This window comes from Streptomyces sp. NPDC052109 (assembly GCF_040680195.1).
GTDB lineage: Bacteria > Actinomycetota > Actinomycetes > Streptomycetales > Streptomycetaceae > Streptomyces.
Window position 1 is genome coordinate 114,199 of the sequence record NZ_JBFAWF010000014.1, and the last position, 56,337, is coordinate 170,535.

A 56,337-nucleotide genomic window follows, 5' to 3' on the forward strand; every position below is an offset into this window, starting at 1 on the left:
GCGCCACGGCTGAAGCCGAACACGTACACCTCGTCGCCCGGCTGCCAGTGCCGCATGAGGTATGTGTACGCCTCGGCGAGGTTGGTTCTCAGCCCGCTGCCGAAGGCGAGGCCCCACAGACGGGACAGTCTGCGGCCGGCCGGGCCGTGGGCAGTGGCCGACGACATGGTCCCGACGCCGGGGTCGTAGTACACGAGCTGACGGGCTGGATCGTCCGCGTCCAGCATCTCCATCAGCCTGACCACATTGGTGGGGTGACTGGCGCCCACCTGATTGCCCGTCCCGTCGAGGCACACGACGATCGCGCGTGGCATGTCGGTGCTCCCTTCTAGCCGGTGGACATCGGGCCGGAGGCGGTGCGCCGGCCGGAGTCGATCTGCTGGGCGAAGGCCTGCCTGGCCACGGTGCTGTTCGGTGGCAGTACGGCCATCAGGCCGCGCTCCTGTGCCTCGGCAATCGTCATGGCAGCGGCGCTGCCTTCCGGGACGAAGGCCAGACGGACGTGCCCGTCGCCGGACCCGCGGCGGTCCACCGGGGTGACGGCTCCGTGGGTACCGTCGGGCAGGGTCACCCACAGCTGGAAGTCGTCGTACCGTACGAAGTCGGCGCCCTTCACCGGCCATGGGTAGTGGTGCTCACCGGGCACGCTGGGAAGGATGCCCTGGTGGTTTCCCCGGCTCAGCGGCACGCAGGCATTGAACAGGGAGTCGGTCCAGGCCTCGACCCCGTCGGCGTCCTTGATCGGCGTGCGCAGGAGGGCCTCGGCTTCCTCGTAACCCGATTCCGCCAGCGCGGGCAGGGTGAGCGGGAAGGCGTCCACCAGCTCGGCGGCTTCCTGCCGGAGCCGGTCGACCTTCGCGGGGTCGGCGCAGAACTGCATGCTCCACTCGATGCCGACACGGGCGCGATACATGCGCCAGCCCCTGGATCCCTTGACCCACAGGCTGCCACCGTGGTGCATCTCCCAGTGCTCGGGGGCGTTCGGTCCGGCCCCCGGGTCGACGGGCCTCGGCCCATAGGGCAGGTCGGGGTCGTCCATGGAGCGCAGGATCGTATGTGCCGTCTCCTTGGCGGCGCGGAACTGCGCGGACTCAAATCGCTTCGGATGTTCGACGAGGCGGATCTCCCACGGATGGTTCTCAGATTCGGAGCCGCCCAGCTGGAGTTCGGTGTGGTCCATCGATGGCCTCCTTGGCCCGGCCCCGCGGGGAGGTCACCGACTCTGAGGGCGGGTATCCCCTCGCGGGGCGGAGTATCCATTTCTTCCAACGTGCGCCTTGAACCGGCCGATCGCGACTTGAGCGAAGACACTCTCAGAACGCGGTTGACTCCGTCAGCAACTGGGTTGTGCGGGACTGGGCGAGGCCTTCTTCAGTATGGGAGGCAAGGCCTCCCACTTGGCGCCGATGATCTTTGTCGCGACCTTTCCCTTCCGGAAGACCATGATCGTCGGCAGATCTTTGACGTCGTACTTGGCGGGAGTGGCCTGGTTCTCGTCCACGTCGAGCCGCTCCGCGAGAATCTCGGGGTGAGGCTGCGCGAGACGGTCCACAAACGGCGTCAGCACGTTGCAGGACCCGCACCAACCCGCCCCAAAGACCACGGCCACGGGCCTTTTGCTCTTGAGGATGACCTCTTGGGGATCCGCGTCGGTCACCTGACGCAGATCTGCGCTGAAAGCGCGGCTCACGACCTGAGTGGCCGACGGGGCCGTCGTCGTGTGTCTTGGCCCTTGAGGCAGTGCCGTGGCCGACAGAACGACCCCCAATGCCAGGACTTCGGTAATGTGCCGCATCATGACCTGCGGATTCGCTGCACGCGAAAGGCAATTCATGAACCAGCTCACTGCAGCGTACTTCTGATCGCGAAAGGGGCCGTGTGAAAGGGCCCCCTTGTGGAGGCCAGGAGACGCCGTGAGAGGTGCTGCGAGGTGCTGGAAGCGAAAGGGTGGACTAGGCTGGCAGTGAGTCCCTCAAGGGGTACGGCATGCACGAGTTCGCCGAACGAGAGACGAGGCCGCTGCCACCGGCACTGACTTCCCAGAAGCCCGCAGCGGTGCCGCACGGGTCGCCCACGCCGGGTGAGGCACTGGAGCCATCCGTACGAACCGCAATGGAGACGCGGTTCGGCGTGGACTTCTCCCGCATCCGCGTGCACGCCGACGCCACGGCGTCCGAGTCCGCGCAGGCCATGTCGGCCAAGGCCTACACCTTCGGCCACCACATCGTGTTCGCTCGCGGTCAGTACGCGCCTGGCACCGCGGCTGGTCGCCGCCTTCTCGCTCATGAACTCGCGCACGCGGTCCAGCAGTCCCACGGAACGGGAGGACAGGCCCCGGGCTCCCCCGCTGACCCGGGTCTCGAGCGCGGCGCGGACGCCGCCGCGCGCGAGGCGGAGCTGCCCGGTGGTGCACCGGTGAAGGTCGCGGGAGCCGCCTCTCCAGGCGTGATGCGGCAGCCCGCCGCGAACAATCCGCTGCTGCTGCCTGCCGAAGTTGTCGAGATGCCTTGGGTGGGCAAAGGAGAGCGAAGGACATCCAGCCAGCTTGGCTATCTGCGCAACCGCCAGCTTTTCTGGCAGCGCTGGAGGGACCACTACGGCGCCGGCGGTGCCCTGAGCCCGAGCAACCTCGAGGCCATTGCGAAAGGGCGCTCGCCGATAGTCGACGACGTGTGGGTGAGCAGGTACCCGCAGCATGCGGCGTACAAGGGCCAAGTCCTGGAGCACCACCATGTCGGCCAAGGCCCGCTGGCGACTCCGGTGCCGCACGACCTCCACGCGGCGCACTCCGTGCTTCACCCGAAACAGCAGACGGTCGGCGCACCCAACCGCCCGACAAAGGCATTGGGGCCCCAGCCCGACCGGCCCAAGACCGGGGCCGACGTGGCTCGCCACACCGCTTCAGGAAAGATCCGGGGAGAGGGCATCACATCCACCACACCGCCCGAGGTAGCGAAGATCCCGCCCTCGTCACCGGCGGCCATCGTTCCCACCACCGAACAGCCCAAGGTGGAGCTTCCGCAAGCGCTCAAACAAGTGACGGAATCAGGGGCGACGCCCGGAGTCGAGGCTGTTCCCCGGACCGAGCCGGTGATACCGCTTCGAGCGCCGAAGGGCATCGCATCCGGAGTACGCGGCGGCGGCCTCACCCAGGCGGTAGAGGGCATCGCAGGGCCGATCATGGCGGTCGCATCCGTGGTGGACGTCATCCTGATGTACGAGAAAGGCGCATGGGAGACACCCGTTGGTACCTGGGTCATCGATGAGCGCAAATACTTCAAATACCTGATGCAGAAGTACTACCGTCTTGATGTCGACAAGCTCGAAGGGAAGATCATCGAAGAGAACGGTGAGAAGTTCATCATCATCGACGGACTGCCGCAGGAATGGGACGAAGTGAACAAGAAGGCCAGGCCCCTTCGACCGCGCTCACCGGCGGTGGACCCGGACAAACTGGCGTGAGGACGGGGCCACGCCTGCGCCAATCCCAAGCGCTGGAAAGGTGATTCCGTGCATGGAGTGCCCGTGTCCAAACCCATGGCCACCTCGGTGTCCGCATACCCCGAGGACGGAGAACCGTCCGGACTCCTGGCCTTTCGGCGGCTGGACGAGTTTCTGGGCCGCGCGGTCGAGTCAGCCCGCGACAGATACGGTCCCGAGGCATCGGCCGACACCTTCCGTGGCCTGTACGTCAGCGCCGAGCAGGCCGAGCGCTCCATGCAACGCCCGCCCGCTGAGCCGTTGCTGGCGGAACCACACTCCCGCACGGCCGGGCCGCAACCCGGGTGGGAGCACATCGCCGCCACGGAGCGCGGATGGTCGTGGCTGCGGACAGGCTATGGACTCGCGGACTTCGAACTGGACGTCGTCCTGCTCGCCCTCGCACCGGAGGTCGACCCCCGGTACGAGCGGCTGTACGCCTACCTCCAGGACGACGTCAACCGCAGGCACCCCACCGTCGGCCTCGCGCTGGACCTGCTGACAGTCACCGCGCGGGAACGGCTCGCCGCACGCCGGTACTTCGGCGCCGAGGCCCCGCTGCTCGGCCGGCGCGTGCTGAGCCTCGTACCGGATCCGCGCGCCGAAGCGGCGTCGGTCATCGGCCGGTTCCTCGTGCTGGACGAGCAGATCGTGGACGTCCTGCTCGATCAGGGCGGCCTCGACCGCAGGCTGGCGGCTTTCTGCGAGCTGGTGACGTCGCCACCGGCCCCCGTCGAGGACGAGGCGCTGTACCGGATGGTGTGCGACGCGTGGGGACGCGTACCGCTGCGGCTGTACTTCCAGGGCCCGCCGGGCTCGGGCGGACGGCGCACCGCCCAAGCCCTCGCCGCCGCGCTCGCCGTGCCCCTCCTGGCCGTCGACACCGAGGACATTCTTCACGACGACACCGTCCTGGAACTCGTCTTCCGCGAGGCGACCCTGCACGGTGCCCTGCTCCACCTCGACGACGTCGACCCTCCCTGCACACCGGCCCTGGCCGACCGGCTGGCCGCCTACGACGGCGTGGTGACCCTGGCCGGGAGCCGGCCCTGGGCGCCGACGACGCGTCGGCCGCTCGGCGTGGTCACCGTGCCGTGCGCGCCCGGGGACGCCACCCGGCGGCGCACGACCTGGCAACAGGCACTTGCGGCACACGGAGCCGAGGCCACCGCCGAGGACCTCGACGCGCTCGCCGTACGGTTCCGGCTAGGCCCCGTCCAGATCGAGGATGCGGTGCTGACCGCCCGCTCCGCCGCGCGACTGCACGCCGAGGGCGATCCGGAGACGGCCGCTCGCTCGCCTTCCCGCGCGCAACTGTTCGCCGCGGCCCGCGCCCAGACCGGGCACGAGCTGACCACGCTCGCGCGGCGCGTCGAGCCTTCCCGTTCCTGGGAGGACATCGTGCTGCCCGCAGAGTCGCTGGAACTGCTGCACGACCTGTGCGAGTGGGTCGCCCACCGCAGGCGGGTCATGCAGGAGTGGGGGTTCGATCGGCGCATGTCCCAGGGAAAGGGCGTCAGTGCGCTGTTCACCGGTCCACCCGGCACGGGCAAGACGATGGCCGCGGAGGTCGTGGCCCACGACATCGGCCTGGACCTCTTCAAGATCGACCTCTCGATGGTGGTCAGCAAGTACATCGGCGAGACCGAGAAGAACCTCGAACGGGTTTTCACCGCGGCTTCCGACACCGACGCCATCCTGTTCTTCGACGAGGCCGACGCCTTGTTCGGCAAGCGGTCCGACGTGCACGACGCGCACGACCGGTACGCCAACATCGAAGTCGCCTATCTGCTCCAACGCATGGAGGAGTACGACGGACTCGCGATCCTCGCCACGAACATGCGCCGGCATCTCGACGACGCGTTCACCCGCAGGCTCCGGTTCGTCGTGGAGTTCCCCTTCCCGGACGACGCCGAGCGCCGCCGTATTTGGGACGTCTGCATCCCGCCAGAGGCTCCCCGCGCTCCCGACGTGGACGTCGACCGGCTGGCTCGGGACTTCCGGCTGTCCGGCGGCAACATCCACAACATCGTTCTGCACGCCGCGTTCTTGGCGTCTGCTGGGGACGGCCGGATCGGCATGACGGAGCTGCTGCGGGCGACGCGGCGCGAATACCTGAAGATGGGCAAGGTCGAACCCATGCCCGGCCCCGGCCGCCAGGAGCCGGACTGATCAGTGGACGAGGACGAGTGATCCCTCTCGCGCCGGCCCCCCTGTGAGGTGAGTATGTTCCAGGACCTGGATGCCACACTCAAGGCGATGCTGTCCGACCCGGCCGCACCGTCGGAGGTCCGTGCCGCTGACGTCAGCTTCGACACGCCGGACAAGGAGTTCAATCCGTCGCAGACCACGGTGGATCTCTTCCTCCACGACGTCCAGGAGAACCGGGACCTGCGTGATCAGGTCCCACTGGTGGACAAGACCGATGGCGGCTTCGTTGTCCGGCACCGGCCGCTGCGCGTGGACTGCACCTACCTCGTCACCGTCTGGTCTACGCAGAGCGCGGGCCTTAAAGCCGCGGAGGAACACCGGTTGCTCGGGCTCGTCCTGCTGTGGCTGAGCCGCTTCGAGGTGGTCGAACCGCACTTCCTACGCGGCGACCTCACCATGCCGCCACAGCTCTACCCGCTTCCCCTCACCATGGCACAGATGAAGGAGGGCCAGGGCATGGGCCAGTTCTGGACCGCCCTCGGGGTGGCGCCCAGGCTCGCCTTCTCCCTCACCGTCACCATCGGACTCCAGCCGTTCGACGAGGCCGCGACCTTCCCGGCCCCCAAGACCATCGAGATCAGGCCCACTGTGTCGGACGAACCGGCCCTGTGCGGGCGGGTGCTGGACGCCACGCTGGCGCCGCTGCCCGGCACACCGGTCACCATCGTCGAGAACGGGGCGGCGGCGACCTCCGACAGCTTCGGCAGCTTCACTTTCCGGGAGCTGGCCTTCGGCTCGTACACCCTACTGGTCCGAGTCGCGGGCCACCCCGACCTGCGCAAGCCTGTGCAGTACACGGCCCAGTCCCAGATCCACGACGTCATCGTGCCCGCCGCATGAGTCGCGCCGGCGTTTTGCCTGCAGCGACGGTGCCGTGCTCGGCTCGGATGTCCACGTTGCCGCCGACGGCGTCTGGTCGTCGGTCGACTGCTGCGGTGGTCGATGCGACGTCGAGAAGGAAGATCATGGACCAATGTGGACGAGAAACAGCAACGTTGGAGTGCCTCCGCGCAAGTTGCAGGGGCTCACCGGGAAACATAGGCTGAAAGAGACTTGGTCCAATGAGTGACCGGACCGAATGAGGCGACCGAGATGGTCGAACGAACCCGGGCGCCGGGCCGGACGTCGGCGTTGAAGCAGGTGCAGCCCGAAGTCTCCCGGAGTCGCGGAACACCCTCGCGCAGATCCGCCGCAGACCCGGCGGAAGCCCGCTACCGGAACGACCGCCTGGCCAACAGCGCGGTCCTGCAGCTGTTGCGGAGCGAGGCAGGGGGGCGGCCACTGGATCCGGCGGTGCGCGCAGCCATGGAGTTGCGGCTGCGCGCCGATCTGTCCCGGGTGCGGGTGCACACCGGTCCCCGGGCGGCGGCGTCCGCCGACGCTCTTTCCGCCAGGGCCTTCACCATAGGGCAGGACATCGCGTTCGGCCCCGGCGAGTACCGCCCCGCCGATTCCGCCGGACGGTGCCTGCTCGCCCACGAGTTGATGCACACCGTCCAGCAGGCGCGGGGCGAGACGCCGGTCGGCATTGCCCGTCAGGAGAAGACGGGCGAAGGCCAGGCCGTAGGCCCTGTCGACGACTCGCTGGGTACCCTCGGCAATGCTGTCGTCGAAGTGATCAGCCACACGGCGGCGGGCGGTGGCATCCAGCAGCGGATGCTCAGCGCCGCCGTACGCGGATTCATCGCGGAGCTGGGGCGGCAGGTCAAGACCGAGGAAGCCGTCGCTCGGCTCAAGTCCAGCCTCAACGAGCTGCTGGTCCCGCAGAACTTGGCGCGGTTCGTCGGAGGCTACACGGCCGGGGCCGTCGCGGGCCTGGTGAGCCCCGTCACCGATCTCCTGGGCATCGGTCAACTCGCGGAGCAGCTCCCGCGGATCGCGGCCAACCTTCTGGGCCGTGCCTACCCGCAGGCTCGGCGGCTGGCCCAGGAGGCCACCGAACTCGCGGAAGCCATCGGTAAGTTCAGCCATGAAGCGCCGGGCAAGCTGATCGCTCTGCTCAAGGAACCCTCGAAGATCTACGAACTGATCGAACAGTGCGGACCCAAGGCGGTCGACGCGGCCGGTGGCGCCGGCCGACAGGCGGCACGGGGGATCGTCGGGTTCTTCAGGGCTAAGAAGGAGAAGAATGAGGCTCCGGAAAGCGTGCTCCACGCCCTGACATCGTTCACCCACGAGGAGATGAGCGGCGTGTCCAGCCTCCTGGCGTCCAAGGCCACCCGGCTGCGCAAGGCCGTGATCAGTACTCCTTGGGCGGACTTCGGTTACACGGTCGGCCACGCGGTCGGTGCTGTGGTGAGCAATCTGCTGCTGTTCATCTTCAGCGAGGGCATCGGGAATGCCGTCTCGAAGATCGCGGCCGGCCTGGGCGAGGTCGCCCCGCTCCTGGCGGGAAAACTGGCCAAGGCGGGTGAGGCCATCACCGCCCTGGAACACGCCATCGGGGCAATGATCGGGGCGGCCACCAAGCTGGTCAAGCCGCTCGAAGAGATCCTCGGCCCGCTCATGCGGCTGATGGAACGGCTCCGTGGCTTCCTGCGCCGTCTGCTGGGGCTCGCCGAGACGGAGGCCGCCGAACTCGCGGCGCGCGGCGCGACCGTCGTGACGGAACGGGCGAGCGGGAAGACCGCCGCTGCGGCGACGCCGGCCAAGAGGCCGCTGCCCGCCTTCCCGAAGGCTGCCGCCAAGGCTCCACCCGCGCCACCGAAAACCACCGCTGGGACGGCGGCGGTGGCAGAGTCGTCCGCCACAGGGACGGCCTCGACCACGGCTTCGACAGCTGGGACCTCGGCCGAAGCGGCCACCGCGACGGCCAAGGAGGCCGAGACGACCGTCGAGCGTGTCCCGACGCCGGTCACGTCCGCCGAGACGGCGACAACGACTGCCCCCGCGGTCGAGCGGGCAGCCACGCCAACCGGTACGGGCGCTGCCGAAGGTTCCGGCCGGCTGGTCCATATTCGTCCTCCCGAGGGCAGTCCCCGTCTCCCGGTCTCGGCCAAGACGCGGCAGCAGCAGGCCGCGCTGGCCGGACGTGAACCCTCGGTCAGCCCCTTGCGGCCCCCGAAGGCGAAGCCGCCGCCCACGACCGCCCCTGCCGTCCAGCCCGTCCCGCAGGCGGAGGCTGTCGAGGAACTGGTCGAGGAGACGGCCGTCACCAAGGCCACCGGCACCGAAAACCTGACGGCCGGCGAGGTGTCCGGGGCGGCCCCGGGTCCCACCACCGCCATGACGTCCGGCCGGGGGAACGGTCGCGGCGTCAAGGCCCCGCCCACCACACCCAAAACCACCACCCGCGAGCCCGGGGGAACCGTCACACCGATCCGCCGGGAGCAGCCGCCGAAGGCCCCGGTCGCGTCGGAAGCGCAGGAAGTCGCTACGCATACCAGCACCGCGCGGACGGCCCCGGCGAAAACTACACCCGCGCAAGCGCAAGCCGAGGTGGTGCAGGCTGGGGAACGCGTCGAAGCGCAGCCCCACAGCGGGGCACCACCGAGGGTGAAGGCGAGCGTCCTGCCACAATATTCGTCGAGGTCGACGTTCATGGAGGCCATGCGTAAACGGCTGTTGGCCCAACGGGTTTCGGGAAAGCCGTCACCGCTCGACTTCCTCCTCGACCCGGCCGGTCTGTGGCGCAAGGGCTCGTTCGTCACCCGCTCCGGCCGAACGATGCGAGGCCGCTACGCACTATCCGATCCCGACCAGGCGATCGTCCAGGCCGGGCACATGCAGTCGGACTGGTACGCCAAAGCAACATCGAGACGGGACTACCTGATGCTCGAGGACGCGGACCTGAACTGGATGACCGGATCCGCCGAGGCGGGTGGGTCGGTGACCAGCAAGCCAGCGGTGCTCATCGACGGCGTTCCGGTAGACATTCCCACCGCCCGGCTGTGGGAGTCCCACGGCGCCCTGCCGCCGGGTACGGTCTCGGGCTCGCCCATCGTCGACGCTCCCGACTTCTAACATCGGGCCGCCCGTGGGGCCCCGGCTGGGGCGGGCGGATGAGCCACGCCGCGGGCTGTGCTGGTGTCCGGAGGGCCCTCAGGTCGTGCCAGGCCGATTCGGCGTACCAGGACCAGGTATGAGTGCGGGCCGCCTGATCTGCTCCACGAGGTACAGCAGCAGGTCCGGGGCTGCGGCCCAACTGCCACCTGGCGGGTTGGGGGCGGAGGGGCTGGAGAGCCTGCTCCAGCCGTGCCGGTATCAGTCCGTCTTCGGTCTGCACGCTGTTCACCTGGACTGGTCCGAGAGTGCCGTAGGCGCTACGTCCGCTGCCCGCACCCACGAGGTGGTGTCGGTCACGCCCTGCGGTCTTCGTGGCACTGCAGCTCTCCTGGCCCTGCGCGGTGTTCTGGATGGGCTGGTAGGCACTCAGGGCCTGCTGCTGCGCCAACTTGTCCCCCGGACGTGATCGGCGTCGGTGGTGGGGGGCTTGGGCGGTCGCGTCCGGCCCCCAGGGGTGTAGCCGGTGGACTCAGCTGTCCACCACTGCACCAGACAGTCAGGCGTGGCCGCCCGCCGGCTCCGATCTCCCCGGACGCGGGTCCGTCGCACCGTGCCTGGCTCGAACCTGTCCGCAGTGTCCTGTTCGCGAGCGGCCTGACCCTCGACGTTCTCGAGGAGCGCTCCGGCTACTCCAAGACGCACATCAGGCGGATCGTGACGCTGAACGGGCACTCAGCCGTTTCCAGTGCTCCCGGGGCATCGTGCAGTGCACCGCAGACATTCGCCCAGGGCCACGCTCCCGGTACTCGGTGAATATCGATGACCCCGTGGCATGCATCGCCTCTGCGATGCGGTACGTCCGTAGCCGGTACGGCGTCGCCATCGACGGTTCCAATCTCGCCAAGAAGGTCCAGCAGTTCGACCCCAGCCGGCATCCCCACTGGTAGTGAAGGCGAAGCCGGACACGTACGACGAGCGGCGCCTGGTTTCGGTCGGGGGGAGGGGGCAGGTGCCGCCGAAGGGGTCCGGTGTGATCCCGGATCCATGCCACCGTACGACGTTGTACGGGGCCCTCGGGGACGGATCACACGGTCAGTGCGCGATCCGTCGGCTTGATGGGAGCCCGCAGGGCTGATGAACAGCGGGTCGCCGACGGGCTCCCCGCACGCGTCGTAAAGGAACGCTGTCCCGCCGGTATGCGCGGCAGGGACGTGGCCAGCCGAAGGGACGCGGTCGCCGACGGACAGGTGCGGCCGGTTGCGGACGTCCGCCGCGGGTGTGGCGGCGCCCACGAGCACGGCGTAGCTCATACCGATGTCGCCGCCTGTCCCGCATGCCCGGCTTACGACCTGGCTTCACGCCGCACTTCGGATGTGGTTCCATGGCCGCCCTCGACGGCGACAGGCTGGCCTACCTGGCCGTGAGTGAATGGGAGGACGACAAGGGCCGGTTCCGGGAGATCGGCGTCATCGATCACGGGCCTGGCGCCGCCGAACTCGCCGATCAGGTCGCGACCGAGATCGGTGACTGGGAGCGCGGGTGGGGCAACAGCGCTCTCGCCCCAGCTTCCGCAGACTCTCGGCGAGGACCGGGAGCAGTTGACGGCCGTCGACCGCGCTTCGTCATCGCCAAGACCTGCAGCCGTCTCGTCATCGACTGGCCGGGCAGGAGCTGATCCGTGATCCCCGCGACAGCGAGCCGCATCCCTCTCGTCCGCCGCCCCAAGGGGCCTGCGTTACCACTGAACGAACGCCTCACCGAGCTGACCGTCGCACCTGCCGGCGCGGGCCACCACGACCTCGTGGCCCCGCGTGCCCACCCCCGCTCGTCACCGCTGCGCGAAGTGTTTCTCGAGCCAGCTGAGCAAGGCCGCGAACTCCGGGGTCATGGTGGTGTCGGACTGAGTGAGGACGGTCGTCTGGCCGTCGTTCTCCACCGTGATCGTGTAGCTCATGGTGTCCCGGGCCCGGCCCGGCGGCCGTTCCTTTTGGGCCGCCGGGCCGGCCGCCGCCACCAGCTCGGCCAGCTCCATCGCGGTGTTCGGGGGGAGGGTGTCAGTGTCCAGTACCTTGGGTGGGAGACGGAGCCGGATCGCGGCCGCCTGCCCGCCGTGTGTCGCCAGGGTCACCTTCATTGTCCACAACCTTCGGCCGACCGGAACGGCGAGAGGCGCCGCCCGGTCGGCCGGGATCGTCCGGTCGGCCGGACCCCCGGGCGCTCGCCGACGGTCACCTGCCCTTGAGCGCGGCCACGTCCTTGGTCAGCCCCGTCACCTGGGCGGCCAGTGCCCCGATCTGCTTGGTCAAGGAGGCCATGCCGTCCTCCCGGCCCACACCACCGTCGCGGCCGGCCGCGAGGCTGCGCGCCCGGGCGACCCCGGCCGGAACCCCGCTGATCTGGATGCCCACTTCCTGCCAGGCGGCCAGCACGGCCAGTTGTTCGGTGCTGCCAGCCCCGTACAGCTCCTCGGCCTTCTGGTAGGTGGTGTCCGCGAAGTCCTGGAACTGAGTCTCCATGCTGGACGCCTTGAGCGACTCGTACCAGATGAGTCCCGGAGCCTCCCACGCGAATCCGCCGATTCCCACCGCCGTCTGGTAGAACGCCTTGTTCGGAATGCCCGAATTGATGTGCACCCCGCCGAAGTCCCCGGGCTCGGTGTCCGGGAGGCTGACGAATTTGCTCATGTGGTCGGGCTGGGGGTCCTTGCCGAACAGGGCGTTGTCGTATGCCTGCCCCGGGGCCTTCATCGAGCGCAGGGCGTCGGCATCGATCCCCGGGGTGAAGATCTCAGGCCCGATCAGCCAGTCGGCCTCGTCGACCGTCTGCTTCATCGACCACTGTTTGACCAGCGAGCCGAAGACATCCGAGATGGACTCGTTCAGGGCTCCGGATTGGTTGTGATACGCGAGTCCCGCGGTGTTCTCGGTGACTCCGTGCGTCACTTCGTGGCCGATGACGTCGCGGGATCCGGTGAAGTCGGTGAATATCTTTCCGTCACCGTCGCCGAAGACCATCTGCTGGCCGTCCCAGAACGCGTTGTTGAAATGCGTGTTGAAGTGGACGTACCCGTCCAGGCGCATGCCTCGGTCGTCGACCGAATTGCGATGGAACACCTCGTGGTAGAAGTCGCGCGTCGCGCCGAGTCCGTCGAACGCCTGGTTGACGGACTCGGCCCCGGAGGCCGGTCCGTCCTCCGACCGGGCCAGCTCGGCGAGGGGCAGAGACCTGCCGTGCTGGCAGTCGAAGACGGTCCGCCGGCCGTTGCCGGGGGTGGCGGCGCCGGCGAAGGTCGCCCGGACCGCTCGCTCGCCCCGCAGGGAGGCGGTCGTCAGCATGGTGGCCAAGGAGGCCCGCTGCACCTCGCTGTCGTCACTTCTCAGGAGCTTTTCGAGAAGGTGCGGGGGGATGATGCAATTGATGCGACAGTTCCTGGTCATGGGATACCTCGCGTGCAAGAGAAGCGGTGTTAACGCCTTGCTCGTCTGGTGTTCTCACGTGGATCGTTCTTCGTGGTTCAGGACATCCGTGCCCCTCTCGACCGCCATGGCCACTGCGGGGGCGAACGAATTGCCGGGTTCGCCTTCGCCCGTTGCCGACACCGTGGGCGGCGCACCAATGGCGTTGATCACTGAGAGGGGCAGTGTCGCTGTGACCGAACGGTCACGTCCGATACGCTCGACGGTACCTGCGTGGAGGAGGTGCGAACGTGTCCACTTCGAGTATCCGCTCGAAGTCGTCGACGTGCACCCCGAGCGCGGTTCCCTTTCCCGCGTCCAGGTGCGCGCCGCCGACGACGGCAAGCTGGGGGCGTTGTCGGGTCGGAGGGCCTACTGTCCCGTTCGCAAACTCGTCGCAGCTGGTCAGGCTGGATAGCCGTACTCGTTGATGACACCGCCGAGTACTCGGGTGCGGAGGAGTCGGCGCGTGGTCAGGTCGGTCGCGGCCGCAGGGTGTGTCTGGGAGAGGGAGCAAGCTGTCCCTGAGGCTCCCCCTTGATCTGGGACAGCGGATGGTTACGCTGCGGGCGGGGGCGGGGCGAGGTCTTGCGTCGTCAGCGCCCTGGTCTTGGCCGGGGTGACGTACCCGTACCGGGTGCTTGGGCAGGCGGGTGCGGTTGTATTCGGCATCGATGAAGCGGAGCCCACCGGCGCGAACAGCCTTGTGGGATTCCCAGACGGTGGTCCCGATCTCCGCTTTCAGTAGTCCGAAAAAGCTTTCGGCGGCCGCGTTATCGTAATACGAGCCGGTTCTTCCCATGCTCTGTCTCAGTGCCAACTCCCTTATATTCTTGCGGTATTCGTGTGAGGCGTACTCCCAGGGGCCCGTCGTTCTCGCACGTGCACCTGACGGTCGACGGCAAAAGGCTGCGCGGCAGCCGCGCAGCCGGTGCCGATGGCGTCCACCTGATCGCTGCCCTTCACGCCGACGGCACCATCGCCGCCCAACGCCAAGTCTCCGCCGACAGCAACGAGATCACCGTCGTCGCCCCGTTGCTGGGACACCCTCGGCCTCACCGACGCCGTCATCACCACTGAGGCCCCCCACCTGCAGCACGACCACGCGCACTACCTGCACCAGCGCGGCGCCCACGACCTGATCGTCGCGAAGGGCAACCAGCCGACCCTCCACAAGGCGCTGACCATACGGCCCTGGAACAAGGTGCCAGTCACCCACAGCGAACGCGACCGGGCTCGCCACGGCCGGGACGAGACCCGCACCCTCAAGGTCGTCCAGGTCCGCGGCCCCAGCCTGCCCTTCCCCCATGCCCGGCGGCCGCTGCGCATCCGCCGCAACGGCCTGCACGTCCTCGCGCTGACCGACGAGCGGGGCCGTCTGGTGTGGATATCGGCTGCCCGGCCGGGCCGCACCCACGACAGCACCGCCGCCCGCCGCGACCGCGCCCTGGCCCACCTGCGTGCTGCCGCCCTCGGCTCCCTGGCCGACTTGGGCTTCCTCGGCCTGGACGACGACGGGGACGATCCCGTGGTCGTCACCGGCTTCAAGGCCACCCGCGCCCGCAGGCTCGCATCCGCCGAGAAGGAGGCCAACCGGGTCCTGGCCGCCGGACGCGTTCCCGTCGAACGCGGCTTTGCCCCCTGAAGAACTGGCGGATCCTCACCAGGCTCCGTACTGACCCCGGCCCGCGCCACCCACATGTTTCGCGCGCTGCTCGTCCTGACGGACATCGAGGCCACTACCGACACTTGATCTCTACCGCAGGCAGTGCACGATCAGCACATGCCCCAGGAACAGCGTCACCGGGCCGGGATCGGCTGAGTCAGGTTCACCGGGTTGCCGTCGGGGTCCTGAATGTGGGCGACGCGCTGTCCCCACGGCATGTCGTTGGGGCCGCTGCGGACCGAGCCGCCCAGTGCCTCCACCCGGCCGAGCGTCTCGTCGACGTCGTCGACACCGATGCTGAGCTGGATGCGCGATCGGCAGGCGGCTTTGAGATTCCTTGTGGTCGATTGCCTGGGCCCCGGAAGACCGAGCCTGTCACGCGCGCGGGGAGGCCGCACACGTCATCGGCGAGCAGGATGGCGGCTCCCGACACACCCCCACGAGTGTGGGGAAAGCAGCGAGCATCGCCGGGCGCAGCGGGAGGGGTGGGCAGACCCCCACGCGCGTGGGAGAATCTGAAGGGTGTGCTGCTGGCCTGGGCGTTCGTTCAGCGCGTAGCCGACCCGCTTTGGCCCTGGCCGTCGTTGGCCGGGGCCGTCGGCCGGGGCACGGCGCGAGCCATCCACCCGTCGGTCCGTACCTGGACGGGCAGCATTAACGGCACGAGGTCCAACTGCAGGAGTTGCTCCAGGCCCTGGACGCACTCTTCCCGGGTGTCGGCCGGTACTGCGAAGCGGATCGCGATGAGCCCAGTGTGGCGGGCGGGTTGGGTGGCAGTTACCGGTTCGAGCGGGTTCGGGTCACGGATCAGTGACGACGCCTTCACGCTACCTCCACACGGGCGCATGATGCGTGCACGCACCAGCGATCCCTGGGGGGACCATGAGCAACACCACGCCCGCACCACCGCGCATGCCCGGATTCCCGCCACCACTCCCGGAGCCGGCCCCGAAGAAGTCCCGCACCAACCTCGTCATCATCGGCTCGGCCGCCGCCGTCATCGCCGCTGTAGTGGCCACGGGTGTCGCAGTTGTGCAGTCCAGAGGCGACGACAGCAAGGCCTCAGCCGTCAAGTCGAGCGCACCGAGCAAGAGAGCGGCAACGCCCGCAGCGGAGCCGGACCCCACACCGACGTACACAGACATCGACGCCTACAGCTTCACGATCAAGCTTCACACCACCAAGCGGCAGTGCTTCGGCTCAGCGGGCTGCAACATGACGGTCGAACCGAGCCTGACCTACCTGGGCGACACCCAGGACATCGACCCGAACGCCGTGTACGAGATCACCTATGAGATCCACGGCGACGAGTCCGGGCCTGTCATCGAGACGGCCGAGCTGTCGGACCGGACGACCCTCAACTACACGCCTTCTATGATCAGCACCGCTTCGGCGAGCACGAAGGTGTCCGTGGAGATCACGGACGTCGCGGCACAGGGGAGTTGAGGCCTTCGTGTGGCAGGCCCCGATCCGACGCCTGGGCGGGGTCGTCGTCATGCGGTGGAATAAGGGCTGTCCCGGAATGCGGTGCCAGGCTGTCACGCCCCTGCTCCCCAGGGTGGGGGCGTCAGCTGTTGACCTTGGCGCTTGCGTTCGACGCCCGCCCCGTGAAGAGTTTCATCCGGCGGACGCCCCTTCGGGGCGATGTCGTTCGAGCTGGGGCAGGGGCAGAGGGATGTGCGTAGTGGATGCGGCGGCCAAGGAGGCTGCCGTCGCTCGGTTCCTCCGCGAGTATCCGCAGATAGAGCAAGCTGACTGCGACCACCCCGCGCTACTGGGCTGCACCGATGTCGCTTGGTCGCAGATTCCCGGGTGTCCTGCCGGGATCCCGGTCCTGCTCCGTGGGCTCCTCGATCCGATAGCCGGCCCCAAGGCCCTGCGTGTGCTGGGCAACGTCTTGATGAACAGCGTCTTTCACGTGAGCACAGCGATGCCAGCCGCCCTGCCCTTCCTCATCCGCCTGGCAGCCCTCCCTGACATCGCGGTGCGCTCCGGCCTGGTCGACCTCTTGGTCGTTGCCGCGGAGCTGTCTCAACCCGTCGACGCGGACAACGAACGCCAGGTCGTGCCGCTCGGCAACGACTGCGATCACCCGGAACGCGAATGGTGCAGGGCCGCCTTCGCCGCACACGCTTCTGCGCTGCGCGCGTTGTTGGAGGACGAGACTCGTCCGGACGGACTGATCAGCGCCGACGACCACGAGTGCCTGCTCAAGGCTGTTGAACCGCAGAGGCACCTCTCCTCCTAACTACCGTCAGGCCAGCACGGGTACGCGGCGTGAAAAGATCTTGTGGTGTCTGGTGTGATCACAGCGCCGAACCCTTCCTGGATAGCCCCCTTCACCGGGCTGAGCCCATGTCAGTTCCGCAAGTTGATCACCGCGTTGCGCCGCGAAGGAGCGGATCCTGTTCGTAGAGGACGACCGTGGAGCCTGCCGTTGGAGGACCGGGTTTTGCTGGTCGCCGCGTACTGGCGGACGAACCTGACCTTGCGGCAGCTTGCCCCGCTGTTCGGAGTCTCGAAGTCGGCCGCCGACCGCATCATTGGCCATCTCGGGCCCTCGCTCGCGCTCCATCAACGCAAGCGGTTCCGCAAGAGCACCGTGCTGATCGCGGACGGAACCCTGGTCCCCACGCATGACCACACCATCGCTGAGCAGTCCAAGAACTACAGGTACTCCACCAACCACCAGGTCGTCATCGACGCGGACACCCGGCTCGTCGTCGTGATCGGCCGACCAGTCGCCGGCAACCGCAATGACTGCAAGGCATGGGAGCTGTCCGGCGCGAAGGGCGCTGTTGGAAGGGCGACGGTGATCGCGGACGGCGGCTACCGGGGTACCGGCCTGGTCATCCCTCATCGCCGCGAGAAAGGCCGGGCTGAACTGCTGGCCTGGAAAGAGGAGCACAACGCCTCCCATCGCAAGGTCCGCGCCCGCGTCGAGCACACCTTCGCCCGCATGAAGAGCTGGAAGATCCTCCGCGACTGCCGCCTGAAAGGCGACGGCGTCCACCACGCCATGCTCGGCATCGCCCGCCTGCACAACCTCACCCTCGCCGGGTGAGCACACGCCGCACATCAGGCGAACGCGTCCAGGTCGGCACAGAGATCATTTGCGGGACAGCCCTTAGGCGCCGCGCGCGGGTAGGGCCGTTGTCTCGCACTCCATGCACATGAAAGCGGCTGGCGGGGCGCCGTGGCAGGTCTCGCATTCGGCGGGCGGCTCCAGCAACTCGCCGGAGGTGAGCCCGAGAATTGCTGCGAACGCGACGAGATCGTCGACGTCGACGTGGCGTTCCCCGGCTTCGATCCAGCCCAGTTCGACTGTGGGGGTGGCGCGGCCTACGTGCACGAGGCGTTCCTCGACTTCTCTGTACGACCATCGGCGCTTGTCGGGAAGGCGCATGATGTTGCGCCGCACGTTGCCCGGCCGGACCGAGTGCGCCGCTCAGCCCCCTCACGTGGTGGGCTCCTCGTCCGGGCGCACCGGGCCCGCGTCGTCGTTCTGCTCGCCCGTGACCGTCCCCCGCTGGTACCCGGCACTCAGCGCGGAGCGTGGGGCCGTCTCGCCCTCCTCTTCGGTGAACGGTCCGGGCCAACCTTGTTGCTCGCTCATGCGGTCTTCTCCTCGCTGCTCGCCGGGCGCGGGCGAAGCACAGCCTGCCAGCCGCCTCTGCATGACCGAAGCCCCTGCTGAGAGCGCGGAGGTGTCCAGTGCGCGATAGGACTCGTTCGTGTCACAGATCGCCCACAGCGTCTTCACGCTGCCCTTACATCAGATAGATTCAAGCTTCACCTACTTCAGCAGCACATGGGGGGACCATGAGCCAGCAGTACCCGCAGCAGCCCGGATGGCAAGGCCAGCCGCAACAGCCGCAGCAGCCGCAGTGGGGGGCACCGACACAGCCCGGCTGGGGCGCACCGCCCCCGCTGCCGCCGAAGAAGAGAAGCGCAGGCAAGATCGTCGGCCTCGGCTGCCTCGGCATCGTCGGCCTGTTCGTCATCATCGGCATCATCGCCGCTGCCGCCGGCAGCGGCGGCAGCAAAAAGAACGACAGCAGCGGCAGCACGAACACAGCCAGCGCGACGCACAACACCAGCAAGTCCAGCGGCAACGCGAAGACCAGCGGCTCGGACAGCAACAAGGCACCGTCCACCGTGACCTTCAAGGTGTGGGGCACCGCTCCGGCCGGCGCCCTCGGCGGCCTGGACATCTCCTACGGTTCCGACAGCGACACCCGTAAGGGCACGTTCAAGGACGGCAAGTTCACCGCGACGCTGCCGTTCAAGAAGAAGGCCATGTACTACCAGGTGAACGCACAGTTGCAGGGCTCTGGTGATATCCACTGCTCGGTCACTGTGGACGGGCACACCAAGACGGCGCACGCATCGGGCGGCTACAACATCTGCGACACCCAGCTCAGCAGCTTCACCGGCGACGACTGGAACTGACGAGGCTCATGCGGCGGCTTCGCTCCGGGTGTCCGAGCGGGGCCGCCGTCCTACGGTGGGCTCAGCGGTTCCTCATCCGCGCCAGCGTGCGGAGGTTGATCGTGCGCGGATACGCCTGACCCCGCAGCAGGACGTCGATACCGGCGCGTAGGCCATCCCGCCCGTCGCGCGCCAGCTTTCCCAGCGCTCGCGTCAGGCGGCTCATGGTGTGGTGAACGTGACCTCGGCGATCTTCGCCACCGTCATGCCCTGGGCGGACAACAGGACCACCTGGGCACGCCGCCGGGTCACTATCGACCCGGTTCTCCGGCGGATGATCCGAAGCAGCCGTCTGCCTTCTTCCTCGTCGACCTCGCGTACACGTACTCGTTCGCCACCCGGACAGGGGACGGTCACGCGTCGCCCGGCACAGCACCGGGACGGCGCGTCACATCACAGGGCAAACGTTGCCTGATACGGCACTAGCCGAGCAGGCGAAGCAGCGCGGCCGCCACAATCATCGTCTCCGCCTCGGCGCGGCTGTAGTTGAACGTCTTGGTGACGGCGTCCTTGTGCAGTGCGCCGCTCGCCTGGTCTTCGAGTGCGGCCCGGATCCACGCCCAGCGTTCCTCCGGGGTACGCTCGCGGGCCGGCTTGCTTCCGGGACAGGACCAGCCATTGTTGACCTCGATATACTCCAGTGCGCGGCGCGCTTCGAGCATGGCGCCGTCGATGTCATCGTCTCGCAGTCGGCGCTGTGCCTCCCGCAGGTAGCGGATGGCCTTTCCTGGCGCTGTTCATCGTCGGCGGGGAAGGGCACGGACATCTCGACAGCGAGAGAAGAACCGAGTCCCTCGATCTCCAAGCGCAGGTCGCCGGAGCGGTGTTCGTCCAGGACCCGCACCTGCGCGTTGGTGAGGATGTAGCGCAGCTCCGGGCGCTCGACGGAGTCGGGACGGAACGCGACGGTGACCGTGGCCGGGCCGAGCATGCGCCGCTGCCCGTTGTCGAGCGGCGCCCAAAGGACGGTATCCAGAATCTGCACGCGCTCGGCCTCGACGGCCGCCGGGGTCTTCCCCCGCCTTGACGGGGCCGCGGTGGGCGCGGCCCCGTGGTGCGCATGGCAGGGGTCAGGGCTTGGTCATCGTGCGGTTGTGTGGGTGCCGCTTGCCCAGAGGGCTCCGCGCTTGCCGGGGCCTCCGGTGCTCTTGTAAACGACGAGGTTGCCGGCGTTCTGCATGTACGCGTAGGCGCCGGAGTGGCCGCTGGTGTTGGTGGCCCACAGGACGCCGCCCTTGCCGGGTCCGCCGGTGGTTTTGTAGACGACGAGGTTGCCGTCGCTCTGCATGACGGCGTACGCACCCGGGTGGCCGGCGGTGTGGATGGACCACAGGGCGCCGCCCTTGCCAGCTCCTCCGGTGCTCGTGTACCCGGTCTGAGCAGGGCCCCGACGGGCTCCCCGGTGCCGCCCGGTCCGTGGTCGACGAAGGCCATCAGCGGGTGGTGGCCATAGGTCTTCTTCCAGGTCGGAGCCGCGTCCTCCTTGTCGGAGTGCGCGATCACCAGCACCCCGTCCAGGTCGATCGACACGTGGCCATCCTGGTCGGGAGCCTGTGGTCCGGCCAACGACCAGACGTCGGGTCGGAGGCCGCCAGACCGAAGACGGCCAGCTCGGCCCTCAGCATGGATATCTCGGCCAGACAGTCGCCGCCCAGCGCGACCGCCAGCGCGAGGTCGGGGAGGATCTTGCCGGGATCGTGGACGGCCCGCGGCTTTCGACAGGGAGCGAGCGCGGCGGATATCGCCTGGTCAAGCCCACTCTTGCAGATCGTCTCGACGAGCAGGACCGAACCGGCCCGCGAGACGACCTGACGGCCGTCGCCCCGGACGCGTCGGGGGTAGGACCCGATAGGCTGCCTCACCTGGAAAGTGCCTCCGGCTTCAGCGGGAACAAAGACCTCGACAATCCTCATTCTCGCTGGTCAGAGGCACTTTTCGCTTTCCTGACCATCTGTCGGACAACCCGCTTCATGAATCGCGGGGGTCAGGAAACGCCCTTGCGTAACGACGTGATGAGGAGGTCAAGGTCTCCTCGTGCCGTATACGTACGGATTGGGTCGATGTAGTCGCGCGACTCAATGATCTGACCGTCCCGGACACGCATGACGAAGACGCAGGGCACCTTGGCCGTGGAAACGTCCGGCAACGTGAACTCGTAGGCGAACTCGGCGACGATCACTTCAGGATCGGCGGTCTCGTGAACGACGACATCGACGACATTCCTCTTCGGCAAGGACTCCTGAACTTCCGGCGGTACCGTGAAGTGCTCCCGAAGCGCACGCCGACTCGTCAACGGCTCGGACTCCGGCGTCGCCATCGGATGCCGGACATCGGTGACCTCGCCATACAAGTCAGGCAACTCGTTTAAGTTCCTGTCGGCGACCCCATGAACAAGCCGGAGAAACACCTCGCGCGGACTCAGACTCACAATCCCTCCCCCAGTGAGAGGCACAGGCAGCCAACGATCATTATCACCTGATGCGGGCCAGTCTTGCGGACTGTCTCGACCAGCAGCACCCCACCCGTCCGACCCCACGGCCGTCGCGCTGGACGCGGACACGCGGGCCGGGGCGTTGACCGCCCCCGATGCCCGCCCGGGCTACGGATAGCTGGTCAGGTCGGTCACGTTAGTGCTGGAGTTGGACGGGCCACCGGTGTTGTTGATGACATGGCTGATGGTGCCGGCACCGCCGAGGGATACGGTCACCATGCTGGTGAAGCGGACGTTGGAGTTGTTGGGCGCCTCGATGGCGTGCGCGGCGACGACGCTGGGGTTGACGTTGAAGTAGCAGTAGCTGCCGAGGCCGTACGCCTGGTGGCTGGTGACGGAGTCGGCGGGCGACCTTGTAGGCGGCGTAGCCCTGGTTGGAGCCGTTCATCCAGGCGGACTGGTTCGGGGGGGCATACGGCATCTCGTTCTGGAAGAAGTAGGTGCGGCCGCCGTTGCCGTTCCAGATGACCTGGTACTTCTGGAAGTGCTCCACGAACTGGCCGTACTCGCTTTTCAAGAAGGCGTCCTGGCCCGCCGCTTCTGCCTGCTCGGCGGTTGGGTCCGGAAGCTCAGGAAAAACACTTCTGTGGCCGCCGTTGGCGCGCTTCGGCCCGCGGCGGACCGCGATGCCACGGCGTCGATGTCCCCTCAGCGGTGCGTCGATGTCTCAGGCGTAGGAGCGACCGGGATTCCGGAAGGCTTGGAGCAGGCGAGGTTGTCATTGAAGGAGTCGCCCTTGATCTTGATCGTGGCTTCGCCGAAATCAGCGTTCATGAGCTTGTCGCGGTAGCCGGCCGGATAACCCTCCCAGCCGACGAGGCGCGGGTAGAACCAGCCGCCGGTGCCATTCTCCGGTGGTTCGTGACTCACCAGGTATGAGGAGTGCTGCGACACAGAGACGTACTGGACCTGGTTGTCGGAGATCCACGCGATGACGTGTTCCCAGTCGTGGGTGTGGCCGAGGGCCGCCGGCCCGAGCGTGGCCTGGTCCTTCTCGAGGTAGCCGGCGTACATATCTTGCCGGGGCGCTTCGTTTGGTGCGGAGCGGTGCCGTCGGCGATCAGTCGGCACAAGGTGATCATCCCGAGGTCGACCAGGGTGTCCGCAAAGCGGGCGATGGGCGAGAACGTCAACGAGCGTCGGGACCTGAACGGGTCAGGCGGGTTCAGTCGCTGGTCATGGAGGTTCCGGTGTCGGCGGGTGTACTGAGCAGGCCCACGAACATGGTCTGGTGCAGCGTTTCCACATGGTGCCGGGCGACTTCCGCGGCCGTGGCGGTGTCCTTGCGGCGCAGGGCGTCGAGGAGGTCGCGATGCTCGCGGTTGGAAGCGCGCAGCGCGTCCATGGGGTAGGGCAGGTAGTAGCGGTAGAGTTCGCGCAGGACCGCGCCGTAGGGGCCGGTGATCGAGGAGCTGCCGGTCGCCTCGGCGAGCCGGAGGTGGAAGCGCTCGTCGCAGCCGTGGAACTCGGCCCAGCTGGGCGCGAGGTCCATCTCCTCGACGAGTTCCCGCAGCTCGGACAGGTCCTCGTCGCAGGCCCGGACCGCCGCCAGGTGGGCGATGCCGCATTCCAGGGCGAGCCGGTGATCGATCAGCCGGCGCACGGCGTCGCCGGCCGTGCGGTACACGTCCGTGGTGAGGACGGTGCCGGGAGTGGGGTGCGCGGCGACCAGGGTGCCCCCGCCGCGCCCGCGGCGGCGCTCCAGAACGCCGTCGGCACACAGGGATACCAGGGCTCGACGGACGGTGATCTCGCCGACGTCCAGGGCCTGGGCGATCTGCGGGGTGCCGGGCAGCCGCTCGCCGGGGGCCAGCAGGCCCAGATCGACGGCCAGAGCGATCCGGGCCCGGACCGCTTCCAGGGCGGACAGTCTGCGCACGCCGCTGAGTTCGGGGGCCGTGAGGCCGGTGGTCGGGGCGTGGTCGCTGCCTGGCATGGCGTCACCCTAACCAGCTTCGTTGATCACCGCTGAAAAATGCTCATCTTGAGCACTCTTGTTTAAGTGCTCATCTTGAACTAGTTTCGCGTCCATGTCCCGCCCCCTGCCCCTGGCTCTCGCCCAGCTCCCCCCGCGGCCCGCGCATACCCCGCTCGCTGGTTTCGCGGCTGAGGCGGAGAGCATCATGGCCCGCTTCCCGCACACCCGGATGGCGGTCTTCCCCGAGCTCCACCTGTGTGGCGTCGACGCTCTCGGGGCCGAGGCGCACGAGCAGCTGCGGGAGATCGCCGAGCCCCTGGACGGCCCTCGGGCCAAGGAGCTCGCCGCTCTGGCCGGAGATCTGGGCATCTGGCTGCTTCCGGGATCGGTGTGCGAGCGCGGGCCGGCCGGGGAGCTGTTCAACACCGCCCTGGCCTTCTCCCCGCAGGGGCGTCTGGCGGCCTGGTACCGCAAGGTGTTCCCCTGGCGGCCGAGCGAGCCCTACGATCCGGGCGACCGGTTCGTGGTCTTCGACGTCCCGGAGGCGGGGCGGATCGGTTTCGCGATCTGCTACGACGCCTGGTTTCCGGAGGTCGCCCGCCACCTGGCGTGGCAGGGCGCCGAGGTCATCGTCAACCCCGTGATGACCACGACCGCCGACCGTGCCCAGGAGGTCGTCCTGGCCCGCGCCAACGCCATCGTCAACCAGGTGCACGTGGTCAGCGTGAACACCGCCGGCCCCCTGGGCAGCGGGCACAGCCTGGTCGTCGACCCCGAGGGCCGGATCCTGGCCGAGGCACCCGGCGACGGCAGCACCATCCTCACCGACGTGATTGACCTGGACGACGTGACCCGCGTCCGGACGTACGGCACCGCAGGCGTGAACCGCATGTGGGACCAGTTCACGGACACCGACGCCCCCATCGAGCTTCCTCTGTACGGCGGCCGCATCGACCCGCGCACCTGGCGTCCGGGCGTCTGACCCTCCGGCTTCCCGCCCTTCTCCGTCCCCCGCTCGCACGTCCCCGGAGCCCCTCATGGCCAACGACACCACCGGCGCGCCCGCACTCGCGCGCACCCTCACCCTCAGATCCGTCGTGCTGTTCGGTCTCGCCTACATGACCCCGCTGATCGTGCTGGGCACCTTCGGCGTGGTCGCCGCCAGTACCGGTGGGGCGGTCCCGACGGCGTACCTGCTCGCCCTGGTCGCGATGCTGTTCACGGCCCACAGCTACGGAAAGATGGCCGCCGCGTACCCCGTGGCCGGCTCCGCCTACACCTACGTCCGCAAGGCGATCGACGGGCGGCTCGGCTTCCTCGTCGGCTGGGCGACCCTGCTCGACTACTTCTTCCTGCCGATGGTCATCTGGCTGATCGGCGGCGCCTACCTCCAGGCGCAGTTCCCCGGTGTGCCGCACTGGACATGGATCATCGGCTTCGTCGCCGTCACCACCGCGCTGAACATCCGCGGCATCAAGACCGCCGAGCGCGTCAACGACCTGCTCATGGTCTTCCAGGTGCTGGTCATCGGCATCTTCGTCGTCCTGTCGGTGCGCCACGTCTTCCAGACGGGCGGCGCCGGTGCGCTGGTGAGCACCACACCCTTCGCCAACGGCGCGACCACCACCGCCGGGATCTCGGCGGGTGCCGCCATCGCCGCGTACTCCTTCCTCGGCTTCGACGCGGTCACCACGCTCACGGAGGAGACGGTCGACCCGAGGCGCACCATGCCGCGCGCGATCCTGCTCACCGCGCTGATCGGCGGCGGCATCTTCGTCCTGGTCGCCTACACCACCCAGCTGGCCCATCCGGGCAGCGCCTTCGACGACCCCGGCTCCGCCGCCTTCGAGATCGCCAAGACCATCGGCGGTGACCTGTTCTCCTCGGTGTTCCTGGCCGGGCTCGTGGTCGCGCAGTTCGCCTCCGGCATCGCCGCCCAGGCGAGCACCTCCCGCCTGCTGTACGCGATGGGCCGCGACGGCGCCCTCCCGCGCAGGGTCTTCGCCCGCCTCCACGCGCGCTACCGCACCCCCGCGCTCAACATCCTCCTGACCGGCGCGGTCGGCCTGATCGCCCTGTGCCTGGACGTGGCCACCTCGACGTCCTTCATCAACTTCGGCGCGTTCACCGCCTTCACCTTCGTCAACGTCTCCGTACTCGCCACCTACGTACGGCGCCGCCGCGCCGGCGAGAGCCCCAGCGCGCTGTCGTACGTCGTCGCCCCCGCGGTCGGTGCGGTCGTGGACCTCTACCTGCTGTACAACCTCGACGGCAGGGCGCTCACCCTGGGGCTGATCTGGCTGAGCCTCGGCGTGGTGTACCTGGCTTACCTGACCCGGATGTTCCGCGTGCCGCCGCCGGAGATGTCGTTCACGGAGACCGCACCGGAATGCGTCCAAGGCGCCGCGCCTCTACAGAGCACGAAGTGACCGGCTTTGATCAGCAGTACAGGTTGCTGCCGGAGCTGACGCCGAGGATCGACGCGGACCGCTGGTAGGCGTCGTTCTGCACCAGCCAGGGGTTGTCGAGGAGGTCGATTCCCGGGGCGTCGCCGGCGGCCTTGTAGTTGAAGTTCCAGCTCAGCTGGAGGGGGCCGCGGCCGTAGTAGGCGGCCTGGCCGGCCGGGCAGCCGTACGACTGGCTCCAGCCGCAGTAGGTGGGGTAGTGGGCCGTGTTCTGCTCGACGACGTACACCAGCCCGCCGGTCTCATGGCTGACATCGGCGAGGAATGCGGCGGCTTCCTGCTTCTCCACGGTGTCGCTTCCGGTGGTGGCGAAGGCCGGGTAGGCGGCGAGGGACTGGACGAGGCCGCTGGAGGTGTAGCAGCTGTTCCGGTTCGGGAACATCTGGTTGAACTGGGCCTCGGAGACGACGAATCCGGACGGGGTGCTGCCGCCGCCCGCCGGGGCGGTCCACTTCTGGTTCGCCGCCCCGGTACAGCTCCAGATCTGCAGACGGGTGCCGTTGGCGCTGCTGTTGTCCCGCACGTCGAGGCATTTGTTCGCGGCCGGGTTGACGATGTCATGGGCCGATGCGACCACCCACTGCTGGGCAGCGGTGCCGTTGCAGTCGTAAAGCTTGACCGTGGTGCCGAGGCCATGCGTCTGGGAAAGTGCGGTATGACGCGGTATGACATGGGGGACATGGGAAGATCGCTCCCGGGTCGTGTCGTACGGGTGACGGTGGCGGGCTGACGGGGGACGGCGCGGGACGCGCCGGGGCCGAGCGCGACTGCCCTGGCGAGGCGCGAACGGCGCTCTCAGGTCAGGACTTGCTGGATGACGACGACGTGCCCGGCGTCGGGATCAAGGCTTCCGCCGAGCCGGGCGAAGGCTCCGTCGGTCAGGTCGGGGAACTTGGGTTCCCTGGGGCGTCTGGACGAAGGCGCCCCGGTCGTTGATGCGTACGACCAGCGACCTGCCGTCGGCGACATTGGTGACCTGGACACGGGTGCCGAACGGCAGCTGGGGCCGGCGGTTGGGAGAAGTCGCGGCGTTGTCCGCGTTGTTGTCGAAGAGTTCTCCGCCGGCGGTGAGCGCGCCCGGTGGCTGGGGCCCGTAGCGCGTGGCCCAACACTGGTCGTCTGCCTTCTGGGGGTGGCCTCGGCGGAGGCTGTCGGAAGACAGGCCGGGAGTGCGAGCGCGGCCACGACGAGGCTGCACCGTAACGCGGTGAAACGTGAGGGGGAGTGTCCGGCCATGAGGACGATCACAGCCTTTCGGGACAAGGGGGCACGGGGAGCACGCACCAGCTCAACTGACCTGAAGCGTGGGTGCGTTCATGTAGCCCGTCGGCCGGAACCTGGAAGGTCTGTACCAGAAACGTCAAGTGGTGAACGGTGATGAGGGCCTGGGATCAGCCAAGTGAACGGGTTCTGAAGAGGTCGCGCAGTGCTGTGTGTGACTCCGTCGTCACAGACGCAGGTGTGCCGTTCCCGTTCCTGTGAACTCCCATGATTTGGCGTTCAGTTGTTGACGTCGGGCAGGGGCGGGAGTACAAACCCCGAGAGCGCTCTCCACCCGCTGTTCCTCCAGCCCCCCACGCCCGCCCACTCGGCATCCGGAGACCCCCATGCAGACTTCCTCAGGTGTGCTCACGCGCGGACCAGCAGCCCACGAGGAGCGCTCCCGCACGGCTCTGGTCCTGGTAATCGCCCTGCTCGCCGCCTGCTTCGTCGCCCTGACCCCGTCGCCCGCACGGGCCGCCGACCAACTGCTCTCCCAGGGGCGGCCCGCCACTGCGTCCTCGACCGAGAGCGCGTCCTTCCCCGCCGCCGCAGCGGTTGACGGCAATCCCGGCACCCGCTGGTCCTCGGCCTTCGCCGATCCGCAATGGCTCCAGGTGGACCTCGGCTCGGTCCAGCAGATCAGCCGCGTCACCCTCGCCTGGGAGGCCGCCTACGCCAAGGCCTACCAGATACAGACCTCCACCGACGGGGCCAACTGGGCGACGGTCTACTCCACCACCACTGCCACCGGCGGCACCCAGAACCTGACCGTCACCGGCAGCGGCCGCTACATACGCATCTACGGAACGGCAAGGGCGACCCAATACGGCTACTCCCTCTGGGAGTTCCAGGTCTACGGCCCCGGCGGCGGCACCACTCCGCCGGACGACTTCTGGGGCAGCACCAGTGACATCCCGCCCGCTCAGAACGCCGTAGAGGTGAAGATCCTCAACCGCACCAACGGCAAGTACCCCGACAGCCAGGTCTACTGGAGCTTCAACGGCCAGACGCACTCCATCGCCGAACAGCCCTACCTCGACATGCCGGCGAACTCCGCGGGCCGCATGTACTTCTATCTGGGGTCACCCAACAGCCCCTACTACGACTTCATCGAGTTCACGGTCGGCAACAACGTCTTCAACGGCAACACCACACGCGTCGACGCTTTCGGCCTCAAACTCGCCATGCGGCTGCACGCCAAGGACGGCTACGACGTCGAGGTGGGTGAGAACCGGCAGACCTTCGCCGAGGACCGCGCCACCACGTTCCAGCGCTTCACCGACGCGGTCCCGTCCCAGTTCAAGGTACTGGCCCAGACCCAGGCCCCGTATCGCATCATCGCCCCCGGCAGCGACCCGAGCTTCCGCGCGGGCGGGGCCAACGCCAACTACTTCACCTCCTACGCCCAGTCGGTAGGCGTCAACGCCGCCACCTCCGACATCTTCGGCTGCGCCGCATCCCTGGCCGGCAACCCGGACATGTGCGCGGCGCTCAACCGTCACGTGGCCACGTTGCCGGCCTCCCAGCAGGCCGACCCGAGCCAGTACTACAAGGCGGCACCGGCGAACTACTACGCCAAGTTCTGGCACGACAACGCCATCAACAACCTCGCCTACGGCTTCCCCTACGACGACGTGGCGGGTCAGTCCTCCTTCATCTCCCACAGCAACCCGCAGTGGCTGCTCGTCGCCGTCGGTTGGTAGAACGCCAACGCGGCAGCGCGTTCTGTCACCGCCTGCCCGTTGCCGATCAGGCGATTGAGCACCGGCGATGCCGGAACCCCCCGACGGCGGCAGGCTGTTCACGACCGGTTCGCTGCCCACGGGCGGAGAAGCCGGTTGCACGGCGCCTGAACGATTTGGCGTGATCCGACGGCCACGTCGGATCACGCCCAGGCCCGGATGTCCACTGCGAACGGAGAGCGACCTGCGGACCCTGAGCCGTGACCGGCCAGAGCCATAGCGGCCGCGGCGGCGGCCACTACGGCGATCGACCTGTTGGAGCGGTACTTGGAACGGCCGTTGAAGGAGGGCGCGTTCTTCGACGCAGCCGAGACGGTGCCGCTGGACGGGGTGGCACCCGAGCAGTGGCGGGCAGCGGTGGTAGACGACAAGGGCCAGGTCGAGCGCATCCCCTACGAGCTGTGTGTGCTGGTGGCGCTTCGGGACACGCTGCGGCGCCGGGAGATCTGGGTGGTGGGCGCGAACCGGTGGCGCAACCCGGAGGACGACCTGCCGCAGGACTTCGAGGACAACCGAGACGTGCACTACGACGCGATCCGCCAGCCGCAGGACCCGGCGAAGTTCGTCACGGACCTGCAGAAGAAGCTCTGCGACTCGTTGGACCGCTTCGAGGCCGCGCTGATGGAGGGCACCACGGGAGGGGTGGCGATCGTGAAGAAGCACAGCGAGCCGTGGATCAAGGTCTCGCCCCGGCCCAGGCAGGAGGAGCCGGAGAACCTGGTCGCGGTGAAATCCGAGATCGAGAGGCGCTGGGGGACCAACGGCGCGGGCGCCCTGCTCAACGCCTCCGAGGAACTCCTCAAGCGTGACGACAAAGTCGCAGCCAAGCTGTTGGAACAGAGCCCGTTCACGCCCGGGACCGGCTCTCAGCCGGCCGGCCCCGATTGCAGCCCGCGCGCCAGCCACAACGCCGAGGACCTGCCGAACGTCGTCGGCGAGACCAGCGGCATCGATCAATACCTCTTCAACGAGCGGTTCCTCGGCCAGCCGGACAAGCTGCGGGCCGTCGCCACAACCTGGCGCAGCGCGGCCAAGATCCTCCACGACACCTACTGGGACTCCCGCGACGCATGGAAGACAGCCACCCTCGATCAGGCGGGCCATACCGCTGACGCGGGCGAGAGCTTCTTCGAGAAGTTCGCCGGCAAGACACCACCACTCAGCGAAGTGGGCGACCACGACACTCTCCTGGCGAACCTCCCCACGGCCTGCACGATGCTCGCAAACACCTGCGACGCATACGCCGACCACGTCGAAACTGCCCAAAAAACGCCTTCCTATGGAGAACATCGAACTCGACGGTGACTTCCTGTGGCCCTGGGAACAGCCACGCTTCGGAGGCGACGGCCACGACGGCGGCCTGCACGACCTCATAGCCGGCGACACGCGCATCACCTCGCTCGGCAACATCCCTCACGCACTGGACAACTCCCAGTCCCGAGTCAAGCTGCCGCAGCCGGACAACGGCGGACTCTTTCCCAACCTCCCGCCGTTCCTCGGCCCCCTGATCCGCGTCCCAACACTGGTCCCAGCCGCTTACCGTCCACTGCCCCCCAACAATCCGCACATTCAGCCAATCCCCCCGGCGATGCGCCCCGACCCGCGGTTCCCGCAGCTCACGCCCAGCCAGGGGCAGAACTTCCAGACCTGGCTCGACTCACTGCGCAAGGGCGACATCTCCGGCGGCAAGCCGGCCGAGCAGGCCTACCAGAGGCGCGTGGCGGGCTTCCCGGAGTTCGAGGTACCAATCCCAGCAGGGATCAGTCCGTCCAACACGCTGATGGTGGACGGATTTCGCAACCTCGACGGGATGGCGGTCGAGGCAAAATACGTGAACAAGCCGAACCAACGGTGGTACCGCTCGCTGGAAGACCTCCGCAAGAACCACGCGAACGGCGACAGAGACTTCCTCAACAAGGAGGACCGCCTGGCACTCCGCAAGTACGCCGCCGCGCTCAACGACCCACGTAACAAGGAGATGCGCGGAGTCGAGACGGTCACCAACAACCAAGACGCCGTCCAGTACTGGCGCATCATGATGGCGGCCTACGGCGTCAAAGGCCACGTCCGCTACGTTCCCTGACCAGCCCATCCCCAGGAAAGTACCGCTATGGAACCGGAAGAGATCGCGGAACTGCGCACCCTGTTCGTGTTCGTCCCACCGCGCGGGCAGAGCTGGGGCCTGACCTTCGAGGGATTCGAGGCGCGGCTGCGTGAGCGGAATCCGGGTACGTTCGTCCGCATCGATGACGAGGGAGACGGCCCGGTCCGCGGATCATCGATGATCTTTGGGATCACTTTCGATGACGAGTCCCTGGAAGGCTTTGCCAGCCTGGGACCCGAGGGCGTGGCCGTCCGGGAGTGCAACGCCCACATGGCGGCCCGGGTCGCCCTGTGGCTCCGGAACAACGTGGCACCGGCTGACGTGCCCGTCATGTTCAACACGGACTGGGGAATCGAGGAAGGCCTGGAACCCACCCTCGTCCCCGACGCCACCCGCCCACGGATCGTGGCAGCACTCGTGCAGCATGTCGAAGAGACCGGCGGCCTCGACTGACAGTCCCCCAATGCGGTCGCCGCAGACGCCTACGACTGCCAATCGCCGCCGGCGGCGCCATTTCGCCACCTGGATGGCGTCGTGACACGCAACGACCGATCGCTTCAGTGTCGTCAGGGCCGGCAGGTTGATCCACCTGTGCCGCAGGACGCCGGCCGTGGGCTCGTCGGCTGGTCGTTCTGGCTGGGAGAGCACCGCTTCGGCGTCTGCGCCCGGGTGCCGGGCCGAGGCCAGAACACGTTCCGGGGCCTGGGGAAGTCTTCTCTGTCCTGCGTCGCGGTGAAGCGCGGTCAGTGCAGGATGCTGACGGCCCGCGCAATGACGAGGAGTGAGGTCAAGAGGGCGGAGATGCTCTGAATGGCCATCATGACCTTGGCGCGTGTCGACAGCGGCATGGTGTCGGTCGGGCTGAAGGCCGTGGAGTTGGTGACGGACACATACAGGTAGTCCACCAGGGTGGGCACCCAGTCCGAGGCGTCGCTGGCGCCGTCGGCGACCTCTTGGACGGCGTCGTCGTTCTCGTCCTGTGAGAAACGGAAGTCCGCCAGGGGCAGCGCGGAGCGGGGCGCCTGGGTGCGACTGACCGGACCGCCCCGGTCCAGTTCCCAGTAGGCCAGACCGAAGACGATGATGTTGGTGAGCCATACCTGCAGGGCCGCTACCAGCAGTGAGCGACCATCCTTCACCCCGGCATACACCAGCTCATGGATCAGGATGACCAACGCCGCGAGATTGCTGATCGCGATGACGGCTACGAGCGTCAGTGAGAGCACCCGGAAGACCCTCGTCTGCCGGGTCAGACGTTTGGGGTTGATCGCGATGAGCGGAATGAGCAACAGGCATTCCAGGGCGGGGAGCACGTAACGCGGAGCGATCAACAAGCGCTGCGGCAGAACCAGGTACAGGGTGATCGCGGCAAGTGTCGCGACCACCGCCGGCAGGCGCGCCTCTCCCCTGCGCTCATGACGAGGATGCCTGGTCCTCGCATCCGCACGCGTACGCGCCATACCGCCCGGCCTTCCGGTCGCCGCCACGGACTACGTCACGGCGTCCTCGCATCCACCAGTCGATGCAGGCCACCGGGTTACCCCAACACTTACCCCCTGACACAGACTTTGATCAGCCCCAACAACATGATCGACTTGGCCTGGTGAGGAGCAAGTTCGTGCGTCGACCGGGTGCGCGCTCTGAACCCCGGCTCGCTCGGACCCAGCCGGTGGACCCGGCGCCCCAGTGCGACCCGCCTGCGGCCGGCGGGTTCAGGGAGGTCTTCGCATCCCACTGGACGTCGACGGCAGCCCGCCAGCAGCAGGCAGGCGAACACCGGGCAAGACACGTCACGAGGCAGCACGCAACACGATCTCTCACCGGACGAGCTCACGAACAGATACGGCCCTGCCGAAGCCGCTGCACTACACCGAGGGTCACCGCAGCGTGGGGGCGTGGTTGCTGCTCACGCCGGAGTTCCTCGGTGACGTTTCAGTGTTCGGCGGCGGCCCGGAATTCTTGGGTGAGGGAAGCGATCTGCTGGACGTTGACGTCGCTGGACAGGTTGCTGAGGAGTCCGCCGACGGTCCCGGAGTCGGCCCAGGCGCAGAGCAGTTCTGCGTTGTTCTCTCCGCACCGCACCTTCCCGCCGGCCGAGCCAGGGTTGAAAACCTTGGCGTCGGTGACGCGTGCTCCGGCCATGAGATCGGAGTTCTCGGTGTCTGCCGACTGCTGGGCGAGCTCCTCGGCGAGCTGTGGATCAGCGGTGCTGGTGTCGCTGAAGACTTCCAATACGGGCTGAGTGGGCTTTCTTGCCGTGGTGTAGAACACGACGGCGTAGTGTTTGGGTAGTTTCCCGGCTGTTTGGGCTTTAAGCAGGTCTGCTTGCCTGCCGAACGCCATCCGCTACGGCACCCCGCCGGTGCGGTTGCGGCTCATCAAGGACCGCGCGCTCACCTGCGAAGTCTGCGACAGCAATGCCCTCGCGCCACGGCTGCGCCACGCGAAGACCATCGACGAAGGCGGGCGCGGCTTGTTCATCATCACCCAACTCGCACAGAACTGGGGCGTCCCATACTCCCTCGACGGCAAGACCGTCTGGGCCGAGCAGACTCTCCCAGCCCCAACCTCGCCCGGTCCCCAATAGCGGTCATAGCGACACCGAGGCCGCCCTGATCGTCGTCGGCCAGCCGTATGCCTCCCGCTGCGAGCGATGGCATCGCCCGCAGGACGACAAATCCGTCCTCGGCGAAGGCTCGCGCGCAGGGTCTGACGGGAAGGAGAGCGCCTGGCCGGTGCAGCCCGGACGGGTCAGCCAGTGCCGTGGGTCCCCTCTATCGCGCCGGGCATGGTGATCAACGGGCCGGGACCGGGAAGAGCATGCAGCTGCTGGTGGCGTGAGCGAGGAGCCGGTCGCCGGAGTCGCGGAGCTCTGCCTGGGCGAGGGCGGTACGGCGGCCGCTGTTGAGAACGGTGCCGATGGCGCGGACCTTGCCGGTGTCGACGGTGATCCGGCGCAGGAACTTCAAGGTCAGGTCGATCGAGGTGTATCCCATGCCCTGGGGCAGTACGGACTGCACCGCGCAGCCGGCCGCCGAGTCGAGGAGCGTGGCGTAGACGCCTCCGTGGACGCTGCCTATTGGGTTGTAATGTTCCTCGCCCGGCACCAGGACGAAGACCGCCCGGCCGTGCTCGGCCTCCTCCAGGGTGAAGCCCAGAGTGGCGGCGATCGGCGGGGCGGGCAGTCGCCCGGCCAGGATCTCGCGGAGGAAGTCGAGACCGCTGTGGTGAGGGATGGCGTCGACGGAAATGGCAGGGTCTTTCCAGCCGAACACGCGTGATCTGCGGGTGGCCGCCCCTGTCTCACCGGTCGCGTCGGCGCCCAAGGACTTCTTCGATGTTTCGGACATGCGGCAGCTCCTCAGGGGCATGTGTTGTCGGTGTGCCGTGCCGGTCGGCTATGGCGGGGGCAGCCCACTTCTGCGGTGGAATCGTCCTGCGGGGTGTTTCAACCGCCGCTGGTTTCAGGGGCTGTCCTGGCCGACGCGGATGAGCCCCGGGCCGGCATCGACGAACGAGTCTCCGATCGGCACGTCGTGGCCGTTGTCGCAGCGGAGCACCGCGTGCACCGGGGCGCCGCAATTCTCGTGGCGTACGACCACGGGGGGCCCTTGTTCGTCGGCGGCCCACCTGTCGCCCCATTGCCGAAGCGCCACGATGACGGCCCGGAAGTCCATCCCCTTCTGGGTGAGTTGATAGGCGTACCGGGTCCGCTGGCCGGGCTGCTGGTAGGGAACGCGCTCCAGGAGACCGGCGGCGGTCAGTTCTTTCAGGCGCGCCGCGGCGGCGGGTTCGCCGATGCCCACGCGCTTGGCGAAGTCGTCGAACCGGCGGGTGCCGAAGAACGCCTCGCGCATGATCAGCAGCGCCGTCCTGTTGCCGACGATCTCCAGGGTCCTGGCGATGGAGCAGTTGGCCATGGACCAGGCGTCCCGTTCGTCCAGCAGATCCTTCATCTCTCCACCCTCCACCTGGCTTGCCTCACGCAAAGTCAGCCTATACCGTCGTAGCTGACTTCTCCAATCATAAGTCAGGTGGGGTGTGCGCATCCCGAGGAAGGAATCATGGACATCAGCACAGCAACCGTCCTGGTCACCGGCGCCAACCGCGGGCTCGGCAGGGCGCTCGCCCAGGAACTGCTCGCGCGCGGCGCCACGGTGTACGGGGCGGCCCGCCGACCGGACCAGATCGATCTGGCCGGTGTGAAAGCGATACGGCTCGACATCACCGACCCCGCCTCCGTCGCCGCGGCTGCCGAGGAGGCCCGTGACATCACGGTGCTGATCAACAACGCGGGCAGTTCCACAGGCGCCGATCTGCTGACCGGCGGCTGGGACGCCGTCCGCCTGGAGGTGGAGACCCACTACCTGGGCACCCTCGGCGTGATCCGGGCTTTCGCCCCGGTGATCGAGTCCCAGGGCGGCGGCGCCATCCTCAACATCCTTTCCGTGCTGTCGTGGATCAGCTTTCCCGCCGTCGGTGCCTACGCAGCGGCGAAGTCCGCGGAGTGGAGCCTGACCAACGCGCTGCGTCCGCAGCTCGCGCCCCGGGGCATCACCGTGTCCGGACTCCACGTCGGCTACATGGACACCGACATGGCCCGCCATGTCGACGGGCCCAAGACCGACCCGACGGACGTCGCCCGCGCGGCCGTCGACGGCATTGCCTCCGGGGCTGCCGAGATCGTCGTCGACGACCGCAGCCGCCAGGTCCAGGCCGACCTCTCCGGTGGCGTCGCGGCTCTTTACCCGCAGCTCGGCTGAGACGAGGACACCGTGACTTCGACTCCTTCCCCCGCCCCCGGCCGGCTCAAGCCGACCGGCAGGCAAACCGGTCTCTGGCCCTCCCCGAACCAGCCCTCCCGGCTCGCTGCCGCCGGCACGCTCATCGCGATGTGCCTGGGCGCCATGACGACCTTTCTGCTGATCACCGCATCGGTATCGGCTCTGTCGGCCATCCAGGACGACCTGCACGTCTCCCCGACCGGCCTCGTCTGGATCCCCTCCGCGTACACCCTGCTCGTGGCCAGTCTGGTGATGTCCGCGGGCACCATCGGCAACCTCTACGGCCGCAAGCGCACCTTCGCTACCGGCGCCGCCGTCATGATCATCGGGTCGCTCATCGTCTACACGGCGGGTTCGGTGGGAGGCGTCATTGCCGGCCAGCTCGTTTCCGGCCTCGGTGGCGCGCTCATCCTGCCCAACAGCCTGGCCATCCTGGGAGCCACGTTCCCCGACCCCCACCGGCGTACCGAGGTCGTCACCGTCTGGGCGGCCTCGTCCGGCATCGGGCTCGCCGTCGGCCCTCTGATCGCGGGCACCCTGTTGGACCACTTCCACTGGAACACGGTCTTCCTGTCGACCGCCGTCCTCGCCGTGGTCACCATGGCCGCCGCCGTCTTCGTCGCCGAATCGCGTGGCCCCGAGGGCAAGTTGGACATCCCCGGGCAGGTCCTGGCCGTCCTGGGCATCGCCGCCCTCGTCTACGCCCTCATCGAAGGGGGACACGACGGCTACACCAGCCCCCGCATCCTCGCCGCCTGGATCATCGCGGCCGCGGCCCTGACCGGTTTCGTCCTCGTCGAGCGCGCCGCCCGCACACCCATGCTGGACATCACCCTGTTCCGGTCGGCGTCCTTCAGCGCGGTCATGTTCGTCGCGGCCGTCTCCCTGTTCGGCTTCACCGGCCTGGCCATTCTGTCGGTGCTCTTCTACGAGCGCGTCCAGCACCTGTCCGCCTTGGACGTGGGATGGCGGCTGCTGGCCTTCTTCGGCGTCTACGTCATCGTCAGCTATGCGACCGGACGCGTGATCCGCCGCACCGGCTTCAAGCTCCCGCTGACCCTGGGCTTCGTCATCGGAGCCGCCGCCGCGGCCGGACTCACCACGCTGGATCCGACCACCCCTTACGCCCGGGTGTGGTGGCTGTTCGCGCTCTTCGGAGCCGCAAGCGGGATGGTGGCCGCGCCGAGCACCGCCGCCGCCCTGGTCAGCGTCTCCCACGAACGCGCCGGCATGGCCTCCGGAGCCGTCAACGCCTTCCGCCAGATCGGATCCGTCACCGGCTCCTCCCTCCTCGGAGCACTCCTCGCCAGCCGGCTCCAGTCCCAACTGCCGACCCGGCTGGACGTCCACCACGTCCCCCGAGCAGCCTGGCCCGCCGTCGAGCACGCCGTCTCCACCGGTAACGGTAGCCACCGAGCGGCACCGCCGAAAGTGACCGCCGCGATCGGCGACGCCTTCACCTCCGGCGTCCACGCCGGAATGACCGTCATCGCCGCCGTGTTCCTGTTCGCGGCCCTCGCCTCAGCCCTGCTGGTACACAACCGACCGCACCACACCACTGTCACGACGAACTGACGCGTAACTTCAAGGAGCGACGCCGAGAACCGTGGATTCGCCCGCGCGGCGACGCCGAGGGGTCGGGACACCGCTGGGTGATGACCCGACGCAGCCTGTCCGACCCCACCGAACTCGCCTACTACCTCGCCTACGCACCCGCCGGCGTCGAGATCGCCGAACTGGCCCGCGTCGCCGGCTCACGCTGGGCCCATCGAAGAGTGCTTCCAGGCCGCGAAGAACCAGTGCGGCCTGGACGAATACGAAGTCCGACGCTACGTGGGCTGGTACCGCCACATCACCCTGGCCATGCTCGCCCACGCCTTCCTCGCCGTCCTCGCAGCCCAGGCCCAGGACACCACAAAGGGGGCAGCAGAAACGACACCACCAGCCTCATCCCCCTCACCGTGGCAGAGATCCGGCGCCTACTGGACACTCTCCTGCCCCACCCCAGACCCCACCAGGACCGACAACTGCACGCACTGAACTGGTCCCACTGGCGCAGACACCACCAAGCCATCGCCCGCCGCTGCCACTACCGAAGAAGAACCAGCTCAGAACACGATTTCTGACTGGAGTACTAAGCCCCAGGAACTTCGCATCCGCGGCCGGCAGGGTCCGCAACTCGACGGCCTTCGCCTCCCGGCGCTCGGTCAGCGTCGTGCGCTCGGGATCGAACTGCGGACGTGGCTCACCGGGCTCCGCCCAAAACGCACTTCCGCTGCGATATCCGGTCTCGGTCTCCAGCAGATGCGCCAGCCGGACTCGGGCCCGCCGCTGGTTCTCCCCGCCCAAGTCCTCGAACCGGACAGCCTGCCGGACCTCGTTCATTCCGCCCTCCCCACCGGGTAGATCCACGTGGCATCCCCGAACGGCTGGGCCAGATCCATCGCCATGCGCCGGTGCCAGAGCAGATGGACGGCCTGGGCGCGGGCGACCGCAGGCACCGCCGTCTGCTCCACCAGATCACCGAACATGCGCGGCTGCCGACCCAGTACCTCCAGCACCTGGCGCTGCAGACCAAGCCGGTCCGCCATCGGCCGTCGCCGGGCCGACAAGGCGTCCAGCCCCGTCATCACCTGCCGGTGCCAGCCCATCACCACGGCGTACCGCCATCCGACTGCGGCCGCTGCCCGGGCCGCCGCGGCGAAGCGGACCTCGTCCTCCTCCTTCATCCGCTCGCCCGGCCGCACATCCAGCAGCCAGGCTGCCCCGGGCGTCAGCGCGAGGAAGTCCGGGATGTGCGAGTCCCTGCCGTCGACCCGCCGTGCATCCGTACCAACCGGGAGCCGCTGCGGCCCGACATGCCGGCCGGAACCGCGGCCCCACCCACGCCGGGCTCGGCCTGTCTGCCCGACTGCAAGTTCCGGCTCTGCCCGTACCCGCCCCGCGGCAGCCTCCCCAGGAGCGAGATCCGCGAGCTGTTCTGCCGCCAGCAGCAGGCCCTGCTGCCTGGACCGTGGCGGCGGCATCTGCCCAGGGTCCTGCGCAGGAAGACACCGCAGTGGGTCGGCATGCGCGTCCGGGAACTGGACCGGTTTTCGGACACGATGGCCGGGCGGACCCGGGACTAGGGCCTGTGTGATGTTGTGATCAACCGGTTGCCCTCAGGAGGTCGTTGATCCAGATCACCGAGGCACGGAGGTGGAGGCCGGCAAGGTAGCTCTCAGGCGTCTTGTCGTACCGAGTCGCGATGCCCCGCCAGGCCTTCAGCTTGTTGATCAGGCACTCGACGCTGTTCCGTTCTTTGTAGAGATCGGCGTCGTGGCGTCTTCCGGTCGGCGGCCTGGTCCTTCTCCTGATGACTGCCTTGATGTTGCGTTTCCGCAGGTAGGAGCGGTTAGCGCGGGAGGAATAGGCCTTGTCCGCGGCCACAGCGTCGGGCCGGGGCCGGCCGACGGGCAGACGGATGCGCACTTTCTGCAGCACTGGGACGAACTGCGGGCTGTCGGCGGCCTGTCCTGCGGACAGGAGGAGGGAGAGCAGAACCTGAAAAGCAGAAACCCCCGCTGGCCGCGAGGGCTGGCGGGGGCTTCCGTGTGCGCGTCTCTCAGTAGCGGGTCAGGTCCACGACCACATCGCACAGCGGATCATCGGACGGCTGCTGCTCGTACTCGTTGTCCAGATAGCCGGACGTGATCCCTGCGAGCAGACCGGGCCCGGTGTGGCTGATCACCACGTCGGCTCCGTAGGTGCGGCTCCCGTCGGGTGCGGTCAGGTACAGCCGCATGCGGTCGTCTCCTGTGACGACCAGCCCCTTGAAGACCGGCAGATCCGGCGTGTGGTCGGCGACCAGAGTACGGACGATGCCCGGCAGACGCTCGAAGACACCCTGGTGGGTCACAGCTTCGCCCAGGCCGGGCACTTGTTTCCCGGATGGTTCTGGCAGAACGCATTGATGACGCCGATCGTCTGTCCCTTGCCGGCGTCGTACCGCTGGTCCTTCGTCTTGCGCGAGTACTGAACGATCACCCTGATCTTCACCATCCTGGGGCGGGGAACACCGGTCTCGAACTCTACCCCGCCGTACTCAAGCCGCCCGTGACCGTCGTTCTTCTCGGGGTGCTCGTTGACGACAGCCGCGATCGTGCCGCACTTCTTGATGTTGTGACGGCCGGTGAAGTGCTGCCAGCCGAATTCCGAGTTCCCGAACCGGGTGACGATCTTCCGGCCCGTCGGGTCCTTGGCCTGACACTTGATGCGCTTGTCCCACGGATGGAGTACTGCGGGCAGCGGGCGACGTGCAACAGCGGTGTCGGCGGCTGCGGTGGTGGCCGGTACGAGCAGTGCCGCTGCGGTCAACAGCGGCAGTAGAGCACGTGCCTTCACTTCTTCTCCCCGAGAAAGAATCGAACAAATGTCGCGCCGCCGTCGATCCTCAGGGAATTCACAGGCGCCTCACAAGGTGTGTGGCGCGACCTCTGCGGGGTCTGTCCGGTTCCCATCGGTCGGAAACACAAAAGGCTTCGCCAGCCACGAAGTCGTCGCCGTAGCCTCCCTGAGCCAGCCGCAGCATGTACGCCACGGCATCGTCGGGGGCCGGGTCGGTGCAGGGCTGGCCGCTGAAGTTCGACGCGGAGGACTACAAGGCGCGATACGCGTGCCTTGGCTGGTACCTGGCTAGGCAGTGTCTGGCGAGCACGAGCGGAGCCAGATGACGAGTGCGGCTGCGGTGACGGTGCCGAGGTAGACGTAGCCGCGCTTCTCGAACCTGGTCGCAACCGCGCGGAAGGTCTTAAGCCTGTTGATCGCCCGTTCGACGGTGTTTCGCTTTTTGTAGCGGTCCCTGTCGAAATCGGGCGGCCGACCCCCGGCGCTGCCGCGTCGGACCCGGTTGGCGGCCTGGTCCGCCTTCTCCGGGATGACGCGTGAACTACCTGGCACCGCGAAACAAGGTGCACTTGGCCGTGGAGCGAAGCGAGGAAGAGAAGTTGGAGGAACCCATCATGTCGACCGGTTTCCTCAGGGCGCTTCGGCTCGACGGCTGGGCGCATCACAGCGCCTGGGGACATGACAGCATCATCGACTCCTACATCGCCCTGTTATGGAGAGAGAAGAACCAGACAGACACGCCCACCGCGTGGTTCATCGGCGGCGAGTCCAGGTACCCGAGCCCCGAACTGCTCTTTGGTGCGCTGGTCATCCTGACCGAAGCCGCTGCCTTGGACATCTTTCGCGCAATGAGCGCCGGCGACCTGGCACCCCAGCGCATCCAGACTGGGCCTTCACTAGATGAGATCTGTCGTCTCCAACACGAGGCGAAAGAATACGGACACACTGATCCGTATCCATGCGGTGTCGCAGCTGCACTGGCCTGGGCCCTCAGCGCAACGCCCGCAGGGCCAGTCACAGGCCAACCCACGCCACGCCTCCCTACCCAAGATCAAATCGAAGCGGAACGATGGGCCGCTACCGCAGCTCGAGCCCAACAACAGAGTCGACCAACAGAGTGGTACGCCGGAGTGGAGGGCGCACTCATGTGGGTTCGGGGACAGACCCACAGACCCTTCTGAGTGGTCGAAGCCCGAGCAACAAACTGGAACTCCCATGTCGGGCTCCCTTCTCCCCTTGTCCGCCTCAACTTTGCAGCGCTGCCGCTGATCCGCCCAGCCATGAAAGAGGACCGATCTAGCGTCTCCCAGCTTTACGCCGACACGCAGATTGGTGACTTGGATTCCATGCGCTCCTTCCAGGTCATGAGAATCCTCAGCGAGCGGTGGAGAGGCGACAGGGAACACATGGCCCTCGAAACCCAAGCAGGCGATGCGGACATCGATGAACGACTAAACTGCATGGTCGTCGACCTCGATGGTCAGATCGCCGGAGCGATCAATGCTGGCATAGAGCCCTCCGGGAGGGGCCACCTACACGCCCTTGTCGTCCAGCCCGGTAAGCGCCGTCAAGGGCTCGGCACCTTGCTTCTTGCTGCCGTTACCCAGCAGATGCATGAGCGCGGTGTCACCGAGCAGTGGGCCACCATCAGAGCACGCAGCACCTGTGAAGCCTCTTTCTAGGAAAGCCATGGCTTCCACCTCAGCCGATCGCGCGGCGGGCTGGACTGTAAATCGTGCGGCCCTGTCGCACATTCGGTGGTGACGGAGAGCGTTGCTACCCGAGGAGGATGCGGTGGCCCTTCTGCCGGGCAATCAGCGTAGCCACTGCACGGAACGCGACGTAGGGGCGTTTCAAAGTCCGGATGATCTTGGAGGTTGGCGGCGCAACGGACGGGCGGAGGGTGCAGAGCGCGCGAAGATGCCCGCCGCCCACCTGCTGGCCGCGTTGCTGCCGAGGGCTGCGGGTTCCTGACGAGGCAGCGAGTGTCTTGTCGGCGCTGGCGTCTCTAGTGCTGTGACCGAAAACGATCACCGTGTTGGTGCCGAGCAACACCGCCTCGGTTGGATGTGACGACACGTCCGATCGTCGCGGGAGGCGGGATGGCACAGCCGGTCAGGGTGCGCGGGCTGACCGAGCAGGAGGGGCAGAGGTTGCGGCGGATCGTGCGCCGAGGCAACACCAGCACGGTGCGCTACAGGCGCGCGATGATGCTGCTAGCCTCAGCGGGCGGCAACAGCGTCCCCGTGATCGCACGGCTCGTGCAGGCCGACGAGGACACCGTGCGCGACGTGATCCACCGGTTCAACGAGATCGGCCTGGCCTGTCTGAACCCTCGGTGGGCGGCAGGCCGTCCCCGCCTGCTCACCCCTGACGACGAGGACTTCGTCATCCAGACGGCCACCACTCGCCCGACCAAGCTCGGCAAGCCCTTCACCCGCTGGTCGATCCGCAAACTCACCGACCATCTGCGCGGCAACATGGCGCGTCCGATACGGATTGGACGCGAGGCCTTGCGATGCCTGCTGGCCCGCCACGGAGTGACCTTCCAACGCACCAAGACCTGGTAAGAATCATCCGATCCCGACTTAGACGCCAAGCTCGACCGGATCGAGTACGCCATCAACGAGCGGCCCGACCGGACCTTCGCCTTCGATGAGTTCGGGCCGCTCGGTATCCGTCCGACCGCCGGCTCGTGTTGGGCTGAGCAGGGCCGCCCCGAGCGGCTGCCGGCCACGTATCACCGCACCCACGGCACCCGCTACTTCCACGGCTGCTATTCGGTCGGCGACGACACCCTCTGGGGCGTGGTGCGTCGTCGCAAGGGCATCCGTCCCACCTGGGCCGCCCTGAAGTCGATCCGCGCGGCCCGCCCGGACGGCGCCCCGATCTACGTGATCCTGGACAACCTGTCCGCCCACAAGAACTGGCGCATCGTGCGCTGGGCGGCGAGGAACAAGGTCGAACTGTGCTTCACGCCGACCAACGCGTCTTGGGCGAACCCGATCGAGGCGCACTTCGGGCCTCTACGTCAGTTCACCCTCGCCAACTCCAACCACCCCAACCACACCGTCCAGACACGCCAGTTGCACCGCTACCTGCGCTGGCGCAACAAGAATGCCCGTCACCCGGATGTCCTGGCTGCCCAGCGACGTGAACGCGCCCGCGTCCGCAGCGAGAAGGGCATCCGCTGGGGCGGCCGGCCACTCGCCACCCCGGCCTGACTCTTGCCGAGATGTCTCCGGTTATGGCATGAGGTCAGCGCGGATGCGACGAAATGCCGACGCCGGGTCCGCGGCCCGTGTGACCGAGCGGCCGACGACGACATGTGAGGCCCCGGCCGTGATGGCGGCACGCGGTGTGTCGGGCCGGGCATGCTCGACCGGGGATTCGCCCGGCAAGGTGACGCCCGGAGTGACGATCAGAGCATCGGGACCAAGGACGCTCCGCAGCACGGTGACGTCCTGCGGCGAGGCGATAACACCGTGACAACCGGCCTTCCGGGCCAGATGGGCCAGCCGCAGCACCTGCCCGTCCACCGCGTCGTCGATGCCGATGTCGGCAAGATCCACGTCGGTCATGCTTGTGACCACGGTCAAGGCAAGAATGCGCAGTCCGGGGAAGTCTCGGGCGGCCTCGACCGCGGCGGACAGAATGCCCCTGCCGCCCATGGCGTGCACGGTCACCATGGACACACCCAATGCTCCCGCGGCGCGCACCGCACCAGCAACCGAGTTCGGGATCTCGAAGAGTTTGAGGTCCAAGAAGACCTCCTTGCCCCGCGCCACAAGGCACTCGACGACGTCCGGGCCGACAGCCGTGAGCAACCCCAGGCCGACCTTGTAGAAACGGCACTCGTCGCCCAGCCGCTTGACGACGGCTTCGGCGGTTGCGCGGTTGTCGCAATCCAAGGCGACGATGATCTGGTTGGTCGGATCCACGGCGTCATTGTGCCGTCGCCCTTACTGCGGGCTGTCACCAGGGGCACCTTCCTGAGCCGGTGATCGTTTTCGGTCACAGCACTAGAAGGCGACTGCAGACAGGTCAGCAGCCACTTCGACCGCCTGATAGCCATAGGTGTCTGCCGAGTCGACCCGCAGCATGAGACAGAACCGATCGAGCGATGCGACTGTCTTCGACAGACGACGGTAGTCGCGCTTGATGAGGTACACCGCCGCCTGGTTCGCGATCGACGACTGCCCCATGATGACCAGGACTGGCTGTGTGGACTGAGGAGGGGTGAACTTCGCGACCAGAGCATGGTCTCTCCGCCCGTAGTCGTGCAGGAACCGCTGCTCGCCCACGGTGAAGTCACCGTCCGGGTTGACCTTCACGCCCGGCAGGTGCGAGGCCACGTACTCGACGTTTCGCTGGTTCGATCCCAGTCCGCCGATGCTGAGCTCGGTGCGATCCCCGTTGAGTTCACGCGCGTCAGCCGCGACAAGGGAGAACGGGCACCCAGCCTCCTCGGCGAGCATCGCAAGCTCGATGATCGCGTACACATCGCTGTGGTCGGTGACAGCGGGCATCTGCCAGTGACTGTTCAAGATGATGACGCACGGCACGCCAGGACGCAGGCCGAGGAACGCCTGTTTCTGATGCAGGAGGCGGGCACTGCTCGCCCGTTTCCAAACCCACACGGATCCGCCGCTGACAATGCTCGTGACAAGCCCGATCACGATGTTCAGCACTGCATCCGGCACGAACGCCCCCCAAGCCTCGTCGTGATGGCACGATCAGAGCTTCAGCAGCTCAGCCTACTGATCGAGTGCCCGTCACGGCGGGCGAAGGGCGGTATGTATCGGTCAGGGTGGTTGGCCGGCCCGTTGCTGACGCAACGAGGCCCCGGACCAGATCATCTGAGATTCCGACCAGACCGACTGAGACGGGACAGGCGTTCATGTTCAGGATCAGTCTTTGTGATCAGTAGGCGGTGGTCTGGCCTGCGCTGATCAGTTTGTGGTGCGGCTGGGACCAGGCGATCGTGATGCCTCTGTACAGGCAGTGGCTGTGGGCGCTGATCGTGGGGTGGGGTCTGAGCTGCAGGTTTGTCAGTCTTCTGGTTGGTGATCAGGCCGTGTCATCTGTGCTGTCAACGGCCATTGAGATGCCCAGGTGGGCGGCCGTCGGGTGCCCGGGCTGGTGGCCATCAGAAATCCATGCCTGTGGCGAGCGGTGTTCCCGGGGGTGGGGGTCAGGTCAAGGGGACCACTCCCTTGCCGGCGAGTGCCTCGGCGAGGCGGTGTGAGTCGCCGGTCGTGGTCACCAGGTGAGCGTGGTGCATGAGGCGGTCGGTGCTGGCCCCGGCGAGAGCCTTGGGCATGATCGTGTCGAATCCTGAGGGGTGGATTTTGCTGGTCACCGCGATCGAGCGGCGTTCGTAGGCGGCGTCGATGATCCGGTAGAACGCCTCGGCGGCGTCCTCGCCGACCGGAAGCAGGCCGATGTCGTCGATGACGATCAGATCGGCCCGGCAGATCCGGGCGACCGTGCGGGCGGTCGAGCCGTCGACCTTCGACTTGCCGATCGCGGCGGCGGGGGTCTCCAGGGTGAAACCAGGCCACCCGCAGGTCCTTCTCGATCGCGGCCTGGGCCAAACCCTCGGTGAAGTGCGACTTCCCGGTTCCAGACGGCCGGCGATCACCAGGTTCTCCGCGCGGCCGATCCACTCCAGGGTGATCAGCGAGTTCTGGGTGGCTTCGGGGATGGTGGAGTCCTCGGCCCGCCAGGACGCGAGGGTCTTGCCGGTGGGGAAGTTCGCCGAGTGACGGCGAAGGCGCCGGGTGGCCGCGTCGCGGCCGGTGACCTCCTCGGAGATCAGCAGCCGCAGGACCTCGGCGGGATCCCACCGCGGGGCCGGGCAGTGGCCAGGACGTCGGGGGCAGCCTTGCGCATGTAGGGCAGGCGCATTCGGCGCATCAGCTTGTCGAGCTCCTCGGGCAGGGTCGGGGCCTGGGGAAACGTCACGGTCGGTAATTCCTTCGTGGGTCGCGGTGAGCGCCGATAGGCTCGGCGGATGATCAATATGGCGGTGCGTGGTGACAGCGGGAACGTCGTGGCTCGCGCCGAAGCCGGTGTGGAGTGGACGGCCGGCTTCGCGGATCTGGACCCGGCGCAGTTCCCGATGCTCTGGGCCCTGACGCCGTATGGGGATGCGGTCTTCAACCAGCGGCAGGTGCCGCTGCTGCTGTCGGAACTCGACCGGCTTCCTGCCGACTTGGGCGGTGACTGGGTCGGGCAGGCCCGCGAGCTGTGCCAGGTCGTCGAGCGCGGGCTGCACCTGTATCTGTGGTTCATCGGCGACTGACTGCGGTCAGTCGGCCCTCGACTCCCCAGCCGCCGCCTGCTGCCGGCCCAGGGCTTGCCAGGCGATGGTGCCGTTCTGGACGGAGTGGGCCTCGTCCGCGCGGACGACCTGGCCGACGGGCTTGCTGTCCGCGATGTGCTCAAGGATGGAGACCAGGTCGTCCTCGGCGAAGCGCCCGGCCGCAGCCGCGAGCCCGAGGGCCTGGTCGACCCGGTCGCTGCCCAGGACAGCGGCGAGCTCGACGGCGCGGGCCATCTTGGCGCGGATCCGGGACGCCCCGGCGGGTCCGGCCTCCTTCAGCCAGCGCCCGGCTCCCGGGCCGATGCCCACGAACGCGACCTCCGCCTCCGAGCGTGGTCGCAGCCTGGGCTGATGGACTGAGCGGCCGTCGGGGTGGTCGGGGTAGTGCGCATCGATGATCTGCGGGACGCCGGGTGTGGACAGCTGGTGACGCAGATCTCCGACAGGTCACCGGAGCTGGTGCGGGCCGTGATCGACAGCTCCTCGCCGACGACCCGGCACCAGACCCTGGCGCCGGTGTAGCCGGGCGGGGTCGAGTAGCGCACCGAGTTGAAGCTGACGGTGCGGTCCGAACCGACCATCCGCTCCTCGCCCAGCGCGAGCGCCAGCGGCTCCAGCGGGAGGACGTGCAAGGTGGTGCGTTCGATATCGAGCCGGTCCGCCGGGATCTGCCCGGTCGCCCGGTGCCGACGCGTGTTCACCGTGTCGCACCAGAGCAGGCAGGCGTCCGCGAGCTCGGCGAACGTGTCGTAGGCGGGCAGCAGCTTCGCCTCGGTGGGGACCCAGTCGGCCTTCGCGATGCGGACCGTGGCCTCCGCGCCGCCCTTTGACTCGGGGTCATAGGGAACGCAACTGACGACCTGGCAGCCGTAGTGCCGGCCCGCGGCGACCAGCTGCGGGTGCCGGACCGGGATCCCGGCGATGTGCTCGACGGTGACCGTCTTCGCGTTGTCGGTCAGCACGTAGGTCGGAGCCCCACCGATCCGCCGCAACGTGGTGTCCAGACAGGCCACCAAGGTGCCCAGGGTGCAGTCCCAGACCGGGATCACCACCCGGAAGCGGGACCAGGACAGGCACGCGCAGAACAGCCAGGTCCGCCGCCTGCCGATTTTCGGGCCCTCGCCCCAGTCGAACTGCAGCCACCGCCCGGGCTCGGGGATCCACGGACGGTAGGTCCGCCGCTTGCCGGCCCTCCACGCGGTCTTCGCCGCGTTCACCGCCCGCCGGGTCGAGCGCGCGCTGCCGCGGAAACCCATCTTCACCAGCTTGTCGTGGACCACGTCGGCGCGGATCGTCCCTTTCGACTGCTCGACCCACTCCTCGATCTTCTCCAGGAACGCGTCGATCATCTTCGGTCGCGGCTCGCGCTCGAACGGGTTCCGCCCGCTGGCACGGGCCTCGACGTACCGCTTGACCGTCTTCGGGTCGTGCCCCGTGAGGGCGGCCGCCGACCAGACCGTCTCGGTCAGGTCGTACGCCTCGAATATCTCCATAATCTCTCTGTCAGACTTCGTCACAGGACCTCTTCGACCGATTCGCTGATGCTTCGCAAACACCAGCAAACCGGATGAAGGGGTCTCCTTCGTCTACGGAAGCGATCAGGAACACCGCAGGCCGGACGGCCACCCACCTGGAATTCTGGTGGCCATCAGCCGGGACTCAACTGGCCGCACACCTGGACTCTGCCACGGCCGCCGACAATTGCCGCGTGGGAGCCCTGCCGCCTGCCAGGACGATGCCGGACCACGCCCCACAAGGGCGCATAGATGATCGCCGCGGGGCAAAGCCGCCCGGCCGTGGAGAGCATCCGGACATGGTGATGGCGGGCACTGGTACTCCGTGTCGCCCGTCATGGACGGGGATCCGCTCTTGGACGAGCCTGGTTTTTGGCCCGCGCACTTGGCGGACCTACGGCTCCTCGCGCTGCGGAGGCCACGTCCCAGGCGACGGGTCGTTGCAGCCACGCAGAGTCGGCAGATGTTCTTGCCTTCCACTCGATGCCGCACAACATGGGCGGAGGAGCCGTGAGCATGTTCAGGACCTCGGTCTGAGGAGCCCACCGCGAGGCGACGAGCTCCTCGAGGTCTTCTACCGTGCCCTGTCAGGACGGCGACGGTAGCGGAATCGCCAGGGAGACGGCGCCGTGCATGTCGAGCCAGGCGGTCTGCGGGCCTCGCACCAGGCGCAGGACGACGTGGGTGCAGTCGGGGCAGCGAGCGGTCCAGCCGGGGCCGCGGGAGTACACGTGGAGCATCGCGACCGGGCCGGTGCTACCGCAGTGCGCGCAGCGCGTGACGGCGGCGGTGACGTCGACGGTGAAGATCTCCGAGAGCGGTCCGGCGAGCGCGTTGCCGTCCTCGTACCCGTCGTCCTCGTAGTGCACCTCGTCCTCGTGGACGACGCCGTCGTGGTGCGCGGACGCGGACCCGGGGGAGGCGGGGACGTTGGCGGACGTGCCGTCGAGGTGATGCGGGATGTGGGTCATGGGCTCATCCTCCGGTCGGGCCGAAGCGTTCGGTGCGGATCCGGCCGGGATCGTGGCCGAGGCCGACCAGGAAGGCTGCGGCGGTCTCGACGAAGCCGGTGGGACCGCAGACGTAGACGGCGGGCTCGAAGTCCGGCGGCCAGCCCCAGGCGACAAGGTCCTGCGGGGTGAGCCGGCCGGCCGGGCGCGAGGAGCCGGGCGGCGCGGTCCGCGAGTAAAGGAACGTCGTGTCCAAGCCCGGCGCGCCGCGCTCCAGCTCCTGCGCGTAGAAGCGGTCGTCGGGAGTGCGCACGGAGTACAGCAGCCGGAACGGCACCCGGATGCCCAGGTCCGTGCGCACCCGGATCATCGCCATCACCGGGACGATCCCGGAACCCCCGGCGACCAGTAGCACCGGTTCGGTCTGCTGCCCGGGCCTCCATACGAACCAGCCGCCGACCGGACCGCGCAACTCGACGAGGTCGCCGGACACCATGTCGTCTGCGAGGTAGGGCGAGACCTCGCCGTCCTCCACCCGCTGCACAGTCAGCTCGACGAGGTCGCCGTCCGGAGCGGATGCGAGGGAGTAGCTGCGCTGGGTGCTGTAGCCGTCCTCGGCCGTCAGCCGCACGTCGACGTGCTGTCCTGGCAGGTGGCCGGGCCATCCGGGGACGTGCAGCACCAGCGTGCGCGCCGAGGGGGACTCGGGGCGCCGCTCCGTCAACTCGGCGGCGTGCCAGCGCAGCGGCCGGGCCCGCGGACGGTTCCAGGTCGCGGCGCGGGCGCCCGGGGCGTCCGCCGTGCCGGTCGCATCGGAACCCCCGGCCGTGCCCGTACCCCTGCCGGCGGCCGCGCCTTCGCTCGCGTCCACGCCCGCTCGCCCTAGTCGCCCTGGTAGCGCTGCTCGCGCCACGGGTCGCCGTAGTCGTGGTAGCCGGCGCTCTCCCAGAAGCCGGGCTCGTCCTCGGTGAGCAGCTCGATGCCGCGGACCCACTTCGCGGACTTCCACAGGTAGAGGTGGGGGACCAGGAGGCGGGCCGGGCCGCCGTGCTCGGCGGGCAGGTCCTCGCCGTCATAGGTGTGGGCGATCCACGCCTTGCTGTCGAGGAGGTCCTCCAGCGGGAGGTTGGTGGTGTAGCCCCCGTATGAGTGGACCAGGGCGAAGTCCGCGGCGGTCTCGACGTCGGCGAGTAGGTCGTCGAGTGAGATGCCTTCCCAGTGTGTGTCGAATTTCGACCACTTGGTCACGCAGTGCAGGTCCACGGTTGGGGTTTGGCCGGGCAGCGCGGTGAGCTGCGCCCAGTCCCAGGTGTGTTTCTGCCCGGTCTCTGTGGTGATGGTGAAGGTCCACTCGTCCCGTGACACCCGCGGTGTCGGTCCTGCGGAGAGCACGGGGAAGTCGGAGGTCTCGTACTGGCCGGGAGGCAGCTTGTGCCCGTCGGTCGGCCGCCTGCCGTGGAATCCCCGCGACACGATCCCCATGGTGCTCGACCCTTCCTGTCCGCCCTCCTCCCAGGATGCAGCGTGCCCGCCCGGCTCGCGCGACGGACGGATATTCCAGGTCGACGGACACAGGCGGTGCTGCGGCGCCGTGGCCGGGGGCCGGTCCTTTCTACGCAAGGGCGGCTTTCAGCCCGGCCGCGGTCAGTGGCAGGTGCAGCCGTGTGGTCATCCCGGCCGCGGTCGGTGGCAGGTGCAGCCGTGTGGTCATCCCAGCGGTGGGGCACGCTGATGTCCATACCTTTCCTGATGTGGGTCTGACCTGGTCGTTTGGTAGCCAGCATGGCGGGTGGCCTCGCACTCTTTGACTTGGGCGCACCCGCATCCCAGTACCGGCGTTGTTCTCGGTGGCCGCGACCGGTCGCCTCGACTTCATCCCCCTTGGACGCCGGAGTCGGTGACCTCGCGCTCCTCGCTGCGCCGCACGCTGCCCAGCGGTTCCTCGCACCGTGGACAGCACACTGGGTCCAGACGTCCCGGGACCCGCCCGTCCCAGGACCCGCCGGGCCTGCCAGGTCTCCCGGGCGTCCAGCAGCCGCTGCCCCGCGCGCATTCGCGCGGCGGTTACCTCCGTGAGTGTCTGCTCGGTCTCCTGCAACAGCGCCCGCCTGTCACGCACTTCCGCCGACGCCTCGTCGCCGGCCTGCAGCAGCGGGGAGATGTCCTGGGCAGATGCGCGACGCACGGCCTCGATCTGCCTGCCTACGTCGGCGAGTTCCGTCTCCCACGCCTCACGCTCGGCGTGGCGGGCCTCCGCGTCACCTTCCGCCCGCCGCTGCCCCTGGGCGATCGTCTTCTTCTCCCGTTTCCCGGCGACGGACAGCCCGGCAACGGCACTGGGTGCGCGGGTGGTCGGCCCCGGGGGTGGCAGGCGCCCGGAGTGCTGGGCGAGGCGAAGTCGCACGGATGAACTCGCCATCTATTGGGCGTCCACCGGCCCGCGCTCCCGTAGCGCGACCCACTTCTCGGCGACAGGATGGCGAATGGGTGTTCCCACGAGATGTGGAGCCGAACGTCACCGTCTCGCCCATGGGCGAGCAGCCCGAATGGAGGTCGCGGCTATGGAGGAGAGCACCGACCGGCAGCTGCTGGAGCTCGCCAGAAATGTGGGCGTGGCTGACGTGATGGACGCGATGGGCCATCTTCACCGGCACCACAGCCACATGGTGGACCTTTCGAGTCCCATGCCGGACCGCTTGCTGTTCGGGCCCGCCGTGACGATGTCGTTCTTTCCGTCGTGCGAGGACGCGCTGCCCTCAGAGACGTTCAACTTCGTCAATGTCTTCGACCGGGCTGTCCGTGAGGGCGGCCGGGGCCGTGTGCTGGTGATGGCGAGCAATGGGTACCCGGACGTGTCACTCGGCGGAGGGACGAAGATGTCACGGCTGGTGGGGCATGGCCTGTGCGGCGTCCTCGCCGACGGCAGGCTGCGGGACTTCGGCCAGCTGGCGGAGCTTGGGCTCGCCGTGTACTGCCGGGGCGAGGCGTTTAGATGGGGCGGCGACAAGGTCACGCCGGTCGAGGCCAACCGGCCCGTCGTGGTCGGCGGGGTGGCCGTCCGGCCGGGGGACTACGTGTTCGCCAGGGGGTCCGGCGCTGTGATCATCCCCCGAACCCAGGTGCTTGAGGTGCTGACGGATGCGAAGGCGACGATGGACAACGAGGCCGCGGTCGCGGAGGGGTGGACACGCGATGCCGCCGACGGATGACCGCAACGGCCGGCCGTGCGATGCGGGGGCGTCCCGTCCCGCTGGCGCGTGTCAACGCGTCTCCGGGACGGCTCGCCACGGAGACCTCCCTTATTTTGCTGTGGGGGCGTTGGGGTCGCGCAGCGGTCCGAGGTCGCAGGGCGGGTGGGGGAGCTGGGCCCGGCCGGTCGTGCTGGTGTGGTGCTGTACGAACGGTGAGAGGCGGCGCAGGTCCTCGTTGCGGACGTCGGTGCCGGGAAAAGATCAGTCCGGGTGCCCGGATACTCGGGGTGCGTCAAGAAAGGATTCGCATGAGTGTGGAGAGCGCCTTGGGCCATGCAGCGTCGGAGGGCGCCCCGTATCCAACGACGAAGGCATCGGCCATGACGGTCAGGGACCGTTCATGGCGGTATTGAGACAGGCCAGCTACTTTGAGGCCCTGCCGGGTTGCCGACTGAAGGACCCGCTGCTGTGTACCGGGCGGCAGACCGAGCACGGTGTGCAGGCCGGCCGGTGCCCCGATGACGCACACCTGTGGGGCGTGCTGAGCCAGGGCTGTGACGAGAGCGTCTCGTCGATCGCGGTAGCGCCGACGGGCAGCGCGTACGTGCCGGTCGTAGGCGCCTGAGGTAATGAATTCCGCCATGGTGAGCTGGCTGAAGACCTCGCACGAGTCGATCTGCCCCTTGGCCGCCACGGCCTCCTCAGCAACCATGGGAGGCAGCGCCATCCATGCCAGCCGCAGGCCTGGAGCAAGGGTCTGGCTGGCGGTACCCAGGTAGACCACGCAGTCGGGGTCGAGTCCTTGGAGCGCCCCGACAGACTGGCGGTCGAACCGGAACTCACCGTCGTAGTCATCCTCCAGGACCAAGCCGCCAGTCCTTCTGGCCCAGTCCACGACCGCCGTCCGGCGATCGCGGTGCAGCGTCGTGCCGATAGGGAACTGGTGAGCAGGTGTGAGTAGGACCGCATCGGTGCCGGCGGGCGGCACCGGGTCGGTTCCGTGGGCATCCAGGGGCAGCGGGAGGGTCTTCAGCCCAGCGGCCTCCAGCAGGCCGCAATAGCTGTTTAGGCCGTGGGACTCGACGGCGACGGTCTTCGCGCCGCGCCCGGCCAGGACTCGGCTCAGGATCTGCAGGCCGTTGGAGACGCCGGCGCAGATCACGATGTGCTCTGAGCTCACGTACACCCTCCGGGCTCGAGCGAGATGATCTGCGAGTGCGGCCCGTAGTTCCGGCCGACCGCGGGGGTCGCCGTAGCCGAGCGCGTCATCGGGGGCGGCGGCCAGGGCGCTGCGTGTGGCCTTCAGCCAGGCTGCACGAGGAAAGGCGGTGAGATCGGGGCTGCCTGGTGTCAGGTGGTGGCAAGTGTCGTCGGACGGTTCGGCGGCCGCGCGTGCCACGATCGGCCGGGTGATCACCCTGTCTGCCACAAGTGTGCCCGAGCCTCTGCGGGCGGTGAGCCATCCCTCGGCGACGAGGTCGGCATAGGTATCAGCCACGGTGTTGCGGGCGAGGTGGAGGTCGGCAGCGAGCTGGCGGGAGGAGGGCAGCCGCGTTCCAGAGGCCAGATGGCCGGTGCGTACAGCTGCGCGCACGGCTTCGGCCAGCGCACGACGCGCACCTCGTCCAGCTCGTGTCAAATCCCTCTCAAAGGCACCCCGCAGCTGCGCTGGACTGATCGTGGCGCGAGCGCCGAGGGGCTCGACGGAGGCTTCGGGGTTGATCGGAGCATGGACCGGGCCGTCGGACAGTTCGTCGTCGATGGCCGTGGTGCGCTGGTTGTCATTGGTCGGCTCAGTATTCACGACGCGAACCTCAGCTCTCCACGACCTGCTCTGCCGGCGTAGGCGGTTTCGTCGACTTGGCCGGCGGTGCGGGCGAGTAGGACGACATCGACTCCAGCCTGGTCAAGTCCAGTCGCGATCGCTGCGCCAATGCCATGATCAGAGCCGGTGAATCAGCGCGGTCTTGCCAACAAGCCCAGCTGTCCTGCATGAGCGTCCCTTTCCACGCGGTGTGGGCGATGAGCTCTCCCACGCACTCTGGAGCACCAGGCGACTCGGATGAGTGAGATAGTTTCCCCGATTTGCACCTATCTGATGAGCGTCGCTCATTCGCGCCGTCTTACCGCGCTGTCGCGTTGTTCCTCGACGCCTTCGTACCGCCCCGATCGGGACCTGACCCACGCCGGGAAGTTTGCGATCTCCTGCATGAATCCGTCGGTTCGGTTGTCTGATGTCACCGAAGCGGGCCGCGATGCCGCAGGGGTGCCACAACTCATGCCGGGCCTCGCAGGCCAGGCCCTGAAGCGCGTCAGGGTGCAAGAGGTACGAGTCGAGCTGGCCACGGCGCTCCGGCAGACCATGCTCCTCACCGTGCCAGACCACCTACCGGGTCTGTACACCGCCGCAGCCATGGGGCAGGTGCGCCTCCATGCGGGCCATCGCTTGGCGCGAACCGGATCCCTCAACCATCGCTGGGGTCGATATGCAGCACGGTGCAGCTGGCGAATTCGTTCCGAGCCCATCGCGACGATCAGCTCCTTGGTGCGCGTCAGCATGGTCGGTGGGCGTGGCCATGGTCGCAGCTCGGCTGTCGTGTCGACTGGGCGCCGGCGGCCTGCTCCCCGGGCCGCGGGCTCGTCGGGACGGCGAGGCCCGGGCGATGGCTCCACGCCGGCGAGTCGAGAGCCAGAGGAAAAGGACCTTGAGGTCCATTCGGGATCCCTGCTACCGTCCGAAACGGTAATCTGGCCGATATGGCGGAACAGGCGAGCGACAAAAATGGCTCCCGGTTGACTGAGCGCGGGCGGGCGACTCAAGAGCGCATTTTGAGGGCCGCCGCCGACATGATGTACGTCAAGGGTGTGAGTGCAACGACCCTCGATGATGTCAGGGCGGCCAGCGGAACGAGTAAGTCCCAGCTCTACCGCCACTACCCCGACAAGGATGCGCTGGTGCGGGACGTTGTCGCGTTGCAGGCCGCAGAAGTGCTCGAGCGCCAGCAGCAGCTATTGCGGCGGCTGAACTCCATCCGCGGGCTAGAGCGCTGGCGGGACGCGGTGATCGAAAACAATGCACTCCGAAACGGAGCGTATGGCTGCAGGCTCGGCTCCCTTGCTGGCGAGCTGGCGGATCAGGACGAAGAGGCGCGCCAGGCGATCGCCCGGCACTTCGAGACCTGGGAAGGGCTTCTCGAGGCTGGGCTCAAGCGGATGAAGGACTCGAAGGTCCTTCGTGCCGACGCGGACGCCGGAGAGCTCGCCACCGGCCTCATGGCCGCCCTTCAGGGCGGCTACCTCCTTGCCCAGACGGCTCGGGACGTCAAACCCATGAGGATCGCTCTCGACATGGCGATCGCGCACGTCAAGGCCTATGCCGCTCCTCTCGAGGACGGCAATTCGTCCGAAGAGGGCACCGGAAGCCGTTGAACCGACTGGGACAAGGCGGAGCCAACAAGTCCCGGTGCGGTACCGCAGGCGGATCGTCGGTTTCCTCCCTTTGGGACTTTAGCGTCCATCTATTGGACGATCTAGGCGTCAGCGGGACGACGTGTTCGTGTGCATGCTCCCCTGCTCGTCTGCGGCCCGATGTGGCACTCCGTGAAGGTGAGAGCTCTGTGGAGCCCTCTGGCCGGACGGACCGTGGATAGAGCGTCCACCGTCCACTCACTGTTGCTGCGTGCCTTCCTTCATGCCGGAGGCCACCGAGTGGTTCGCCAGCCGCCATTCGTCGCGACCCACGCACACACCCTGCTCCCCACCGCAGCACCATGGCCGCCGTGTAACGAGAGGTGAAGCAGGCGGACCACCAAAGAGGGGACTATTTAGTCCAGAAAATTGGGCCGATCTGCGGTACGTTTGGTGATAGCAGTCCCTTGCGGACAGCCAAGCAGTCAAACGGCACGAGGATCCCCAAGGCGGTAGGCACCATGTATGCGGGCGTCCGGTTCTCA

The 56,337-nt window shown here is 67.9% G+C and carries 55 protein-coding genes and 10 pseudogenes (2 of these 65 cut by a window edge); 29 read left to right on the forward strand and 36 right to left on the reverse strand.

Annotated features, from left to right (window positions below):
- The 3 genes and pseudogenes from AB0L59_RS26470 to AB0L59_RS26480 form a co-directional block, all read right to left on the reverse strand.
- Positions 1–314 carry the beginning of a DUF2235 domain-containing protein gene (locus tag AB0L59_RS26470; protein ID WP_365588179.1) on the reverse strand. Its footprint begins 811 nt before the window's first position, so 314 of the gene's 1,125 nt are visible here — the first part of the coding sequence; its start codon is at positions 312–314; the stop codon falls past the left edge of the window.
- Positions 315–328: 14 nt separating this feature from the next.
- Positions 329–1,195: pseudogene (locus AB0L59_RS26475) on the reverse strand (DUF6424 family protein); the annotation flags it as partial.
- 138 nt (positions 1,196–1,333) lie between these two features.
- Positions 1,334–1,846: a thioredoxin domain-containing protein gene (locus AB0L59_RS26480; RefSeq protein WP_365588182.1), complete on the reverse strand. Its 513-nt coding sequence runs from the start codon at positions 1,844–1,846 to the stop codon at positions 1,334–1,336.
- A gap of 140 nt (positions 1,847–1,986) precedes the next feature.
- On the opposite strand from AB0L59_RS26480, the gene AB0L59_RS26485 reads away from it, so the two are divergent.
- From AB0L59_RS26485 to AB0L59_RS26505, 5 genes are all read left to right on the forward strand, one after another.
- Positions 1,987–3,462, forward strand: coding sequence for a DUF4157 domain-containing protein (locus AB0L59_RS26485; protein ID WP_365588184.1), 1,476 nt, complete (start codon positions 1,987–1,989; stop codon positions 3,460–3,462).
- 63 nt (positions 3,463–3,525) lie between these two features.
- Entirely contained in the window at positions 3,526–5,652 is a 2,127-nt protein-coding gene (locus tag AB0L59_RS26490) for an ATP-binding protein (RefSeq protein ID WP_365588187.1), read from the forward strand.
- 54 nt (positions 5,653–5,706) lie between these two features.
- The gene (locus AB0L59_RS26495; protein WP_365588190.1) at positions 5,707–6,531 is read left to right on the forward strand and encodes a Pvc16 family protein; all 825 of its coding nucleotides are present in this window, start codon (positions 5,707–5,709) and stop codon (positions 6,529–6,531) included.
- 252 nt (positions 6,532–6,783) lie between these two features.
- Positions 6,784–9,654, forward strand: a complete 2,871-nt coding sequence (locus tag AB0L59_RS26500; protein ID WP_365588193.1) for a polymorphic toxin type 5 domain-containing protein — start codon at positions 6,784–6,786, stop codon at positions 9,652–9,654.
- A 1,363-nt stretch (positions 9,655–11,017) separates the two neighbouring features.
- Positions 11,018–11,311: a hypothetical protein gene (locus tag AB0L59_RS26505; RefSeq protein WP_365588196.1), complete on the forward strand. Its 294-nt coding sequence runs from the start codon at positions 11,018–11,020 to the stop codon at positions 11,309–11,311.
- A gap of 153 nt (positions 11,312–11,464) precedes the next feature.
- Here the strand turns inward: AB0L59_RS26505 and AB0L59_RS26510 are convergent, their stop codons facing one another.
- Positions 11,465–11,770: a protealysin inhibitor emfourin gene (locus tag AB0L59_RS26510; protein WP_365588198.1), complete on the reverse strand. Its 306-nt coding sequence runs from the start codon at positions 11,768–11,770 to the stop codon at positions 11,465–11,467.
- Positions 11,771–11,864: 94 nt separating this feature from the next.
- On the reverse strand, positions 11,865–12,971 hold the full coding sequence (locus AB0L59_RS26515; RefSeq protein WP_365588393.1) for a M4 family metallopeptidase: 1,107 nt from the start codon (positions 12,969–12,971) through the stop codon (positions 11,865–11,867).
- Between AB0L59_RS26515 and AB0L59_RS26520 the strand changes: the two genes are divergently transcribed.
- The 3 genes from AB0L59_RS26520 (at position 12,970) to AB0L59_RS26530 (ending at position 14,736) form a co-directional block, all read left to right on the forward strand.
- Positions 12,970–13,509 carry a hypothetical protein gene (locus tag AB0L59_RS26520; protein ID WP_365588201.1) on the forward strand — a complete coding sequence of 180 codons (540 nt, stop codon included), beginning with the start codon at positions 12,970–12,972 and terminating at the stop codon, positions 13,507–13,509. The genes AB0L59_RS26515 and AB0L59_RS26520 overlap by 2 nt on opposite strands.
- Positions 13,510–13,973: 464 nt before the next feature.
- Entirely contained in the window at positions 13,974–14,171 is a 198-nt protein-coding gene (locus AB0L59_RS26525; RefSeq protein ID WP_365588204.1) for a hypothetical protein, read from the forward strand.
- A gap of 124 nt (positions 14,172–14,295) precedes the next feature.
- The gene (locus tag AB0L59_RS26530; RefSeq protein ID WP_365588206.1) at positions 14,296–14,736 is read left to right on the forward strand and encodes a transposase family protein; all 441 of its coding nucleotides are present in this window, start codon (positions 14,296–14,298) and stop codon (positions 14,734–14,736) included.
- Positions 14,737–14,891: 155 nt separating this feature from the next.
- Here AB0L59_RS26530 and AB0L59_RS26535 read toward each other — a convergent pair.
- Positions 14,892–15,068, reverse strand: a pseudogene (locus AB0L59_RS26535) (VOC family protein); the annotation flags it as partial.
- Between the two features lie 571 nt (positions 15,069–15,639).
- On the opposite strand from AB0L59_RS26535, the gene AB0L59_RS26540 reads away from it, so the two are divergent.
- The 3 genes from AB0L59_RS26540 to AB0L59_RS26550 all read left to right on the forward strand — a co-directional run bounded on the left by AB0L59_RS26540 (position 15,640) and on the right by AB0L59_RS26550 (position 17,821).
- On the forward strand, positions 15,640–16,203 hold the full coding sequence (locus AB0L59_RS26540) for a hypothetical protein (protein WP_365588209.1): 564 nt from the start codon (positions 15,640–15,642) through the stop codon (positions 16,201–16,203).
- 238 nt (positions 16,204–16,441) lie between these two features.
- Positions 16,442–17,005, forward strand: coding sequence for a hypothetical protein (locus AB0L59_RS26545; RefSeq protein ID WP_365588211.1), 564 nt, complete (start codon positions 16,442–16,444; stop codon positions 17,003–17,005).
- Between the two features lie 45 nt (positions 17,006–17,050).
- On the forward strand, positions 17,051–17,821 hold the full coding sequence (locus AB0L59_RS26550) for a transposase (protein WP_365588213.1): 771 nt from the start codon (positions 17,051–17,053) through the stop codon (positions 17,819–17,821).
- A gap of 63 nt (positions 17,822–17,884) precedes the next feature.
- Here the strand turns inward: AB0L59_RS26550 and AB0L59_RS26555 are convergent, their stop codons facing one another.
- Positions 17,885–18,178, reverse strand: coding sequence for a helix-turn-helix transcriptional regulator (locus AB0L59_RS26555; RefSeq protein ID WP_365588215.1), 294 nt, complete (start codon positions 18,176–18,178; stop codon positions 17,885–17,887).
- Between the two features lie 36 nt (positions 18,179–18,214).
- Positions 18,215–18,373, reverse strand: coding sequence for a hypothetical protein (locus AB0L59_RS26560; RefSeq protein ID WP_365588217.1), 159 nt, complete (start codon positions 18,371–18,373; stop codon positions 18,215–18,217).
- A gap of 206 nt (positions 18,374–18,579) precedes the next feature.
- Between AB0L59_RS26560 and AB0L59_RS26565 the strand changes: the two genes are divergently transcribed.
- A complete protein-coding gene (locus tag AB0L59_RS26565; protein ID WP_365588219.1) occupies positions 18,580–19,209 on the forward strand; it encodes a hypothetical protein in 630 nt (209 codons plus the stop codon).
- Positions 19,210–19,416: 207 nt separating this feature from the next.
- Here AB0L59_RS26565 and AB0L59_RS26570 read toward each other — a convergent pair.
- From AB0L59_RS26570 to AB0L59_RS26605, 8 genes and pseudogenes are all read right to left on the reverse strand, one after another.
- A pseudogene (locus AB0L59_RS26570) lies at positions 19,417–19,605 on the reverse strand (helix-turn-helix domain-containing protein); the annotation flags it as partial.
- Between the two features lie 65 nt (positions 19,606–19,670).
- Positions 19,671–19,910, reverse strand: a complete 240-nt coding sequence (locus AB0L59_RS26575) for a hypothetical protein (protein ID WP_365588221.1) — start codon at positions 19,908–19,910, stop codon at positions 19,671–19,673.
- A gap of 419 nt (positions 19,911–20,329) precedes the next feature.
- Positions 20,330–20,536 carry a hypothetical protein gene (locus AB0L59_RS26580; protein ID WP_365588419.1) on the reverse strand — a complete coding sequence of 69 codons (207 nt, stop codon included), beginning with the start codon at positions 20,534–20,536 and terminating at the stop codon, positions 20,330–20,332.
- 80 nt (positions 20,537–20,616) lie between these two features.
- Positions 20,617–21,110: pseudogene (locus AB0L59_RS26585) on the reverse strand (transposase); the annotation flags it as partial.
- Between the two features lie 122 nt (positions 21,111–21,232).
- The gene (locus tag AB0L59_RS26590) at positions 21,233–21,676 is read right to left on the reverse strand and encodes a nuclear transport factor 2 family protein (protein WP_365588224.1); all 444 of its coding nucleotides are present in this window, start codon (positions 21,674–21,676) and stop codon (positions 21,233–21,235) included.
- Positions 21,677–21,847: 171 nt separating this feature from the next.
- A pseudogene (locus AB0L59_RS26595) lies at positions 21,848–22,244 on the reverse strand (coagulation factor 5/8 type domain-containing protein); the annotation flags it as partial.
- A 143-nt stretch (positions 22,245–22,387) separates the two neighbouring features.
- A pseudogene (locus AB0L59_RS26600) lies at positions 22,388–22,753 on the reverse strand (NPP1 family protein); the annotation flags it as partial.
- A gap of 151 nt (positions 22,754–22,904) precedes the next feature.
- Positions 22,905–23,675 carry an FCD domain-containing protein gene (locus AB0L59_RS26605; RefSeq protein ID WP_365588227.1) on the reverse strand — a complete coding sequence of 257 codons (771 nt, stop codon included), beginning with the start codon at positions 23,673–23,675 and terminating at the stop codon, positions 22,905–22,907.
- Positions 23,676–23,769: 94 nt separating this feature from the next.
- Between AB0L59_RS26605 and AB0L59_RS26610 the strand changes: the two genes are divergently transcribed.
- Together AB0L59_RS26610 and AB0L59_RS26615 are read left to right on the forward strand one after the other, a co-directional pair.
- A complete protein-coding gene (locus tag AB0L59_RS26610; protein WP_365588229.1) occupies positions 23,770–24,639 on the forward strand; it encodes a carbon-nitrogen hydrolase family protein in 870 nt (289 codons plus the stop codon).
- A 55-nt stretch (positions 24,640–24,694) separates the two neighbouring features.
- Positions 24,695–26,086: an APC family permease gene (locus AB0L59_RS26615; protein WP_365588232.1), complete on the forward strand. Its 1,392-nt coding sequence runs from the start codon at positions 24,695–24,697 to the stop codon at positions 26,084–26,086.
- Between the two features lie 10 nt (positions 26,087–26,096).
- Here AB0L59_RS26615 and AB0L59_RS26620 read toward each other — a convergent pair whose 3' ends face one another.
- Complete coding sequence (locus AB0L59_RS26620) at positions 26,097–26,789, reverse strand: glycoside hydrolase family 19 protein (protein ID WP_365588396.1); 693 nt, start codon at positions 26,787–26,789, stop codon at positions 26,097–26,099.
- A 940-nt stretch (positions 26,790–27,729) separates the two neighbouring features.
- On the opposite strand from AB0L59_RS26620, the gene AB0L59_RS26625 reads away from it, so the two are divergent.
- From AB0L59_RS26625 to AB0L59_RS26640, 4 genes are all read left to right on the forward strand, one after another.
- Positions 27,730–29,088: a beta-1,3-glucanase family protein gene (locus AB0L59_RS26625; protein WP_365588234.1), complete on the forward strand. Its 1,359-nt coding sequence runs from the start codon at positions 27,730–27,732 to the stop codon at positions 29,086–29,088.
- Between the two features lie 306 nt (positions 29,089–29,394).
- Entirely contained in the window at positions 29,395–30,432 is a 1,038-nt protein-coding gene (locus AB0L59_RS26630) for a hypothetical protein (protein ID WP_365588237.1), read from the forward strand.
- A complete protein-coding gene (locus AB0L59_RS26635; protein WP_365588238.1) occupies positions 30,407–31,210 on the forward strand; it encodes a restriction endonuclease fold toxin-2 domain-containing protein in 804 nt (267 codons plus the stop codon). Before AB0L59_RS26630 ends, AB0L59_RS26635 begins: the two co-directional genes overlap by 26 nt.
- 27 nt (positions 31,211–31,237) lie before the next feature.
- A complete protein-coding gene (locus tag AB0L59_RS26640; RefSeq protein ID WP_365588241.1) occupies positions 31,238–31,684 on the forward strand; it encodes a hypothetical protein in 447 nt (148 codons plus the stop codon).
- A 290-nt stretch (positions 31,685–31,974) separates the two neighbouring features.
- On the opposite strand, the gene AB0L59_RS26645 is transcribed toward AB0L59_RS26640, so the two are convergent.
- From AB0L59_RS26645 to AB0L59_RS26660, 4 genes are all read right to left on the reverse strand, one after another.
- Positions 31,975–32,616: a hypothetical protein gene (locus tag AB0L59_RS26645; RefSeq protein ID WP_365588244.1), complete on the reverse strand. Its 642-nt coding sequence runs from the start codon at positions 32,614–32,616 to the stop codon at positions 31,975–31,977.
- A 547-nt stretch (positions 32,617–33,163) separates the two neighbouring features.
- A complete protein-coding gene (locus tag AB0L59_RS26650) occupies positions 33,164–33,502 on the reverse strand; it encodes a hypothetical protein (RefSeq protein ID WP_365588247.1) in 339 nt (112 codons plus the stop codon).
- Positions 33,503–34,026: 524 nt separating this feature from the next.
- Positions 34,027–34,581 carry a PaaI family thioesterase gene (locus tag AB0L59_RS26655; protein ID WP_365588250.1) on the reverse strand — a complete coding sequence of 185 codons (555 nt, stop codon included), beginning with the start codon at positions 34,579–34,581 and terminating at the stop codon, positions 34,027–34,029.
- A gap of 114 nt (positions 34,582–34,695) precedes the next feature.
- A complete protein-coding gene (locus tag AB0L59_RS26660) occupies positions 34,696–35,187 on the reverse strand; it encodes a helix-turn-helix domain-containing protein (protein WP_365588253.1) in 492 nt (163 codons plus the stop codon).
- A 108-nt stretch (positions 35,188–35,295) separates the two neighbouring features.
- Between AB0L59_RS26660 and AB0L59_RS26665 the strand changes: the two genes are divergently transcribed.
- From AB0L59_RS26665 to AB0L59_RS26675, 3 genes and pseudogenes are all read left to right on the forward strand, one after another.
- Positions 35,296–35,994, forward strand: coding sequence for an SDR family oxidoreductase (locus AB0L59_RS26665; RefSeq protein WP_365588254.1), 699 nt, complete (start codon positions 35,296–35,298; stop codon positions 35,992–35,994).
- A 12-nt stretch (positions 35,995–36,006) separates the two neighbouring features.
- Entirely contained in the window at positions 36,007–37,590 is a 1,584-nt protein-coding gene (locus AB0L59_RS26670; RefSeq protein WP_365588256.1) for an MFS transporter, read from the forward strand.
- Positions 37,591–37,649: 59 nt separating this feature from the next.
- Positions 37,650–38,055: pseudogene (locus AB0L59_RS26675) on the forward strand (IS701 family transposase); the annotation flags it as partial.
- 341 nt (positions 38,056–38,396) lie between these two features.
- Here the strand turns inward: AB0L59_RS26675 and AB0L59_RS26680 are convergent.
- Entirely contained in the window at positions 38,397–38,744 is a 348-nt protein-coding gene (locus AB0L59_RS26680) for a hypothetical protein (RefSeq protein ID WP_365588259.1), read from the reverse strand.
- Between the two features lie 66 nt (positions 38,745–38,810).
- Between AB0L59_RS26680 and AB0L59_RS26685 the strand changes: the two genes are divergently transcribed.
- On the forward strand, positions 38,811–39,143 hold the full coding sequence (locus AB0L59_RS26685) for a hypothetical protein (RefSeq protein ID WP_365588261.1): 333 nt from the start codon (positions 38,811–38,813) through the stop codon (positions 39,141–39,143).
- A gap of 19 nt (positions 39,144–39,162) precedes the next feature.
- Here AB0L59_RS26685 and AB0L59_RS26690 read toward each other — a convergent pair.
- From AB0L59_RS26690 to AB0L59_RS26705, 4 genes and pseudogenes are all read right to left on the reverse strand, one after another.
- Positions 39,163–39,561: pseudogene (locus AB0L59_RS26690) on the reverse strand (IS5 family transposase); the annotation flags it as partial.
- Between the two features lie 58 nt (positions 39,562–39,619).
- A complete protein-coding gene (locus AB0L59_RS26695; protein ID WP_365588264.1) occupies positions 39,620–39,913 on the reverse strand; it encodes a hypothetical protein in 294 nt (97 codons plus the stop codon).
- The gene (locus AB0L59_RS26700) at positions 39,910–40,371 is read right to left on the reverse strand and encodes a hypothetical protein (protein ID WP_365588266.1); all 462 of its coding nucleotides are present in this window, start codon (positions 40,369–40,371) and stop codon (positions 39,910–39,912) included. The genes AB0L59_RS26695 and AB0L59_RS26700 overlap by 4 nt, the downstream gene beginning before the upstream one ends.
- A 318-nt stretch (positions 40,372–40,689) precedes the next feature.
- Positions 40,690–40,935: pseudogene (locus AB0L59_RS26705) on the reverse strand (IS5/IS1182 family transposase); the annotation flags it as partial.
- Positions 40,936–40,937: 2 nt separating this feature from the next.
- Here AB0L59_RS26705 and AB0L59_RS26710 point away from each other — a divergent pair.
- The 3 genes and pseudogenes from AB0L59_RS26710 to AB0L59_RS26720 all read left to right on the forward strand — a co-directional run bounded on the left by AB0L59_RS26710 (position 40,938) and on the right by AB0L59_RS26720 (position 43,625).
- Positions 40,938–41,582, forward strand: coding sequence for a hypothetical protein (locus tag AB0L59_RS26710; protein ID WP_365588421.1), 645 nt, complete (start codon positions 40,938–40,940; stop codon positions 41,580–41,582).
- Positions 41,583–42,083, forward strand: a complete 501-nt coding sequence (locus AB0L59_RS26715) for a GNAT family N-acetyltransferase (protein ID WP_365588269.1) — start codon at positions 41,583–41,585, stop codon at positions 42,081–42,083.
- A gap of 420 nt (positions 42,084–42,503) precedes the next feature.
- Positions 42,504–43,625, forward strand: a pseudogene (locus tag AB0L59_RS26720) (IS630 family transposase).
- A 21-nt stretch (positions 43,626–43,646) separates the two neighbouring features.
- Here the strand turns inward: AB0L59_RS26720 and pyrF are convergent.
- From pyrF to AB0L59_RS26740, 4 genes are all read right to left on the reverse strand, one after another.
- Entirely contained in the window at positions 43,647–44,342 is a 696-nt protein-coding gene (pyrF, locus tag AB0L59_RS26725; RefSeq protein ID WP_365588270.1) for an orotidine-5'-phosphate decarboxylase, read from the reverse strand.
- An 81-nt stretch (positions 44,343–44,423) separates the two neighbouring features.
- On the reverse strand, positions 44,424–45,104 hold the full coding sequence (locus AB0L59_RS26730; RefSeq protein ID WP_365588273.1) for a hypothetical protein: 681 nt from the start codon (positions 45,102–45,104) through the stop codon (positions 44,424–44,426).
- Positions 45,105–45,595: 491 nt separating this feature from the next.
- Positions 45,596–46,045 (reverse strand): ATP-binding protein, encoded by a 450-nt coding sequence (locus AB0L59_RS26735; RefSeq protein WP_365588275.1) that lies wholly within the window; start codon positions 46,043–46,045, stop codon positions 45,596–45,598.
- A gap of 173 nt (positions 46,046–46,218) precedes the next feature.
- The gene (locus tag AB0L59_RS26740) at positions 46,219–46,368 is read right to left on the reverse strand and encodes a hypothetical protein (protein ID WP_365588278.1); all 150 of its coding nucleotides are present in this window, start codon (positions 46,366–46,368) and stop codon (positions 46,219–46,221) included.
- Positions 46,369–46,417: 49 nt separating this feature from the next.
- Between AB0L59_RS26740 and AB0L59_RS26745 the strand changes: the two genes are divergently transcribed.
- Positions 46,418–46,708 carry a hypothetical protein gene (locus AB0L59_RS26745; RefSeq protein WP_365588281.1) on the forward strand — a complete coding sequence of 97 codons (291 nt, stop codon included), beginning with the start codon at positions 46,418–46,420 and terminating at the stop codon, positions 46,706–46,708.
- Positions 46,709–46,714: 6 nt separating this feature from the next.
- Here the strand turns inward: AB0L59_RS26745 and AB0L59_RS26750 are convergent, their stop codons facing one another.
- The 5 genes from AB0L59_RS26750 to AB0L59_RS26770 form a co-directional block, all read right to left on the reverse strand.
- Positions 46,715–47,038: a hypothetical protein gene (locus AB0L59_RS26750; RefSeq protein ID WP_365588283.1), complete on the reverse strand. Its 324-nt coding sequence runs from the start codon at positions 47,036–47,038 to the stop codon at positions 46,715–46,717.
- Positions 47,005–48,222: an IS21 family transposase gene (gene istA, locus AB0L59_RS26755; protein ID WP_365588285.1), complete on the reverse strand. Its 1,218-nt coding sequence runs from the start codon at positions 48,220–48,222 to the stop codon at positions 47,005–47,007. Before istA ends, AB0L59_RS26750 begins: the two co-directional genes overlap by 34 nt.
- Before the next feature lie 608 nt (positions 48,223–48,830).
- A complete protein-coding gene (locus AB0L59_RS26760) occupies positions 48,831–49,214 on the reverse strand; it encodes a DUF6510 family protein (protein ID WP_365588288.1) in 384 nt (127 codons plus the stop codon).
- Positions 49,215–49,218: 4 nt separating this feature from the next.
- Entirely contained in the window at positions 49,219–49,938 is a 720-nt protein-coding gene (locus tag AB0L59_RS26765; RefSeq protein WP_365588399.1) for a ferredoxin reductase, read from the reverse strand.
- A gap of 137 nt (positions 49,939–50,075) precedes the next feature.
- Complete coding sequence (locus AB0L59_RS26770; RefSeq protein ID WP_365588290.1) at positions 50,076–50,675, reverse strand: sulfite oxidase-like oxidoreductase; 600 nt, start codon at positions 50,673–50,675, stop codon at positions 50,076–50,078.
- 1,079 nt (positions 50,676–51,754) lie between these two features.
- Between AB0L59_RS26770 and AB0L59_RS26775 the strand changes: the two genes are divergently transcribed.
- A complete protein-coding gene (locus tag AB0L59_RS26775; RefSeq protein ID WP_365588292.1) occupies positions 51,755–52,402 on the forward strand; it encodes an RraA family protein in 648 nt (215 codons plus the stop codon).
- A gap of 274 nt (positions 52,403–52,676) precedes the next feature.
- Here AB0L59_RS26775 and AB0L59_RS26780 read toward each other — a convergent pair whose 3' ends face one another.
- Positions 52,677–54,047 (reverse strand): PLP-dependent aminotransferase family protein, encoded by a 1,371-nt coding sequence (locus AB0L59_RS26780; protein ID WP_365588402.1) that lies wholly within the window; start codon positions 54,045–54,047, stop codon positions 52,677–52,679.
- A 1,094-nt stretch (positions 54,048–55,141) separates the two neighbouring features.
- On the opposite strand from AB0L59_RS26780, the gene AB0L59_RS26785 reads away from it, so the two are divergent.
- A complete protein-coding gene (locus tag AB0L59_RS26785; protein WP_365588295.1) occupies positions 55,142–55,813 on the forward strand; it encodes a TetR/AcrR family transcriptional regulator in 672 nt (223 codons plus the stop codon).
- A 446-nt stretch (positions 55,814–56,259) separates the two neighbouring features.
- Positions 56,260–56,337, forward strand: partial view of a BTAD domain-containing putative transcriptional regulator gene (locus tag AB0L59_RS26790; protein ID WP_365588298.1) — the beginning only. The gene runs 1,827 nt beyond the window's last position; the window shows 78 of its 1,905 coding nt (coding positions 1–78); the start codon lies at positions 56,260–56,262; the stop codon falls past the right edge of the window.

Coding starts and splice junctions, on each gene's coding strand:
- AB0L59_RS26485 (WP_365588184.1), top strand. CDS start 1,987: ATGCACGAGTTCGCCGAACGAGAGACGAGGCCGCTGCCACCGGCACTG.
- AB0L59_RS26495 (WP_365588190.1), top strand. CDS start 5,707: ATGTTCCAGGACCTGGATGCCACACTCAAGGCGATGCTGTCCGACCCG.
- AB0L59_RS26500 (WP_365588193.1), top strand. CDS start 6,784: ATGGTCGAACGAACCCGGGCGCCGGGCCGGACGTCGGCGTTGAAGCAG.
- AB0L59_RS26505 (WP_365588196.1), top strand. CDS start 11,018: ATGGCCGCCCTCGACGGCGACAGGCTGGCCTACCTGGCCGTGAGTGAA.
- AB0L59_RS26510 (WP_365588198.1), bottom strand. CDS start 11,770: ATGAAGGTGACCCTGGCGACACACGGCGGGCAGGCGGCCGCGATCCGG.
- AB0L59_RS26520 (WP_365588201.1), top strand. CDS start 12,970: ATGGTGGCCAAGGAGGCCCGCTGCACCTCGCTGTCGTCACTTCTCAGG.
- AB0L59_RS26515 (WP_365588393.1), bottom strand. CDS start 12,971: ATGCTGACGACCGCCTCCCTGCGGGGCGAGCGAGCGGTCCGGGCGACC.
- AB0L59_RS26540 (WP_365588209.1), top strand. CDS start 15,640: ATGAGCAACACCACGCCCGCACCACCGCGCATGCCCGGATTCCCGCCA.
- AB0L59_RS26560 (WP_365588217.1), bottom strand. CDS start 18,373: ATGAGCGAGCAACAAGGTTGGCCCGGACCGTTCACCGAAGAGGAGGGC.
- AB0L59_RS26565 (WP_365588219.1), top strand. CDS start 18,580: ATGAGCCAGCAGTACCCGCAGCAGCCCGGATGGCAAGGCCAGCCGCAA.
- AB0L59_RS26575 (WP_365588221.1), bottom strand. CDS start 19,910: ATGCTCGAAGCGCGCCGCGCACTGGAGTATATCGAGGTCAACAATGGC.
- AB0L59_RS26580 (WP_365588419.1), bottom strand. CDS start 20,536: ATGCAGAGCGACGGCAACCTCGTCGTCTACAAAACCACCGGCGGACCC.
- AB0L59_RS26605 (WP_365588227.1), bottom strand. CDS start 23,675: ATGCCAGGCAGCGACCACGCCCCGACCACCGGCCTCACGGCCCCCGAA.
- AB0L59_RS26610 (WP_365588229.1), top strand. CDS start 23,770: ATGTCCCGCCCCCTGCCCCTGGCTCTCGCCCAGCTCCCCCCGCGGCCC.
- AB0L59_RS26615 (WP_365588232.1), top strand. CDS start 24,695: ATGGCCAACGACACCACCGGCGCGCCCGCACTCGCGCGCACCCTCACC.
- AB0L59_RS26625 (WP_365588234.1), top strand. CDS start 27,730: ATGCAGACTTCCTCAGGTGTGCTCACGCGCGGACCAGCAGCCCACGAG.
- AB0L59_RS26635 (WP_365588238.1), top strand. CDS start 30,407: ATGGAGAACATCGAACTCGACGGTGACTTCCTGTGGCCCTGGGAACAG.
- AB0L59_RS26640 (WP_365588241.1), top strand. CDS start 31,238: ATGGAACCGGAAGAGATCGCGGAACTGCGCACCCTGTTCGTGTTCGTC.
- AB0L59_RS26655 (WP_365588250.1), bottom strand. CDS start 34,581: ATGTCCGAAACATCGAAGAAGTCCTTGGGCGCCGACGCGACCGGTGAG.
- AB0L59_RS26660 (WP_365588253.1), bottom strand. CDS start 35,187: ATGAAGGATCTGCTGGACGAACGGGACGCCTGGTCCATGGCCAACTGC.
- AB0L59_RS26665 (WP_365588254.1), top strand. CDS start 35,296: ATGGACATCAGCACAGCAACCGTCCTGGTCACCGGCGCCAACCGCGGG.
- AB0L59_RS26680 (WP_365588259.1), bottom strand. CDS start 38,744: ATGAAGGAGGAGGACGAGGTCCGCTTCGCCGCGGCGGCCCGGGCAGCG.
- AB0L59_RS26745 (WP_365588281.1), top strand. CDS start 46,418: ATGATCAATATGGCGGTGCGTGGTGACAGCGGGAACGTCGTGGCTCGC.
- istA (WP_365588285.1), bottom strand. CDS start 48,222: ATGGAGATATTCGAGGCGTACGACCTGACCGAGACGGTCTGGTCGGCG.
- AB0L59_RS26760 (WP_365588288.1), bottom strand. CDS start 49,214: ATGACCCACATCCCGCATCACCTCGACGGCACGTCCGCCAACGTCCCC.
- AB0L59_RS26770 (WP_365588290.1), bottom strand. CDS start 50,675: ATGGGGATCGTGTCGCGGGGATTCCACGGCAGGCGGCCGACCGACGGG.
- AB0L59_RS26775 (WP_365588292.1), top strand. CDS start 51,755: ATGGAGGAGAGCACCGACCGGCAGCTGCTGGAGCTCGCCAGAAATGTG.
- AB0L59_RS26785 (WP_365588295.1), top strand. CDS start 55,142: ATGGCGGAACAGGCGAGCGACAAAAATGGCTCCCGGTTGACTGAGCGC.